We start from the raw sequence: 55,172 nt of genomic DNA, 5'->3' as shown, positions 1-55,172 counted from the left end.
GGAGCGCCACGGCGAGCGCATCGACCACCGCCTGGACCGGCGCGGGGACCGCATCGAGGCCCGCAGCGACCGTCGCGCGGATGCCCTGGCCGCGCACGGCCATGCCCGCGCCGCCGCCCGCGTCGACCGCCATGGCGAGCGCGTCGAAGCGCGCCTGGACCGTCGCGGCGACCTCGCCCAGGCGCACTGGGAACGTCGCGGCGAGCGTTACGACCGCCACTGGGACCGCCGGCATTAAGCCTTGAGCCGTATGCTGCAACTCGTGTCCGCCGAAGCCGACGACCTGGCCCTGGTCGCGCCCGCCCTGGGCGCGGCCGAGCGCAGCCCCGCGACGCTGGAGGAATTCCTCGCCGGCATCGGCACGCGCGCGTTCCGTTTCGCCGAACTCGGCCTGCGCCAGCGCGACGACGCGCTGGACGCGGTGCAGGACGCGATGATGAAGATGCTCGGCTATCGCGAGCGCCCGGCCGCGGAATGGACCCCGCTGTTCTGGAGCATCCTGCGCAGCCGCATCGTCGATGTGCAGCGCCGGCGCGCATTCCGCCTGCGCTGGCTGATGCCGGGCGCGCGCGAGGACGAAGCGCCGATCGACTGGGCCGACGACGGCCCCGATCCGGCCCGCACCCACGACGGACGCGAGGCTTATTCGCGTCTGGCCGACGCCCTGGGCAAGCTGCCGCGCCGACAGCGCGAGGCCTTCAGCTTGCGAATACTGGAAGAACTCGACGTCGCCACGACCGCGCAGGCGATGGGCTGTAGCGAAGGCGCGGTGAAGACGCATCTGTCGCGCGCGCGCGAAGCGCTGCAGCGGCAATTGGAGGACTGGCGATGAACCACAACGACCCGCGCTACGGCGCCGACCCCACGGCCGACGGCGACCGCGCCTTCGACGAGGCCGCACGCGCCCTGCACCGGCGCGCGCTGGGCGAGATATCGGCGCCCACCCGCGCCCGATTGCGCCTGGCCCGACACGCCGCGCACGCCGACGCGCGCGCGCCACGCCGCGGTATGGGCTGGGCCCTGGCCAGCGGCTGCGCGGCGGTGTTCGCGCTCGCGATCGGCCTGCAGTTGCAGCGCACGCCGCAGCCAGCGGCGCCGCCGGTCGCCGCGCCCGCGGTCGCAGGCCTGCCCGCCCCCGAAGCGGCCGCCTACGACAGCAGCACCGCGCTGGCCTCGCTGGACGAGAATCCCGATTTCTACCTGTGGCTGGCGTCCGCCGACGACCTGCCCGCAACGGAGTAAGCCCGCATGATCCGCCTTCCGCATCGCACCGCATGGGCCGCCCTGCTCGGGTTGTGCCTGCTCGCGCCCGCGGCGTTCGCCGCCGGGCCGCAAGCGGCCGCGTCCAAGGCCCCCCCGCCTCCGGCCTGGGAACAGCTCAGCCCGCAACAGCGCGAACAACTGATCGCGCCGGTGCGCGACCGCTGGAACGCCGAGCCCGACGAGCGTCAACGCATGCTCGACCACGCCCGCCGCTGGCAGCAGATGACGCCCGACGAGCGCAAGCGCGCCCGTCACGGCATGCGCCGCTGGGAAGGCATGAATCCGGAGCAGCGCGAAGAGGCGCGCGCGTTGTTCGGGCGCATGCGCAATCTCAACGAGGCCGATCGCGAAGCCCTGCGCGAACGCTGGCGTGCGATGACGCCGGAGCAGCGGCGCGAGTGGATGCAGAACAACGCGCCCAAGCCGCGCGATCGCGACGACGACCGCGAGCGCCGCGGCCCGAAGGACGCGCCGCGCCCGCAGCGTTGACCTATTCGCCCCCCCCCTTTGAAAAAGGGGGGCCAGGGGGGATTTGCTGTTGCTCCTGAGCTTCTAACAGCCCAAGAGCAAATCCCCCTCAATCCCCCTTTTTCAAAGGGGGAGGACAAGTTTCGAAGGGGGAGGACAGGCGGACATTCCGACGATTGCCGCCGGTCCGAGCGTAGGCGTCGAGTTGAGCAGGAGCCCTCCTGCGCTTGTTTCTGATGCCCTATGCGGTTCCCCCCTTTGAAAAAGGGGGCCAGGGGGGATTTGCTGTTGCCCCTGAGCTTCCAAAAGCCCAAAAGCAAATCCCCCTCAATCCCCCTTTTTCAAAGGGGGAGGACAAGTTTCGAAGGGGAGGACAGCGGACATTCCGACGATTGCCGCCGGTCCGAGCGCAGTACTTCGATCGTCATTGCATTGAGATCGTCGTCCATGCCAGGGCTCCGCTCAGGGCCCCGTGCAGCTTGCGCGCACTCAGGTTGAGCGCATGCAACCGAACGCCAAATAGCAATGAGCTGAGCCTTGATCAGCTTTCGCTAACGCGAACACCGTGCGCGCGGGCTAGGGACAGAATCGGCCCCAAGGCCTCCTGCACTTGGCGGGAGGGTAAGCAGTGCGCGCAATTTCGCGAGAAAAACAGCAACAGGAAACCGCCTTGTTGCTTCACCTGCAAGATCGCTTTCCAAGACTGCGTCCATTCCTCGGTCTCGCTGAAGGCGCGCAAGCCGAAGTCGCCGAAGCGGTATCGGTAGATCCGTCCTTTGTGGGTCCGGGAGAAGTGCACCGTGGCGGTCAAGACAGCCTGCATCAACAACGGGAATGCCAACGCCAGCACCAGCGCCGCCAGTGCGGGGCCTTCCGCATCGATCGAAAAGCCCCGATACAGTTGCACCAGCAGCAGCACCGATACGATCAACGGCGCCGCCAGTATCCCCAGGATGCCTACCGGGGTCTGCCACGACATCACCAGGGCCGAGCGGAGCCGATCCCAATAGCTGTAGCGGAACCGAACCTCGATCTCGGACTGATCCGGCGCCGACGAACTCATGCCGCCGCCGCGCGCTCCGGCCACACCGTCTTGGCCAGCAGTTCATCGTTCCAATCGAACTTGAGCTCGCCGTTGTCGACGAACAGGCTGACGAAATTGAACACGTTGCGCGCATACATCTCGCTGGCGTGCACGGCGCCGCTGCTGGCCAGGTTGAGCGGGCCGGCGATGGTCACGCCTTCCACGTCCACGGTTTCGCCGGGACGGGTGAGCTCGCAGTTGCCGCCGGTTTCCGCGGCCAGGTCGACCAGCACGCTGCCCGGCTTCATGCCGGCGATCATCGCCGCGCTCACGATCTTCGGCGCCGGGCGGCCCGGCACCGCGGCGGTGCAGACGATCACGTCGATGTTCTTCAGGTGCTCGCCCAGGCGGCGCTGCTGTTCGGCGCGCTCCTCCTCGGTGAGCTGGCGCGCGTAGCCGCCCTCGCCCGCGGCGCTCACGCCCAGGTCGAGGAACTTGCCACCCAGCGATTCGATCTGTTCGCGCGTTTCCGGGCGCACGTCGAAGCCTTCGACCTGCGCGCCCAGGCGCTTGGCCGTGGCGACGGCCTGCAGTCCGGCGACGCCGGCGCCGACGATCAGCACCTTGGACGGACGGATGGTGCCGGCCGCGGTGGTCAGCATCGGGAAGAAGCGCGGCGCCAGTTGCGCGGCGATCAGCACCGCCTTGTAGCCGGCCATACCGGCCTGCGAACTCAGCACGTCCATGGCCTGGGCACGGGTAGTGCGCGGCAGGCGCTCCAGCGGGAACGCGACCAGTCCGCGCGCGACGATCGCTTCGCCGCGCGCGGGGTCGGCCTGCGGCGCCAGCGAGCCGACCAGCACCGCGCCTTCGCGCAGGCGGCCCAGACCGGCCGCATCCGGCGGCTGCACGCACAGCACCAGATCGGCGTCGGCGAGCGCGGCGGCGGCATCGTCGGCGAGTTCGGCTCCGGCCTGCGCATAAGCCTCGTCGCCGAAGCTGGCGGCGCGGCCGGCGCCGCGCTGCACGCGTACGCGCGCGCCGCGCGCGACGAGCTTCTTGCAGGTTTCCGGGGTCAGCGCGACGCGTCGCTCGCCCGCAGCGGTTTCGCTCGCAACGCCTATGGTGATGCCCGCCATGCTTCGCTCCATACCCGGTGATGGTGTCTCGCCGCATCCTAGCCGAATAAGGCGAGGAACGAGCGCAGAGGAGCGAGGAGAGCGCTGGGCGCCGTCGGCGCCGCTAAGGATGGGGTGAGCCGTTAATCAGCCAGTGCAGGCGCGGCTGCACTGTGGCGCGCCAGCGACCACGGAGCAGGAGCCGCTTTCGCTCGCTCCTTCACCCTCCCCACTTTTCCTGGACGCCGCTGGCGCCGCTACGGATGGTATAAGCCGCTAATCAGCCAGTGCAGGCGCGGTCGCACTGTGGCGCGCCAGCGATCACGGAGCAGGAGCCGCTTTCGCTCACTCCTCACTCCTCCCACTCTTTCCTGGCTTTCAGCGGTGGCCGACCGCGCGATCGAGATGGCGGCGGACCTGGCGCATGGCCTCATCGAAGGCGTTGCGTTCGGCGCCGATGCTGAGGCGGCCTTCGCTGGCCAGGATCGCGAGTTCCTCGGCCGAGGCCGCGAACACGCGCAGGCCGCGGCGATTGACCAGCAGGTAGCGCGAGGTCAGCGGGCTGACCCAGGCCACCTTGGCCGCGATCTGCTCGCCCTGCAGGTCGGTCACGCGCAGCCAGTCGCCCGGATCCAGGCCGCGCATGCGCTCGGCCAGGACCGGATCGTGCTGCGACACGTCCTTGCCCGGCGGCAGGAAGCGGCGGGTTTCCTCGATCGCCTCGTCCTCGGCCGCGGGCAGCGGCGAGGCCGGACGCGTGCGGCGCGCCGAATCCGGCGTCGCCAGTGCCCGCACCAGACCGGCCATGCCGTGCTGGGCGGCGCTGTCGTCCAGGCCGGAACTGGCCAGGCACTGCACGATCAGCGGTTGCAGGGAGATCAGGCGGTCGGCGAGTTCGCGGCCGCGTTGTTCGGCGGCCAGGCGGTCGGCTTCGATCAGGGCGTCGCCCAGCGACAGGGCTTCGTCGCGGCGCGCTTCGCCGCCTTCGCGCAGCAGCACCTGGACCAGGTGATGGCGCCAGGGCATGGCCAGGAAATCGGCCACGGCCTGGGTCAGCGGCGGCTCGGCCAGGCGCTCGCGCAGGGCGTGATCGGCCTGGTTGCGCGCCGCGCCGAGACGCTCGCGGCCGTAGGTGGCCTTGGCTGCGCGCTGTTCCTGCAGCTCGACCCGGCGGCGCTGCTGCGCCAGCAGGGCGTCGAGCTCGGCGTGCGCCATCTCGAACACGGCCACGTCTTCGTTGTATTCGGCGACCACGCGCTGCGAGATCTCGGTGGCGCGGTCTAGCAGTTCGCGGTCCTGCGGGGTCTCGCCGTCGTTGCCTTCGCAGGCCTCGGTGATCGCGTCGAGCAGGCGGCGCGCCGGGTGCTCGCGCTTGACGAACACTTCGTTGTCGGTCAGCGCGACCTTGACGTAGGGCAGCACCAGGCGCGCGTAGAGACGGCGCGCGCGATCCTGCAGGGCGTGATTGCGGAACAGCGAATCGAACAACAAAGCGACCAGATCGATCGCGTCGTCTTCTTCGGCGCTGAAGCAGGTCTGGTCGGGGTTCAGGCCGAGCCGGCGGGCGCCGTCGTGCAGATGGTCGCGGATGCTCTCGCCCAGGCGCCCGGACACGGCCAGGGCGCGCGCGAACGCGTCCGGCGGTTCGGGCTGCAGTAGCGAAGCCACGCTGACCACTTCATCGATACGCAGCTCGCGGCGCGGCGCCATCGTGCGCTGCGGGGCGTGGGCGTTGGGAACCGCGTCGGACCGCATCAGTCCTTCGCGCCAGGCATGCAATTGACTGCGCAAATCGGCGAGCTCGCTGGCCATGGCCGCGATATCGCTGGGCGACATCGGCGGACGTTGGGGGTCGTGTTGGGCGGTCGAGCCGCCGTGGGGCGGCGCGACGCCGCCATACGCGCCGTAACCGCCGGCGCCCGGCGCAGGCCCCCCAAAGCCCGCGCCATAGTTCGGATCGAAACTGTCGCCGTAGCCGCGCTCGCGCGCCGGCTCGCGCGCCGGCTTGGCGCCCAGGCCCGGGCCTAGCCCGACCCCATAGCCGCCGCTGGACAGCAAGGTGTTGACCCGGCCGTACAGATCGCCGAGCACGCGTGCCAGCTCGTGTTCGTACTGGCGGAACAGACGCGCGCGCAGGGCCTCGGGCAGCTGCGCGTCGACGAAGGTTTCGACGAAGGCGGCGACCAGGCGCTGCGGGCCGATCGGATTGGGGCCGGGCGCCAGGCCCATGACCTCCGAAACCGCGGCCAGACGGCCCTGGACCATATCCAGGGGGCGCGCATAGCGGCCGCACAGGGATTCGGTCAGGCGTTCGCCGGCTAGGTCGAATTCGAGCTGGTTCTCGTCCACCAGCCGCATCGGCACCTCGCCGCCGCTGCGGATGCGCAGGGCGCGGAATTCGTCGAAACCCTTGGCCACCTGCTGGCGGAACGCCATCACGTGGGTAGCCTGATGCTGCCGCAGCACCCACAATGCAGCCTGGTCTTCGTATTGATGCTGTTTGCCGTCGCCCTTGAGCGAGTCCACCTTCATGGCGTCCTCGATCGGGCCGTACAGGGTTCCCGGCAGGCCGCCCAGCTGCTCCAATGCCAGGCGCTTGATCTCCTCGAGCATGCGCAAGGGATCGGTACGCGTGGCTTGAGCTACGCCGTGCGGATGAGCAGACACTGCGTGTTCCCCTGTTCCCGTGAAGGGCTTGAATCGTGTGGACCGAACGTGCCGTTTTTAGGCAGTTGGCAGCAGCATAGTGGCAAGATACGACAGCGCATGCACACACAAAATAGGCTTTTGTGACTGATGTCTCGAATCGATACCGACTTCCCTCCTGAATCCGAAAAAGCGTTAGCGACTCTGGACACTCGGCGCTCGGTGCCAGCAAAACAGCTGACCGAACCCGGGCCGGACCCGCGCGAACTCGAGCGCATGCTGCGCTCGGCGGTGCGGGTGCCGGACCATGGCAAGCGGGTGCCGTTCCGCTTTCTCAGCATCCGCGGCGACGCCCGCCACGCCCTGGGCGAGCGCCTGGCTGCGCGCGGCCGCGAGCGCGACCCCGGCGCCGGCGAGGCCGCGGTGGAGAAGGACCGCGGGCGGTTCTCGCACGCTCCTTTAATAGTGGTGGTGATCGCGCGGCTGGGCCCGGACGAGAAGATCCCCGAGCAGGAGCGCCTGCTGACCGCCGGCAGCGTCTGCTTCGCCCTGCTCCAGGCCGCGCAGGCCCTGGGCTACGGCGCGGTCTGGCTGACCGGCTGGCCGGCCTACGACCCTCAGGTCCTGTCCTGGCTGGGCCTGGGCGCCGACGAGCGCGTGGCCGGCTTCATCCACATCGGCACGCCCAAGCTCGAGGCGCCCGAGCGCGAACGCCCCGACCCGCTCGCCCTGCTGACCGACTGGACGCCCGAATGAGCGCCGCGCGCCCGCCGCTGTACCTGGTCGACGCCAGCCTCTACGTGTTCCGCGCCTGGCACTCGATGCCCAACGAGTTCGAGGACGCCGAGGGCTGGCCGACCAACGCCGTGCACGGCTTCGCGCGCTTCCTGGTCGAACTGATCGAACGCGAACGCCCGCGCCACATCGCGATCGCCTTTGACGAAGCCCTGGACTCGTGCTTCCGCAACGCCTTCTACCCGGCCTACAAGGCCAACCGCGAGCCGGCGCCGCAGGAACTCAAGCGCCAGTTCGCGCATTGCAAATCGCTGTGCCGCGCGCTGGGCCTGCCGGTGCTCGCCCACAGCGAGTACGAGGCCGACGATCTGATCGGCAGCGCCCTGGCCGCGATGCGCGTGCAGGGCTACCGCGGCGTGATCGTCTCGGCCGACAAGGACCTGTCGCAGCTGCTGGACGGCGCCGACGAACAATGGGACTACGCGCGCGGCCAGCGCTGGCGCGCGGACGGCGTGCCGGCGCGGCACGGCGTCGAAGCCCATCAGATCGCCGACTACCTGGCCCTGTGCGGCGACGCGGTCGACAACATCCCCGGCGTGCCCGGCATCGGCGCCAAGACCGCGGCGGCCCTGCTCGGCCACTTCGGCACCCTGGACGCCCTGCTGGCGCGGGTCGAGGAAGTCCCCTTCCTGCGCGTGCGCGGCGCCGCCAGCGCGGCCGCGCGCCTGCGCGAACACCGCGAACAGGCCCTGCTGTGCCGGCGCCTGACCACGATCGCCCTGGACGCGCCGCTCGGCGACGACGCGCCGTTCCTGCGCGGCTCCGGCCTGGCCCCGGAGCTGATAGGCCTGTGCGAATCCCTGCGTTTCGGCCCCATGACCCGGCGCCGCCTGCACGAGGCCGCCGGCCTGGACTTCGCCACGTCATCGCTTCCGTCGTAGCATCGCAGCGAACGAACGCCCGGACACGCGATGAACGAACCAGTCGAAACCCTGTACGACGGCCAATGGCTGCGGATGATGCGTCGCGGCCGCTGGGAGTACGCCGAGCGCACTCACGGCAAGGGCATGGCGGTGATCATCGTCGCGGTCACGCCCGAGGATAAGCTGCTGTTCGTCGAGCAATACCGCGTGCCCTTGAACGCGCGCACCATCGAAATGCCGGCCGGCCTGGTCGGCGACGACCACGACGCCGACACCCTGGAGAGCGCCGCGCGCCGCGAGCTGATCGAGGAAACCGGCTGGGAGGCCGAACGCGTCGAAGTGCTGCTGACCGGCCCGACCTCCTCGGGCATGAGCAGCGAACGCATCGCCTTCGTGCGCGCGCGCCAGCTGCGCCGCGTCGGCGAAGGCGGCGGCGTCGACGGCGAGGACATCGTGGTCCACGAAGTGCCGCGCGCCGATGCGCCGGCCTGGCTGATGCGCAAGCACGCCGAAGGCTACGAGCTCGACCTCAAGCTGTGGGCCGGCTTGTGGATGATCGAACACAATCCGGATGGGTCGCGCGCGGATTGAGCGAGACCGGCCGCAGACGCCTGCGGCATGGGCGTCGCCAGGGGCACTTTGAGACCACGTCTTTTCCGTCTATTTCCGCACGGAGCCCGACGCTAAGCTGACGCGTACCCCATCGGCGCCCCCCCGCATATGCACCTATCGATTCGCGGCGATGGCTGCCGCCCAGGGCCGCATGCAAACCGCGTCGACGCGGAACGCCAAGCGAACGCCTCCGCGCTCCGACGCCGACGCAGCCGTCCCACGCAGCGCTTGGGCTGAGCCCGCGATGCCATTCGATCTGCAAGTATCGGATGACCTGCTGTTCGCATTCCACGCGCGCAAGGTCCTGCTCGGCTACAACAGCCCGGCGCCGAAGGACGGCGTCTACGGCTGGCTCAAGCGCGGACAGACGCTGCGCCTGCACAACCCCATCGTGATCGAACGCAATTGCGGCCTCTACGGCGGCGCCTACGTACCCTTGGTGGGCGGCCTGCCCTCCTGCGGTCTGTGTTCGATGGGGGCTTTCAGTTACTCGTATTCCGGACTTCCGGACGGATTGACGGTGGGACGCTACGCCTCGATATCCACCGGGCTGCGCTTCATCGATTCGTTCCATCCGCTGGATACGCTGACGACCTCGGCGATCACGTTCCGTCCGCACAACCATCTGTACGCCGAGTTCGCGAGCGATCGCGTCCGCGATTTCGCCGCCGGCTTCAGGATCGGCGGCACCCGCCCTTATCCCACCGTGGGCCACGACGTCTGGATCGGCGCCAACGTGACCCTGGCGATGGGCATACGGCTGGGCACGGGCTGCGTGGTCGCGGCCAACAGCGTCGTCACCCGCGACGTCGCGCCGTACACGATCGTCGCCGGAAATCCGGCCAAGCCGGTCCGGTTACGCATGCCCGAAGAAACGGCGGCGCGATTGCTGGACAGCGCCTGGTGGGAGCTCGATCCGAGCGCGCTCTTCGCGCTGGACTTTGCAGCCCCGGAGCGCATCCTGGACGCGCTGGCGTCGGGCTCGTGGCCGAAGTTCGACTTCCTGCCGACCCGCATCGAAGCGCCGGCCGTGTCGGAGCCGTAGCCCCGCACGCGCAGGCGCGCAGCGGCCTCACCGCTTATAGCGTCGCTGCTCCTTGGCCCCGAACTTGGTCCAGTGCGCCTTGGCGGTATCGGCGCCGGAGACGCCCGTCGTACGCAGCACCGGATTCATGTCCACATACACCGCGTGCGAGAAATCGTTGGGCGCGCTGTACCGGTGCAGCCGTCCCTCCTGCTGGCCGTACTGCAGATAGTGCGTGGTCGCCCCGATCTGGTTCGCGTGCCCGGCCAGCGCCACGTCCGGATTGAGGAACAGATAGCTACGCCAATGGAATCCGTCGGGGCAACGGTCGAAGTCCAAGGTTTGCGAGTAGCCGTCGGCGAACAGGCCGAAGTTGGCGTTCAATACCCGTCCATACGCGCTCATCGGAGCGCCGTGCACGTAGACGCGCTTCCAGAACGAATACAGGCCGACGGCGCGCGGGTCGTCGACGCAGGCGACCGGCATGTGCTTGTTCTGATAGGGCACGGCGATGCCGACCACCGCGTGGCCGGCCGTGCGCATGCAATCCTCGACGAAGGCCAGCGCGTCCGGGCCGAGCGGATCGCGGTAGTGATGCTTCCACACCGCCAGCATCGCGCGGCGGAAACCCAGGCGCAGCGCGGTATGGAAATCGCCGCGGTCGTAGCACTGCAGCACGACCCGGTCCACCAGCCCCTGCCTCTCGGCCTCGGTGTAGACCTGTTGGGCGATGTATTCGTAGTCGGCGTCGGATCCGATGCTGCAAACCAAGGCCTTGTCGCGCCGCGCGCAAGTCCGGATGGCGTCGCCCAGCGCGATCGGGCGCAGGCGCTCATCGTAGCGGGCGGCCAAAAACTCCTGCACGGATACCTCGGCGAACGGTCGATCGAAGCCGTAATGGGCCTCGTTGCCCTCTCGCGCGACGATCACGCCGTCGCCGCATCGCAGCAGATCCAGTTCCACCACATCCAGCACCCGGATCGCGCGCTCGACGGCCTCGGCCGAATTGCTGGCGTGATAGCCCAGGCAGTCGCCTCCCTTATGGGCGATCGTGGCGTTGCGCGAGAAGAACAAATTGGCCATCGCCAGAGAGTCGGCGTGAACCGCGGGCGAGACGCCGCGCAAGGCTCGCTTTGCGGCCACGTCGTCCAGTTCGCAGGCCCTGACGATCTCGCTGACGATCGAGTCGGCGCTGTCCTCGCCGATCGCGGTCCCGGCCAGGATGCGCCGCCGCATGCGCAGCAATGCGTCGGCCACGTGGGGATCGTCCGACATCACCGCCTCCACCGCGGCACGGATGCAGCCGGGCCGGGTCGGATAGCCGCCGCAGAACAGATCGGCGCTGCCGGCCGCGTATGGAAAATCGTACAGCGTGGCATTGTTGTCCGAGTACTCCCTGAGCAGGACCTGCACCACCGGCTTGCCCAGCGCGGCGGCCTCGAAGATGGTCGAGGACAGGTCGGAAATCAGGCAATCGGCGTGCTTCAACAACTCGCTCATGGTGCCGCTGACGTTGGCGGCGACGTTCATCCGGGACACGTCCAGATGCGCCGTCTCCGGATGCAACAGCGTCACATGGTTATCCAGACCGGCGATCTCGTCTATCGCCTTGGCCATATCCAGGTTGTTGGAGATATGCCAGGTGGGCGCGAACAATATGATCGGCTTGGCGGGATCCAGCCGATACCGGCTCGCGATTTGCTCTCGCGTAGCGGTCGGCGCGGACAACAACTGTTTGGCCTTGATGAAGCCCGCCGAGCGGACCTTGTCGGCGTGGCCGTCTCCATCCGGGAAGAAGGTCAACAGGGATCGGGAATGATCCGGCCCCGCGGTCACGATGACATCGAAAAAGTTGAATCGATCTTGGTTGGCCAGAAACCATTTGAGATTGCTGGCGCCATGGTCGACCAACACCCTGGGTTTATCCGCATAGGCACCGCGTGGCGGACTCACCGGCAGATTGAAGTAGACCAGGCAATCGCAATCCAGCCCTTCGGGAAGTTCCGAGGCGGTGGTAAAGATGGGCGCCACGTTCGCCGCGGTCAGTTCGTTGACCAGACTGAGCGCGCAGTCGTAATGCTTGCCGATGTAGGTATCGCCGAACAGCACTCGCTTGCACTTGAGCCGGTCCTCGATGCCCACCTTGACCTCGGTCGACGACACCCCGGGCGTGCGCGGCAGATAGACGACCTCGCAACTGACCCAGTCGAACTTGCCCTCCCAATCGTCGCCCATGACCAGCACATCCGCCTGATGTTCGCGGATGTAGTGGTCCTTCTCGGCCAGGGAATCCTCGTAGAACACCTCGTCGACCGCCTTGAGCGCCGCCACGCACTCCAGCCTGTGGCGCTGATCGAAGAAAGAGCGCTTGCCCTTCTCGGCGTTCAACCTGTCCGTGGACACACCCACGACCAGGTAGTCGCCCAACGCCTTGGCGCGCTCCAGGATTCTGAGGTGACCGTCGTGGAGCAAATCGAAGGTACCGAAGGTGATGACTTTCTTCATTCTTGAATCGGAACTCGTGCGGAACCGCGACTACCCGAAGCCGACCTCGCCTCAGAACCAGAAACGCGACGGGGCGAACCTGCTCAACGAAAAATCCGCGACCCTGCGCGCGATCCCCGGCTCGATGGCGACGGCCGGTTCCTGCAGCAGGTGCAGTTGGTCGCGCCCCACAGCGCCCTCGAACTCGTCGCGCAGGCGACGCGCATGCTCGTCGCTGCTCCACTTCCGGGCGAGGTAGTAGCCGCCGGTGAGCATCGCCTGGCGGCGAGCGCGCTCCTTGGCCTCGTCCTTCGCCGCGGAGAATCGCGGTGTCACGTCGTGGACGAAGCGAGCGGTCGGGCACACCTTCAAGAGGCCGCCGATCAGCTTCACCCGCCAGGACAGATCGACGTCCTCGCAGTACATGTGGATCTTCTCGTCGAAGCCGCCGATCTGCTGCCAGATCTTGCGCGACATCGCGAAGCAGGCGCCGGAGACCCAGGACGTATCCAACCGCACCGGGTCGTGCCACTTCGGGTGATCGATAGGCGCGGTCGCGGCCTCGATCAGCGCCTGCCCTTGGTAATGGTCCGAGAAATCCACCAGCGCCTTGACGCAGCCGGGAGTGAAGTAGCCGTCGGGATTGGCGCCGATGTACAGCCGGTCGAGGTCGAAGCAACGCCGCATGAGCGCGTTGTGGGCACGGCCAAAACCGATGTTCTCGCGGTTGCGGTCCAGGATCAGCCTGTCGCCCAGGATCTTCCGGTAGCGAGATTCGTTGGCTGCGTCGTTGACGTAGCACGCCCAATCGATGTCGTATCCCTTGCTGATCGCCAGCTCGTTCTGGATCGAAGCCTTCAGGCGTTCGACCTCCTCGTTGGAGTTCTCGTACAGCACCACGCCGATGAAGGCCGCGCGCGCCTCCTTGCGCGCCTCATGCCGCAACGAAGGAATCGAGGCCTGCGCATACGGCGTGGGCCAGGCCGGCCCGGCGATGCTGCCGGTGCCGCGGGTGCCGGCAAGGAAACCCCTGAGGTCCTTGTAGCCCTCGTTTCCGAACAGGTGCGCGGAGTTGCGCAGGAAGGCCTGGCTAACGCGCTCGTCCGGCGAGAAGCGCCTGCTTTCGGACAGGCCGTACTGGACGAAGTGAATCAACGGAATCACGTTCGCCGCTTCCAGATCCGCGTTGACGCGCATGTAGTACGGCATGCTCGCGAAGCTCGAGCACTCCAGATACTCGTTGCCCCAGCGGCCGCCTGCGTTGAGGTATTGCTCGATCGGCACCCCGGCAGCCTCGCAGGCGCGCCCCTTCATGTCCGCGCGGAACACCGCGTTCTCGAAAAACGGCGAGGGGTTCGCATCGGTCGTCAGCAGCAGTTCGCGCAGACCCGAATAGCGCTCGAAGATCGGATAGCGGCCGCGCGCGTCGGCTTCGCGCGCCTGGCGTTCCGGGTCTATCTGATCCAGAACGAAATCGATATCGAGCAGCATCGTCGGCGACCGGCCCTCGAAGAACCCATGCCGGATGTAGTGCAGCAGCGGATTCATGTCCGCACCGCGGATGTCGACGTTCTCCTCGAGGTAGTGGCGACCGTCGAACAGCGCGGATGTCGCGGCCGTCCAGTACTTCTTGTTTTCCAGGTAAAGGAACTCCAGCGGCACGCCTGCCGCGCCGTTCCGGTCCAAGCCCAGCGTGCGCGCCAGGTAGTCCAGGTCCAGCAAGCCGGAGTCGCGCATGACGGATATTTCGGACAGTCGATCGTTCAGCATGGCGGTTCCTAGAAGTCGGACGCGAACAGCTTGATGGGGTACGTGCTGCGAAGCTGATCCAGCTTTTCGCGGTTCTTCTTCCACACTCGCTCCTTCTCGGCGTCCTCCTTGCTGCCGTTACGGCTGGGCGTGCTGTTGCTGTTGTCGCTACGGATGATGTAGAGACCGATCCGACGGTCCAACGCGGAGAAATCGCAGGGACTGGGCCCGGCCACGCGCAACAGGAAGTCGTAGTCCTCCACCCGCGACAACTCGGAGTGGAAGTAGAGCAGCTCCCTATCGACCTTCGCGCAATCGATCATGTAGGAGTGCAGAGGGCAAAAATTGTCCCGGATCAAGTCCAGCTTGTTCTTGCCGCTGTAGGGACTGGTCACCTCGTAGATGAAATCGTAGTCGCGCAGACCGACGGCGCGCGCCTGCTCCATGCCGGCGAAGGACACCGCCGCCTGGCTGCTCGCCAGCGGCTTGCGCAACACTTCGTAGGCATGGGTGTACAGAACGTCGTCGTAGTCCAGGAACGCCAGATAGCGGTTATTGCGCTTAAGGTGCTCCTGTATTCCCGCATTCATCAGGGCCGAGCGGGCGTCGCCGGATTTTCCGTCCGCGTAGTTGATGACCAGCGGCTTGGGCAGCCATTTGAAGAACCACTGACGCTGCACGGCCTGCACGGTCTTCTGCAGGTCGGCCTCGGCAAAGCGCTGGGTCACCACGATGGGCTGGACGGCGACGCCGGTCTGCGCATGCAAGCTCTGTATGGCGCGTTCCAGCTTTCCGAGCGACCCGCAGTCGTGGAAGCGAACAACGACGCTGACCACATCCAGCATCGCGCCGGCGGCCCCCTGATCCTCCGGAGCGCCGCGCGATACTGTCTTGTTCACGATATCCATGATCTTCATTCAGCAGACCTCCACCACGGCCGCTTTCGCCATCGGCAAGGGCGCGCCCAACCGCTCCATCGAGGACCCCGCGCTCACCCTCAGGCCACGCAACAGATCTTCGGCATCCTGATCCTCCGGCGCGGGCAGGCTGACCCGGAAGCCGAACCTCCCCGAGCCCTTGGCCAGGTACAGACGCACGTCCTCGCGGTCCACGCGCTCCGGCGCGGCCGGCCCTTTGGTCCCGCCCGCCTCCACGCACACCACCGCGACCTCCCTGCCGCGCTCGTCGATCGCCCAGCCTTCCAGCTCGATCCTGCGGTCGACGATCCTGACCCGCTCGATCATTCCGGACGAGCTGCCGAACAGCAGAGGATCGTTGGCCGCCACTTGCGCGCGCAGCTCGGCGCTGGCCGCCGATACGATGCTGCGATAGACGGACACGCCTTCGTCGATATCGCCGTAATAGCGCATCCGTCCCTGGTCCAGCACCAGCGCCTTGTTGCACAGCCGCTTTTGCAACTCGGCGCTATGGCTGGCCAGCACCACGATGCGGCTACCGTTGATGCGCCCGGTCAGGCGATTGCGCGCACGTTCGACGAACACCGCATCGCCGGTCGCGATCCATTCGTCCATCAGCAGGATGTCCGGCTGGATCGCGGTGGAGATGGCGAACCCCAGCCGCATGCGCTGACCGGCCGACAGGGTGTGCAAGCGATGGCTGGCGCGGTCGGTCAGGCCCGCGAAATCCAGTATGTCTCCGAGCACGCCCTGGATCTGGCGCAGGCGCAAGCCCATCGCGGTGCCGCGCAGCATCACGTTCTCGATCACGGTCGCGTACTCGGCGAAGCCCAGGGTCGCGTTGAGCAGCGATTGGGTGAGGCCGCGGCTCTCGATCGTACCCGTGCTGGGCACAAAGGCGCCGTTGAGTACCCGCAACAGGGTGGTCTTGCCGGCGCCGTTAAGCCCCATCAGCGCGACCCGGTCGCCCTCCTCCGCGGCGAAGCTCAGCCTGGACAGCACCTTCACGTAGCGGCGCGTGCTGCCCGTCATCGTCGAGCGGAAAAAGGATGCGTCCGCCCGGGACGCGTGCTGCGCCTCCATCGGAAATTCCAGCGACACTTCGCGTGCGCGCAAATAGACCATGGTTGCCAAATCCTCAAAGCCAAATGGGAATGCGTCGGGCCGCGCTTCGATAGACCAGCGCCGCGCCGATCAGCCCCAGCAAAGTCATCGCGCCCAGATAGACGTAGGTCGCCGGCTCGATCGCTTCGCCCAGCAAGGGCCCCCGGATCGCGAGCATCAGATGATGGAAAGGGTTGGCGCGCATCAGGGTGCCGTGGGGCGTTCCGGCCGGCGCGGACTCCGGATACCAGACGATGGGCGTGATCAGGAACAGCACCATCATCGCGCTCGACATGAACTCGTGCATGTCGGGGAACCGCGCGCCGGCCGCGCCGAGCAGCACCGCATACAGGAACAGGTTGATCATGACCACGACCAGACCCAGCAGGGATCCGGCGATCCCCATCGGCTGCACCGTCGGCGATGCGATCACGACGATGGCGACGATCGGTTGCGATAGCACGAAGTAATAGAAGGCTCGCGCCTGGGTGCGCAGCACGTAGTCGGTCAGGCGCAGATGTCCGTCGTAGATGTACGACTTGTACGTCGAGAACATGGCCGTGGCGTCGCTGAGCACGGTGGACATCAGCCGGAAGACCACGAAGCCGACGCCGATATGGGCCAGGAAACGCGCCTGGTCCAGGCCGGGCTGCAGCGCGGCCAGGAAGCCGCCCAGTCCCCACACGTAGACCGCGGTCGGCACCAGGGTCCACAGGGCGCCCAGCCGGGTCTTGCGATACTTGGTGACGGTGTCCAGCCAGCTGCCGTACACCCAATGATCGGGGCGGCGCAGGCTTTGCAGGAAGTGGGAGAACAACAAGGTCATGACGCTACCTTAGGAAGCACAGTCATACGTCCGCCGCGGCTCGTTCGGCTGATGGTCGTGCGGGGTGGGAAGGCGAGCTCGAAGTTCGGGCTGTCCAGGGACAGATTTGGGTTGTAGGCCGGGTCGTTGCGCAGCAGTTCGCCCCAGCGGCGCAGCATGGTGTCGGACTCGGCGAGGAAGCGGGCGCGCTTCTCCGGCGTGTTGTCCTGGCCGCGACTGGCCGATTCGTGGTGGTACAGCTCGGCGAACGGCGTCCAGACGTTGCGATAGCCGTTCGCATCGATGCGCAGGCACAGATCGATGTCGTTGAAAGCCACCGCCAGGTTTTCGTCCATGCCGCCGACTTCGTCGTAGACGCTGCGCCGAACCGCCAGACAGGCACCGGTGACGGCGGTGAGGTTGTGCACGACTCGGGCGCGACCGACGTAGCCGCCGCTGCCGCGACGCAGGTTGAGATGGGCGTGCCCGGCGACCCCACCCTCGCCGATGCCGAGAATCACGCCGGCATGCTGAATGGTGTCGCTCGGGAAATACAGCATGCAGCCGACCGCTCCGACCTCCTCGCGCATCGCATGCGACACCAGCTCGTCCAGCCAGTCCGGGCCGATCACCTCGGTGTCATTGTTGAGCAGGCACAGAACCTGCGCGGAGCTCTGCGCGACGGCGTGATTGACGATGGCCGAGAAATTGAATTCGTACGGGTAGTCGACCACACGCACGCATTCGCGCCCGCGCAGCCCGGCCAGATAGTCCACGGCCTGCGGCTCCACCGAGCCGTTGTCGACGACCATCAACTCGAAATTCGTGTAAGCGGTCCGATCCAGCACGCTTTCGACGCAGGTCCGCAGCAGTTCGGCGCGGTCGCGGGTCGGCACGATCACCGTCACCTTGGGCGCCTGCGGCTCGCACGCCGGCAGCGCCCTGAAATAACCGTGCTCGGTGACCTCGACGCGCGACGGCCGCCCTATCCTGGCCAGGTGCGCTTCGACCGCGCGCCGCCCCGCCTCGCAAGCCGCCACGGCAGGCTCCGCTGCCGTCGCCTGCGACGGCCGCCTGGCGTGATACAGGATCTTGGGGATGTGCACGATCTGCTCGTCGCGCAGGCGTTCGACGCAGCGCAATACGAGGTCGTGATCTTGCGCGCCCTGGTAGCCTGCGTGCAGGCCCCCGACCTCCCGCAGCAGGTCGGCGCGGATCGCCACGAGATGGCAAAGGTAGTTCTGCGCCCGCAGCAGGTCGGGATTCCAGGCCGGCTTGAAGTTGGGATCGCTGCGCAGCCCTGCGGCGTCGATCTTGTCTTCATCCGAGTACAACAGACGCGCGTCGGCACGCTCGACCACAGCGCGCGCGAGCTCACGCAGCGCATCGGCGCATAGCTCGTCTTCCTGCCCGAGGAAGGCGAGGTAGTCGCCCTTGGCCAGACCGATCGCCTCGTTGGCGGCCTGCTCGTCCTGCGCGCAGCGCTCGCTGAATTGCAGGCAGATGCGCCGATCGCATAGCGCGTACTCGCGCAGCAGGCGCTTGGTGGCGATCGAGGCGGCGACGTCGGCGACCACGCACAGCTGCCAGCGGCTGTAGTTTTGCGCCAGCACGCTGTCGATGCTGCGTTTGAGCAGCTCCAGACGAGGCTCGCGCACGACGAGGACCACGGAGAGGTCGGGCGCGCCGGTGCGCAGCTCGACGCGATCGCGCGTCTGCTCGACGGCGGGCCGGCTATCGAAGCGTGCCACCCATTGCTGGTAAGACAGGGCCTGATCGCGCAAGGCGCCGCGATAGCGTTGCTTCAAGGACTCGGCCGCCGCCGCCGCGCCCTCGCGCAGCGCATGGCGCAGAAAGCCGAGCAGGTCGGCGCCGAGGCGATCGCGCGGCGACTCGCCGGCGCAACGGCGGATGCCTGTCAGCATCTCCAGCACGGCGCGCAGGCGCGAGATGCGCCGCATCCGGAATCCGCGCATGCCGAACCTGGCCGCGCACTGGGTCGGGTCGAAACGCAACGCTCTGACCGGAGCATTGATGAGCACCACCGTGTACACGTACTCGCCCGAGCGCGCAGGCTCGGCGACATCGATCCGGCTGTGCTCGCTTTGGCCTTCGCCATAGTCCGGGTACAGGCAGGGCGCGACGATGCCACCCTCGCCCAGCTCGAACGCCACCCGCAGCTGGTACCAGCCCGGTGCCGGCAGGGCATAGCCCGGGCGAGCGCGCAGGTCGATCCGCGGGTCGTTGCCTTCGGCGATGCATTCCCACGCATCGCCGCGCCTATCGACATGCAGCTGATGGACCGGCACCAACTCCAGCGCCAGCGCGCGACCTGGAATCCGCCGCGCGATAGCCCGCAACACCCGCCTCAAGATCAAAAGCCCTTCCCTCATGCATTCCCGCCGCTGCATCTCGCTGAGCCGGCACCTGTCGATCCGGGCGCCGCAACGCAACTAAGCCGAGATCTCCCCATCGCGCCGACGATCCTTCCATCCTATTTGGAGAATATCAACCTAATTAGGACCTGATCTTCCAAAACGAATATCGACTCGACCCGCCATCAATGTGACTTACGACCACCTAAGTTGCGCCTATCCGTCCGGAACCGGCGCATTCAGGCAACGCAATTCATTGAAACTTGAAGGAGAAATCGCGCATCACTCGCGCAGGCGGACACCCACAACAAGCCAAAGCAAGCAGCGCGCGCGATACACACTAAATGTGTGGATGTTTTCCACGTAGAGAATTGAGCCCGAGGCCGGCTCGCGGAACCTGCGGGCGTACAAACGAAACCGGCCGGTAGCTGCGCGCTACCGGCCGGTTCGGGGCACTGCCTGAGACGGGAGCGCTTAGCCGGCGGCGTAGCGATCGGTGGCGCGGACCAGGGCGTCGACGTTCTCGGCCTCGAAGGCGGAGTGGCCGGAGGCGGGGGTGATGCTGAGCTCGGCGCCGGGCCAGGCCTGCTTGAGGTCCCAGGCGTTCTGGACCGGGCAGACCACGTCGTAGCGGCCGTGCACGATGGTGCCGGGGATGCCGGCCAGGCGATGGGCGTCGCGCAACAGCTGGTCCTCGACCTCGAAGAAGCCGCCGTTGACGAAGTAGTGGTTCTCGATGCGCGCGAACGCGAGCGCGAACGCGGCGTCTTCGTGGCCGCTGACGAAGTCCTCGTCCACGTGCAGGAAGCTGGTGGCGCCTTCCCACACGCTCCAGGCGCGCGCGGCGGCCAGGCGCTGGCGTTCGTCGTCGCTGGTGAGGCGGCGGTGGTAGGCGCTGATCAGGTCGTGACGCTCGACCGGCGGGATCGCGGCCAGATAGTGCTGCCAGGCGTCCGGGAACAGGCGCGAGGCGCCTTCCTGGTAGAACCACTCCAGCTCCCAGCGGCGCAGCATGAAGATGCCGCGCAGGACCAGTTCGGTCACCTGCTGCGGATGGGTCTCCGCGTAGGCCAGGGCCAGGGTCGAGCCCCAGGAGCCGCCGAACACCTGCCAGCGCTCGATGCCCAGGCGCGTGCGCAGGCGCTCGATGTCGGCGACCAGTTCCCAGGTGCCGTTGTCGATCAGGTCGGCGTGCGGCGTGGAGCGCCCGCTGCCGCGCTGATCGAACAGCACGATGCGGTATTTGGCCGGGTCGTGGAAGCGCCGCATCTTCGGGCTGCAGCCCGCGCCGGGGCCGCCGTGCAGCAGCACCACCGGCTTGCCGTCGGGGTTGCCGCATTGCTCGTAATACAGGGTATGGCGGTCGTCGACCTGGAGCGTGCCCACGTCGTAGGGTTCGATCTCGGGATAGAGCGTGCGCATCGCGGAATCTCGCTGACGGAATGCGCCGAGTCTACCCAGGCGCGGCGCGCGGGCGATACCGTATGCAGGCCTTGCGCGCGCTCAGTCGGCGGGCGCGCGTCCCAGGGTCACGCGGTCGCGGCCTTCGAGGTCGCGTTCGGTCGCCACTTCGACCAGGCCGGCCTCGCGCAGCAGGCCGCGCACGGCCATGCCCTGCTCCCAGCCGTGTTCGATCAGCAGCCAGCCGCCGCGCTGCAGATGCGCGAGCGCGCCGGCGGCGAGCGCGCGGATCGCGTCCAGACCGTCCTCGCCCGAGGCCAGTGCGCTGCGCGGTTCGTGGCGCAGATCGCCCTGTTCGAGATGGGCGTCGTCTTCGGAGATGTAGGGCGGGTTGCTGACGATCAGCTCGTAGCGCTCGCCCTGCAGCGGCGCGTACCAGTCGCCGTTGCGGAACTCGACATTGTTCAGGCCCAGCGCGCGCGCGTTGTCGGCGGCCACGCCCAGCGCCGCGTCGCTGGCGTCGGTGGCGGTCACCCGCGCGGCCGGGCGCTCGCGCGCCAGCGCCAACGCGATCGCGCCGCTGCCGGTGCCGAGGTCGGCGATGCGCGCGATCCGGCCGGCCGGCAGGCGCGCCAACGCCAGCTCGACCAGCAGTTCGGTTTCCGGGCGCGGGATCAGGGTGGCCGGGGTCACGCGCAGGTCGAAGCTCCAGAAGCCGCGCTGCCCGAGCAGATACGCGACCGGCTCGCCGTCGGCGCGGCGCGCGACCAGGGTGCGGTAGCGGCGCGCGAGCTCGTCGGCGATCACGTCGTCGCCGTGCGCGAACAACCAACTGCGCGGCTTGCCCAGGGCATGCGCGAGCAGCAGTTCGGCCTCGGCGCCGTCGTCCAGACGCGTCCTGGCTTCGCGCAGCAGCAGATCGATGCGGTTCATCGGCGGCGTCCTTTCAGAACTCCACGCCGTATTCGGACTTCGCGTCCTCTATCGCCTTGTCGAGCTTGGCCAGCTTGCCGGGCTGGGCGGCGTACTTCTTGCGAGCGGCGGCGATCTGCGCATGAATCAGGTCCGAGTCGCAATCCAGCTCGTCGTTGGTTTGACTCAGCTCTTGCTCGCGCTCCGGATCGCCGGAGCCGACCTCGCCCGCCAGATGCGCGCAATCGAACACGCGCTCGGCCAATGCGTCGGGCTCGGCCGACTTGGCGGCCGCCGGCCCTTTGGCGCCGACGGCGAACGGGGCCGCGAACAAGCAGGCGCTTGCCACGAGCAGCAGACGGGGCATCGTGTTCTTCATGGGGCAATCTTCCCTGATTGGAGTTCGCTCGGCGGCGCGACGCCACCAGGATGTGTTGGGAATCGGCCGCGGGCGATTCCGCGCCCGCCGAATCCAGCGGCACATCCTACGCGAGCGCGGGCCGCCGCCCGCGCCCTGCGGCACAAAAACGACCGCCGGCACAGGGCCGGCGGTCGCGAGGCAAGGCGGACGCGCGGACCGTTCGGGCCCGTACGCGCTGACATCGGGGGCCGATCAGGCCGCGTGCTGCTCCAGGGTCACCGCGACGGCGTGCACCACGGCACCGATCTTCAGCGCGCTCTGCACACCGAGGGCGCTTATTTCGTGCTTACGCAGCACGCGCTCGTGCGAATCCATGCAGGCGCCGCAGCCGTTGATCGCCGACACCGCCAGCGAGGCCAACTCGAAGGACATCTTGTCGATGCCGGGGTTGGCCATGATGTTCATGCGCAGGCCGGCGCGCAGCTGGCCGTATTCCTGGTTCTGGATCAGGTGGGTCGCGCGGTAGTAGATGTTGTTCATCGCCATCACCGCGGCGGCGGCGCGGGTGCCGTCCAGCTCTTCGGGCGAGAGCTGCTCGGCGGCGAAGGCTTCGATCGCGGCGACCAGCGGCTGGTAGCGCGAGGCGATCGCCGAGGCCAGCGCGATCGCGCGGATCTGCTTGCCGTCCAGGCCCTGCGCGCCGGCGTCGCTGAGCACGCTGTCGAGGTTGAGCTTGAGGTCCTTGGCGTAGTCGGGCAGCGAGTTGCGAAGATCGGAAAGGCTCATCGAAGGGCTCCTGGATACGGCTGAATCGGGGGAGGTGCGCGGCGCGGCACCGACGCTGGCTGGCATGCGGCGCGCGGCCTGCGGCTGGCGGGCGATGGTGGCGCTGGGCGCGGGCGCCGCGGAAGGCGGCGCCGCGATAAAAAGCAGCCGGGGCGAACCCCGGCTGCGGGCATCCCGCACGGGAGGGAGGGGGAGCCGGGGGTGAAGCCGGCCCGCGTGCGGGTGTTGCCTGAAAAGATCTGCGCCGACCGCATACGCAGGCGGCGCAGGTGAAACCGGGCGACGCTAAGGGAGCCGGCCGCGACCCACGGAGATCCGCGGCCTGGCTCGCCGATCCGACTGACGGATCAGGCGACCTTCAGCGTGTTGTCGCCCGAGTTCCAGTTGCAGGGGCACAGCTCGTCGGTCTGCAGCGCGTCGAGCACGCGCAGGACTTCCTGCGGGTTGCGGCCGACCGAACCGTCGGTGACGTAGACGAAGCGGATGATGCCTTCCGGATCGACCAGGAAGGTCGCGCGCTGGGCCACGCCGTCTTCGCTGAGGATGCCCAGCGCCGAGGTGAGGTCCTTCTTGATGTCGGCCAGCATGGGGAACGGCAGATCGCGCAGATCCTTGTGGTCCTTGCGCCAGGCCAGGTGCACGAACTCGCTGTCGGTCGACGCGGCCAGGACCTGGCAATCGCGGTCGAGGAACTGCTGGTTCAGGTCGCCGAAGCCCTTGATCTCGGTCGGGCAGACGAAGGTGAAGTCCTTCGGGTAGAAGAACACCAACAGCCACTTGCCCTTATAGGTGTCGTTGTCGATGTCGGCGAAGGCGCTGTCCAGGCTCTCGATGCCGACGGTGGCCTTGACCTTGAATTTCGGGAACTTTTCGCCGATGGAAAGCATGCGTACGACTCCTTGATTAACGGATGGGAAGGGGGTGGAAAGGGGGTTGGATGCCGCGGATCGCATCCGATGAGGCTATGTTGCAGGACAGCATTTGATTAATGAAATGAATTGTTCCTATGATGGCGATAGCCTACCTCAATGAACATTCGTTCTGAAGCCCTGAGCCGACCGCCGCATGAATCTTCGTGACCTCAAATATCTGGTCGCGCTCGCCGATCACAAGCACTTCGGTCGCGCCGCCGCCGCCAGCTTCGTCAGCCAGCCCACGCTCTCGACCCAGATCAAGAAGCTCGAGGACGAGCTAGGCGTGTCCCTGGTCGAACGCGCACCGCGGCGGGTGATGCTGACCCCGGTCGGGCGCGATATCGCCGAACGCGCGCGCAAGGTGATCGCCGACGTCGAACAGATGAGCGAGATCGCGCGGCGCAGTCAGGACCCGGAAGCCGGCACCGTGCGCCTGGGCCTGTTCCCTACCCTCGGCCCTTACCTGTTGCCGCACGTGGTGCCGGGCCTGCGCAAGCGTTTCCCGCGCCTGGAACTGCTGCTGGTCGAGGAAAAGACCGATCAGATCCTGGCGCGCCTGCGCGACGGCCGCCTCGACGCCGGCCTGCTCGCGCTGCCGGTGCACGACGACCAACTGCACATCGAGCCCTTGTTCGACGAGCCCTTCCTGCTGGCGGTGCCGCAGCAGCATCCGATGGCGGGGCAGGATTCGCTGGAGCTGCACGATCTGGACGATCAGCACCTGCTGTTGCTGGAGGAAGGCCACTGCCTGCGCGATCAGGCCCTGGACGTGTGCCGCCTGGCCGGCGCCGACGAACGCGACGGCTTCCGCGCCACCAGCCTGGAAACCCTGCGCCAGATGGTCGCGGCCGGAGTCGGCATCACCCTGCTGCCGATGCTGGCGGTGCAGCCGCCGGTGCCGGCCTCGCCGGACATCCAGTTGCTGCGTTTCCGCGGCGACGCCCCGCACCGCCAGATCGCGATGCTGTGGCGGCGCAGCTCGGCGATGTCGGACTTCCTCAGCGAACTCGCCGCCGAACTGCGCAAACTGCCGCAGGCGCTGCTGCAACCGCCCAAGGCGCCGACCAAAACGCGCCGACGCGCGGAGCGCGCCCACTGAGGCCGGCATCGCGCGGGCTGCGCGCGCTAGCGCGGCCCACGCAGCGAACGTCGCCTGCTTAGGCGCCCACGCCGATCGGGCAGCTCACGCCGGTGCCGCCCAAACCGCAGTAGCCCGTCGGGTTCTTGGCCAGGTACTGCTGGTGCTCGTCTTCGGCGTAGTAGAAGGTCGGCGCCGGGAATGCGATCTCGGTGCTGATCTCGCCGTAACCGGCTTCGCGCAGGCGCGCCTGGAAGGCGTCGCGGCTGGCCAACGCGGCGCGGTACTGATCCTCGTCGCTGCAATAGATCGCCGAGCGGTATTGGGTGCCGACATCGTTGCCCTGGCGCATGCCCTGGGTCGGGTCGTGGTTCTCCCAGAAGGTCTGCAACAGCGCGTCGAACGAGACCTGGGCGGGATCGTAGACCACCAGCACCGCCTCGGTGTGGCCGGTCTGGCCGCTGCAGACTTCGCGGTAGGTGGGGTTGGCCGTGTAACCGCCGGAATAGCCGACCGCGGTGGTGACCACGCCCGGCAAGGTCCAGAACTTGCGCTCGGCGCCCCAGAAGCAGCCCATGCCGAACTGCACCTGGGCCAAGCCGGCGAACGCATCGGGGCCGCCGCGCAGCGGGCGGCCGTGCACGTAGTGGGCGTCGTGCAAGGGCAAAGGCTGGTTGCGGCCGGGCAGCGCGTCCTGCGGTTGCGGAAGACGTTGTTTGTTGGCGCCGATACCCAGCATGTCCGACTCCGGTGCGATCACGGGGAAATCCGTGGCTCAGAAATGCGGCGCCGGGCCCGTAATTTCAAGGGTTTGCGGGCGCTGCCGGCGCGCGCCTTGCCCGCCCGGAATGGCGACTCGCGCTGGCGATCGCGCGCCCATCGCCCGAACCGAGACCGCGTTCGCGGTCCGTCGCGCGCCATCGCAGGATGCTCGGCGGACGCCGCCCGGTCCGCAGGGGGATGCCGCCCCGGCGGCATCGCGACCGAGGCGAGGAATCTCCCGCCATCGAAGGAACCGACCCGAATGCATGCGAACGCGAGCTTGCGCGCCTGGTGCGCCACCACCCTGCTGTCCGCAGGCCTGCTGCTGAGCGCCGCGCCGGCTTTGGCCGCCGACGAGTTCGGCGGCGATTGGGACGACCCGCGCACCGCCGACCCCGCGGTCGCGCGCCCGCCGACCGCGCATTGCACGGTCGAGATCCTCGACACCCATTTCGCCGACTTCGATTGGCACTACGGCCAGATCGCGCCGCCGGCCGCCTGTCCCGGCCCCTGGAACAAGGTCGTGCTGGAGATCGACGGCGCGGTCAAGGGCGTGCAGTACGACCGCCTGGGCTATCTGCAGATCGGCGGCATGACGGTGTTCTCCACCAGCACCCCGGAGCCTTCGCGCGAAGGCATCCAGTGGCACGTGGAGAAGGACATCAGCGCCTACGCCAGTCTGCTGCGCTCGCCGCAGCAGGTGCGCATGTATCTGGGCAACGTGGTCAACGAGACCTACACCGGCGTGATCCACATCAAGGCACGGGTGACGTTCTACAACGCCGACCGCCGCCATCCGGCCGTGGCCGCCGCCGACAGCGTCGTCGCGCTGACCGGCGAACGTCGCGACGGCGCCGATCTGATCGGCGACATCGCCCTGCCCGCGAACGCGCAGCGCTGGGTCGCCGAGGTGTACGCCACCGGCTCCGGCGGCGGTTGCGAGGAGTTCTGGTACTTCACCGCGCCGCCGCAGGCCGACTATTCCTGTCCGGCGCAGAACGGGCCGTATCGCGAAGTGCAGGTGCTGATCGACGGCCGCGTCGCCGGCATCGCCATGCCCTACCCGCACATCTACACCGGCGGCTGGTCCAATCCCTTCCTGTGGTACGTGATGCCGGCGCCGCGCGCGTTCAACATCGAACCGATCCGCTACGACCTCACGCCCTACATCGGCCTGGTCAACGACGGCCGCCCGCACGAGCTGCGCTTCCGCGTGGCCAATCTGCCCGACGGTGCGTCCGGCTGGACCCTGCAACCCAATCTGCAGGTCTGGCGCGATCCGCGCCGCGCGGTCACCCGTGGCGGCCTGCTCAGCTACGAACTCACCGCGCTGGCCAACGATCCGGCCTATTCGACCCTGCCCGACGGTCGCCATCAGGTCGACACCCGCGGTGGTCATCGCCTGCGCGCGAGCGGCTGGCTGGAGACCTCCCAGGGCCGCGTGATCACCCACGTCGACCGCATCGTCGGCAATCGCAATCTGCACCTGTGGGACGAGGGCGAGTACCACGACGGCGTCGAGGGCGATTGGGACGACACCGAAACCGTGACCCGCATCGGCGGCGGCCTGCCCTCGCTGGCGGTGAACTCGCAGAGCTTCGGCTTCGACGGCCTGCTCAGCTTCGAGCCGGTCGAGGACCACTATCGGGTGACTACGCGGCTCAAGATCTACGACGACGCCAACGCCCTGCAGACGCCGGCGCCGGGCACGACGCCGCTGGCGCAGGTCAAGCGCAACCGCTTCGACGGCGAGGCCGGTTGGAACTACGGCGTGCCGCGCGATCAGCGCCATGCGGTGGGCCATTCGACGCAACGGCATCAGCGTTTCGGCAGCCAGGGGTGCTACGACCACGAGATCGGTCAGAGCAATGGCTTCGTCGACGTGGACAAGTACCGCTGCGGGCAACCTTGAGGGTTCGAGACGTTCGCGCTGTGGGCGCGGCCCTCACCCCAACCCTCTCCCGCAAGCGGGAGAGGGAGCCGGTCGGTCACGAAGAGATCGGGCGGAGCAACGGTTTCGTGAATCTGGATAAGTACCGCTGCGGCCAGCCTTGAGGTACTCGCGCCGGTGGCGCAGCCCTCCCCCATCCCGCGCAAGCGGGAAAGGGAGCCGGTCGGTCGCGAATCGGCATCGTCGCGGTTCTGCGCTGATCGCGACGATGCGGCTCGCTTTCGGCTCGTCGCGGCCTATCGGGGCGGTCGAGTCGTCAGGTGCCCCAGGCCCACCGTCGCGACAGCGGGCTGCGTCGCCACAGCGCAGGCGCAGGCGAAATCAATAACTCAACAAAGCATGCAAGCGCGCCGGCCCCTGCCAGCGCGCGCGTCCGCCCAGGTCCGCCAGTTCGATCAGCACGCTCGCGCCCACCAGTTCGCCGCCCAGGCGCTCGACCAGGCTGCGCGCCGCGTCGAGCGTGCCGCCGGTGGCGAGCACGTCGTCGACGATCAAGGCGCGCTCGCCCGGACGCAGCGCATCGCTGCGTGCCTGCAGGCGGTCGCTGCCGTACTCGAGCTGGTAGTCCACCGACACCAGCGGCGGCGGCAGCTTGCCGGGCTTGCGCAGCGGCACGAAGCCGGCGTGCAGCTTCTGCGCCAGCGCCGCGCCGAAGATGAAGCCGCGCGATTCGATCCCGCACACCGCCTGCACGCCGCTGCCCTGCCAGGGCTCGGCCAGCGCGTCGATGCACCGCGCGAAACCGCCGGCGTCGGCCAGCAGGGGCGTGATGTCGCGGAACACGATGCCCGGCTTGGGGAAATCGGCGACGTCGCGGATCAGGGATCGAATCGATTGCATGCGGGTCCTGCTGAAGAAAAAACGTGGAAATGCCGGCACCGGCCTGCGCGGGCGCCGAGTAAGTCGGGAACGGGCGTCGAACGCGGCCGGCTCAGGCCGGCAGCCAGCCGATCGCGCCGGGGTCGGGTTCGTCGTCCTGAGCGGCGTCGGCCTGCGCCGCCTGGCCCAGCGACAACTGCTCGACGACGTCGCGCGCCTGCGGCCAGGCCGCCTCCGGCACGCAGACCTGGACCATGCCGAACACCGGCAATTCGCCGACGCCGCCCAGCAGAGCCTCGCCTTTGAGGAAGACCGGGATCTCGACCGCTTCCAGGGCGTGCCGCACCAGGTGCGCGTCGATCAGATTGGCGGCTTCGTAGACGACCTTCATCGTCGCGATCCTTCGGCCCACCGGGCCATTCGGGTCCGTCGCCAGCATACGCCGGCCCTGCCCGCTCCGGGGCAGGCGCAGCGCCAGCGGCGACCGCATGGCGGCCGCAGACGCGGTCGCCGTGCGCGCCGCGCCTACCCAAAACCACGGCACGGTTCCAGCCGCGCCAGTCCCGTCAGGGCAGGAAAACCCGCCAGCGGCTAAACTGGGCGTTCTCCCCTGCCTTCAAGTGCCGCATGTCCGTCGAGTCCGCCCCCGCCACCGATTCCTCCCCCGACGCCGCGCCGGTCAAGAACGACTTCATCCGGCAAATCGTTCGCGAGGACGTGGCCTCGGGCAAGCACGCGGCCATCCGCACGCGCTTCCCGCCCGAGCCCAACGGCTACCTGCACATCGGCCACGCCAAGGCGATCTGCCTGGACTTCGGCATCGCCCAGGAGTTCGGCGGGCGCTGCAACCTGCGCTTCGACGACACCAACCCGGCCAAGGAAGACCCCGAGTACGTCGCCGCGATCCAGGAGGACGTGCGCTGGCTGGGCTTCGACTGGGCCGAGCTGCGCCACGCCTCGGATTACTTCGAGGTGTTCTACCTGGCCGGCGAGAAGCTGATCCGCCAGGGCGACGCCTTCGTCTGCGACCTCAGCGCCGAGGAAGTGCGCGCCTACCGCGGCAACCTCACCGAACCGGGTCGCAACTCGCCCTATCGCGAGCGCAGCGTCGAAGAGAACCTGGACCTGTACCGGCGCATGCGCGCGGGCGAGTTCGCCGACGGCGCGCGCACCCTGCGCGCCAAGATCGACATGGCCTCCGGCAACATCAACCTGCGCGATCCGGCCCTGTATCGGATCAAGAAAGTCGCCCACCAGAACACCGGCGACGCCTGGCCGATCTATCCGATGTACGACTTCGCCCACTCGCTCAGCGACTCCTGCGAAGGCATCACCCATTCGCTGTGCACGCTGGAGTTCGAGGACCACCGCCCGCTGTACGACTGGTGCGTGGCCAAGGTCGATCTGCCCAACTCGCCCGAACTGCTGGCGCCGCTGCTGGCCCGGGGCCTGCCGAACGAGGCCGCGATCCCGCGCCAGATCGAGTTCTCGCGCGCCAACCTCAACTACACCGTGATGAGCAAGCGCAAGCTCATGGTGCTGGTGCAGGAGAAACTGGTCGACGGCTGGGACGATCCGCGCATGCCGACCCTGCAGGGCATCCGCCGCCGCGGCTACACCCCGGCTTCGCTGCGCCTGTGGGCCGAGCGCCTGGGCGTGAGCAAGCAGAACTCGGTGATCGACTATTCGGTGCTGGAAGGCTGCCTGCGCGAGGACCTCGACGCGGCCGCGGCGCGGCGCATGGCGGTGATCGACCCGCTCAAGCTGGTCATCAGCAACCTCGACGACGCGCACGAGGAATTCCTGCACTTCTCCAACCACCCGAAGGACGAAAGCTTCGGCGCGCGCCAGATTCCGTTCTCCAACCAGCTGTGGATCGAGCGCGAGGACTTCGAGGAAGTCCCGCCCAAGGGCTACAAGCGCCTGATCCCGGGCGGCGAAGTGCGCCTGCGCGGCGCCGGCATCCTGCGCTGCGACGAGGTGATCAAGAACGCCGCCGGCGAGATCGTCGAGCTGCGCGGCAGCCTCGATCCCGAGTCGCGCCCCGGCATGGCCGGCGCCGACCGCAAGATCAAGGGCACCATCCACTGGGTCAGCGCGCGCCACGCGATCGCCGCCGAAGTGCGCCTGTACGACCGTCTGTTCGATGTCGCCGCGCCGGACGACGACAGCGACGGCAAGACCTACCAGGACCACCTCAACCCGAACTCGCGCCGCACCACCATCGGCTACGTCGAGCCGTCGGCCGCGCAGGCCGCGCCGGAGACCGCGTTCCAGTTCGAGCGCGTGGGCTACTTCGTCGCCGACCGCCACGACCACAGCCCCGCGCATCCGGTATTCAACCGCAGCGTGACCCTGCGCGACATCTGGGCCAGCAAAGCTTGACGCCATGACGCGCCGACTCTTCGCATTGTTGCTGGGCACGCTGCTGCTGTCGTTGCTGGCCGCGTGCTCCTCGCCCGCGCCTGCGCCCGCGGCCGCAACCGACGCCGCCGCGCCCACCGCCGCACCCGCGGCAGCGACGGCCGCGCCCGAACCGGCCGCGCCCGCGCCGCAGTTTCCGGCGCCGGGCCAGCATTCCGAGGCGCTGGAACCGGTGGCGATCGCGATGGACCTGAGCTGCGCCAGCGACAACGACTGCGTGGTCAAGAACGTCGGCAACTGCTGCGGCCAATTCAACGCCTGCGTCAATCGCGGCAGCCCGGCCGACCCCTCGGCGGTGATGGCCCAGTGCGCGAAGGAAGGCAAGATGTCGATGTGCGGCTCGCCGGTGATCGCCGGCTGCGCCTGCGTCCAGGGCCAATGCCGCGGCGTCGCCGCCCAGCAGGGAGTGCCGATGTGAGCGCCGCCCACGCCCCTTTGCAGGCCCGCGTCGAGCTGCTGCTGCCCGACTGGATCGATGGCGCGGTCGATCGCGAGCGCCGCTATGTCGGCGACGAGGACAAGGTCGCCCTGGCGGTGGAACTGTCGCGGCGCAATATCGACGTCGGTAGCGGCGGCCCGTTCGGCGCCGCGGTGTTCGACCACGACGGCCGCGTGATCGGCGTGGGCGTGAACCGGGTGGTGCCGCAGACCTGTTCGGTCGCGCACGCCGAGATGATGGCCTTCATGACCGCGCAGACCGCGCTGGGCCGCTACCGCCTCAACGAGACCGGCGCCATGACCCTGGCGACCTCGGCCCAGCCCTGCTGCATGTGCTACGGCGCCAGCTTCTGGGCCGGCATCGATACCCTGCTGATCGGCGCGCGCTCCGAAGACGTGATGGCGCTGACCGAGTTCGACGAAGGCCCGCTGCCGGCGGACTGGATCGGCGAACTCGAGCGCCGCGGCATCGCGGTGCGCCGCGACCTGCACCGCGACGCCGCCCGCGACGTGCTGCGGCGTTATGGCGAGAGCGGTGTGGCTTATTGAAGCCAGAAGTGAGCGTAGAGAAGTGAGGAGTGAGTAAAGGCCGTATGCTGGCTCGGGACTCCGTCTCCATCGCCCGTTCGCCGTTGCTCACTCCTCACTTCTCCAAGCCCACTCCTGCCCTTATGACTGAGCAAGCGCTGTTCTGCTGGTGCCGCGCCGGCTTCGAGCCCGAACTGGCGGCCGAACTCAACGAGCGCGCGGCGATCGCCGGCCACCCCGGCTACGCGCGCACCGAGCGCGGCAGCGGCTACGTCGAATTCCTGTGCGAGGACGCGGCCGCCTTGGCGCGCGCGCTGCCGCTGTCGCAACTGATCTTCGCGCGCCAGAAGCTGCTGCGCATCGCCGACCTGCGCGGCCTGGATCCGCGCGATCGGATCACCCCGATCCTGGCCGCGCTCGACGCCCAGATCGCAGCCGGCGCGGTGCCCGCGCTGTACGGCGAGTTGTGGGTGGAGCATCCCGATTCCGACGCCGGCAAGCCGCTGGCCGGCCTGGCGCGCAGCTTCGGCAACGCCCTGCGCCCCGCGCTGCGCAAGGCCGGCCGCCTCACCGCCAGCGACGACACGCAGCGTCCGCGCCTGCACATCGTGTTCCTCGACGGCGACCACGCCATGGTCGCGGTCGCCGATACCCGCGACGCCGCGCCCTGGCCCTTGGGCATCCCGCGTCTGCGCATGCATCCCGACGCGCCCAGCCGTTCGGCGTTGAAGCTGGAAGAAGCGCTGCTGACCCTGCTGGACGACGAAGAGCGCGAGCGCCTGGTGCGCGACAACATGCAGGCCGCCGACCTCGGTGCGGCGCCCGGCGGCTGGACCTGGGTGCTGATGCGCAACGGCATGAAGGTGACCTCGGTCGACAACGGCCCCTTGCGCCAGGCCTTGCTGGACAGCGGCCGCGTCGATCACCTGCGCGCCGACGGTTTCCAATGGCAGCCGCGCCGCACCGTGGACTGGATGGTCTGCGACATGGTCGAGCAGCCCAGCCGCGTCGCCGAACGCATGGCGACCTGGCTGCGCGAAGGCTGGTGCCGGCAGACCATCTTCAATCTCAAGCTGCCGATGAAGAAGCGCTGGGAAGAAACCCGCGTGTGCCTGGAGCTGTTCGAGCATCAGACCCATCGGCCGTTGATCGTGCGCGCGCGCCAGCTGTATCACGATCGCGAAGAGATCACCGTGTACGCGCGCCCGCGCTGAGGCGCACGTTCATCGCGCATCGACGCGTTCAGCGGGCGTTTCGTTCGTATACATCGGATTGACCGCGTGGGGTCTAGGGTCGCCATTCCCCCACCCGCACGAAGGTCACGATGAATAGGCATGCCTACAAACGCGTCACGTCCCTGAGTCGGATCACCTTGCTGGCTCTGGCGATCGCCGCCACCGGCATCAGCACCCAGGCCGCGGCCCAGCAGGCCAAGTCCAAGGTCGGCGCTCAGATCAATGCGAGCACCGACGCCAAGGTCGCCGTGGACGATGCGCGCAATGCGCGCGACGATGCCGCTGCCGCGCAAACCGCCGCGCAAGCCGCGATCGCGGCGCGCAAAGCCGGCGCGGTCACCGAACACGGCGCGGCCACCGCGGCGGCCACCTCTTATCAAGCCAAGCAATCCTCGATCGACGCCCAGACCGCGGCGCAGCGCGCGGTGAGCGCGGCGCAGGAAGCGCAAGCCGCGCAGACCGCGGCGCAGACCGGCGCCAACCCGGTCGCGGCCGCCGCCGAAGCGGGCCAGGCCGCGCTCGCTGCGCGCGACGCCAGCAGCGCGGCCGCCGATGCCAGCCTGCGCGCGCAGGCCGCCGCCGACGCCACCGCTCAGGCCACCACCGCGCCGCCGGCATCGCGCGCCAGCGTGGGCTACCGCATCGACTTCCCGGCCCTGGACGGCGATCGCGACGGCCGCATCAACCGGGCCGAAGCCGGCGGCCACGCGGCGCTGACCGCCGACTTCCTGCTGCTGGATGTCGACGGCGACGGTTACCTGAGCCCGCGCGAACTGGAAGGACGGATGTAAGCGGCAGGCGCGCGACCGGAACGATCCGGTCCGTCGCGCTCCCACGCGGCATGGCGACGCCCCGAGCGATCGGGGCGTCGCGCATTGTCTTGCGGACCTCGGTCCGTGTGCCATTTGTCAGATGCGGCCGCGCGCGGGCTGCGTATAGTCGGGCGGTCGCCAGCTATCCGCCCCTTACGAGACCCGCATGAACCAGCTCATCCCGCTGATCGCCGCCGCGCTCATGGTCGTGGCGCCGGGCGCATACGCCGCGTCCGCGACCACCGCGCCGGCGACCCAGCCGGCCGCCGATCCGCTGTTCGACACGGTCTCGGCCTTGGACGCCGCGGTGTTCGATGCCTTCAACACCTGCGACAAACCAGGGCAATTGCAGAAGCACGCCGACTACTTCGACGAAGGCGTCGAGTTCTATCACGACAACGGCGGCGTCACCTGGTCGCGCAAGGACATGCTCGCCAACACCGAGAAACACGTGTGCGGCCACTTCCGCCGCGAGCTGATACCCGGCAGCCTCAAGGTATTCCCGATCAAGGACTTCGGCGCGATCGCCCAGGGCTCGCACCGCTTCTGTCAGTTCGACAGCGGTCGCTGCGACGGCATCGCCGATTTCGTGATCGTGTGGCGGCTGAAGGACGGGGTCTGGCAGATCACCCGCGTGCTCAGCTACGGGCACCGCCCCAACACCTGAGCGCGCACGTCGCGAAACGCAAACCCGGGCGCACGCGGCGCGCGGGCTTTGCCGTACATTGCCGGTTCCGTCCGCCGCCGCCCACGCCCGATGACCGATCTCCCCGCGCCCCCCGCGCCCGCCGCACGCGCCCTGGATCGCAAGGACCTGCGCACGCTGTCGCTGGCCGCACTGGGCGGCGCGCTGGAGTTCTACGATTTCGTCATCTTCGTCTTCCTGACCGAGAGCCTGCGCCAGCTGTTCTTCCCGCCCGACATGCCGGGCTGGCTGTCGACCCTGCAGGTCTACGGCATCTTCGCCGCCGGTTATCTGGTGCGACCGATCGGCGGCATCGTCATGGCCCACTTCGGCGACCGCTCCGGGCGCAAGCGCATGTTCACCCTCAGCGTGTTCCTGATGGCGCTGCCGACCCTGGGCATCGGCCTGCTGCCGGTGTACGCGCAAATCGGCATCGCCGCGCCGCTGTTGCTGCTGGCGCTGCGCATCGTCCAGGGCATCGCGATCGGCGGCGAAGTGCCCGGCGCCTGGACTTTCGTGGCCGAGCACGTGCCGCCGAACCGGGTCGGCTTCGCCTGCGCCAGCCTCTCGGCCGGGCTCACCGCCGGCATCCTGATCGGCTCGCTGATCTCGGCCGCGGTCAACACCTGGTTCGCGCCGGCGCAAGTGCTGGACTGGGCCTGGCGCCTGCCGTTCCTGATCGGCGGCGTGTTCGGTTTCTTCGCCGTCTACCTGCGGCGCTGGCTCAGCGAGACGCCTGTGTTCACGGCCATGCGCGAGAGCCGCCAGTTGGTGCAGGAACTGCCCTTGAAACGGGTGCTGCGCGAGCACGCGGGCGGCGTGGCCTTGTCGATGCTGGTGACCTGGCTGCTGACCGCCGCGATCGTGGTGATCATCCTGATGACCCCGACCATCGTGCAGCAGCGCTTCGGCATCGCGCCTGCACAGGCCTTCCTCGGCAACAGCCTGGCCGCGTTCTGCCTGACCCTGAGCGCGGTCGGCGCGGGCCTGCTCGCGGACAAGATCGGGCGCGCGCGCGCCCTGCTGATCGGCGCGCTGGGCGTGCTGCTGAGCAGCTACGCGCTCTACTACGACCTCAACCACGGCGCCCAGCATTTCCTGCTGATGTACGCGCTGGCCGGCACCTTCGTCGGCGTGGTCGGGGTGATCCCGGCGGTGATGGTGGCCGCGTTCCCGGCGCCGGTGCGATTCTCGGGACTGTCGTTTTCCTACAACGTCGCCTATGCGGTGTTCGGCGCCAGCACGCCGCCGCTGTTGGCCTCGCCGTGGATGCGCGGGTTGGGCGGCATGGCGCCGGCCTACTACGTGATGGCGGTGGCCGCGATCGGCGTGGTGGTGGCGCTGTACCTGTTGCTCAGACGGCCGCCGTCCTACGTGGGCTGAGGCGCTGCGCGCGTACTCACACGCCCGCCGCGCGGCGCCAGAATGCGTGGGTGACCGGCGGCAGCTTGCCGGCCAGGCCCAGCAGCGGGCCGCGCAACAAGGTCGCGGCGACCGCGTCGTTGGAGAACAGACGATTGAGGCCGTCGAAGCCGTAGGCGGCCAAGGCGTTCTCGCTGCGGCGTTCGCGCTCCCAGCGCTGCAGGCGAGTGGCGCCGCCGGGATCGGCACCGCGACGTTGCGCGCCCGCTAGCACGCCGCGCAGCGCGGCGATGTCGCGCAGGCCCAGGTTCACGCCCTGCCCGGCCAGCGGATGCACCACGTGCGCGGCGTCGCCGGCGATCGCGACGCGGCCGCTCACGTATTTCTGCGCGAGCTGTCGACGCAAGGGAAACGCGACCCGCTTGGACACGCCCGCGATCGCGCCCAGGCGACCGCCGAAGGCATGGCCAAGCTCGCGCAGGAAATCGGCTTCATCGATGTGGAGCAGGCGCTCGGCCTCGGCATCGGGCAGGGTCCAGACGATCGAGCTGCGGCGCCCGTCGTGCCCGGCGTAAGGCAGGAACGCGAGCGGCCCGGTCGGCAGGAAACGCTGCCAGCAGGTCGCCTGATGCGGCAGCTCGTGATCGACGAAGGCTACCAGGCCGCGCTGGCCGTAGTCGTGCGCCGGCGCCTCGATACCGGCCAGGCCGCGCAGCTGCGATTCGGCGCCATCGGCGCCCAGCACCAGACGCGCGCGCAGGCGGTTGCCGCTGGCCAGCAGCAGTTCGGCGCTATCGCCCTCGGGCGTCTGTTCCAGGCCGACGACTTGTTCGGGGCAATGCAGGCGCACGCCGGCGGCCGGCAGGGCCGCCCACAGGCGATCGACCAACAAGCCGTGTTCGACGATCCAACCCAGTTCGCGCCGGCCGAAGGCGTCGGCCTCGAAGCCGAGCTCGCCGCCGCCGGCCGCATCCCAGACCCGCATCGCGCGATACGGCTGCGCGCGCGCGTCGAGCACGCCGCGCCACACGCCGAGATCGTCGAGCAGAGCCGCGTTGTCGGGCGCGAACGCGTACACGCGCAGATCGGGCGCGTCCTCGCGCCAGCGCGGCGGCTCGCGGCTTTCGACCAGGGCCACCTCCAGACCGTCGCGCGCGAACGCCAGCGCGGCGGCCGCGCCGACCACGCCGGCGCCGACCACGATCACGTCCAGCGGACCGCGCCGGCTCATGCCTGCGCTCCGCGGCACAGCGCGGGCACATCGCCGCGATAGCCCATCGCGCCGCCGACCAGATAGGCCTGCACCGACGGCAGACGGTCGGCCGCGAACAGGCCCAGGCTGCGCAGCGGCCGCAGCAGCGGCGATGCGTTGGCGGTGACCCGGGCCAGTCCGTCGGAGAAGGCGATGGTGCGTTCGCGGTCCTCCTGGCGGCGGCGCTCGTAGGCGTCCAGCAGGGCCGGTGCGCCGCAGTCGGGCTCGCCCGCCGCGGCGCGCGCCGCTTCGATCAGTTCGGCCAGGGTCAGCGCGTCGCGCAGGCCCAGGTTGAAGCCTTGCGCGCCGATCGGGTGGATGGTCTGGGCGGCGTTGCCGATCAGCAGCGCGCGCGCGCCGACCCGGCGCTGGGCGAGCACGCGGATCGCCGGATAGGCGTTGCGTGCGCCGCAGGCGAGGAAGCGGCCGACCCGCCAGCCGAACGCGTCCTGGGCCTGGGCCAGGAAGCCGGCTTCGTCCAGGCCCGCGACCGCATCGGCCTGCTCGCGCCGCACGCCGTGGACCAGGCCGTAGTGGCCGTCGCCGCGCGGCAGCAGCGCGGTCGGCCCGCCTTCGCCCAGGCGTTCGTAGGCGGTGCCGTCGGGGGCGCGCTCGGCGCGCAACCGGGTCACGAACAGGGTCTGCTCGTAGTCGTGTTCGTCCACGCCTATCCCCAGCGCCTCGCGCACGCCGCTGCGGGTGCCATCGGCGGCGACCAGCAGGCGCGCGCGCAGCACGCGCTCGCCGGCGCCGTCGGCGACCCGCACCGCGCGGATGCTGCCGTCGTCCTCGGCCAAGCCCACGAAGCGCACCGGACGGTAGCGCAGCAGCCGCGGCAACTCGGCCAGGCGCGCTTCCAGGGCCTCGCCGAAGTCGCGCGCGGTCACCACCCGGCCGAATTCCTCGCGGCCGTAGCGGTGCGCGTCGAGCAGGCTGCGGCCGAAATCGCCGCGCCGGCTGATGTGGATGCGACGGATCGCGCCGCTGGGCGTGCGCAGCTTCTGCAGCACGCCCAGCGCGCCCAGGGCGTTGACGGTGGCCTCGGCGAAGCTGAGGTTGCGCTCGTCGAACACCGCCGGCAGCGCGCCGGGCGGCGCGGCCTCGATCAGGCCGACGCGCAGGCCGCTGCGGTCCAGGGCGATCGCCAGGCTAGCGCCGACCAGGCCGCCGCCGACGATCAGCACATCGTGGAGGGTCTGCGCCGGATCGGAGGGCGCGTGGGCGTCTTGATTCATGCGTTCATGATACGACCGCGCCCGCGACGAATCCGTGGCCGTCGCGCGCATTCGCGCTTTCGCGCCCCGCCGACATCCTCCGATCAAGCACTTAGCGGCCGGATACGGCACTTTCGCCGCAGGTTCCTTAGAATGGCGGGATTGGCGCGCCAGTCCGGCGTCGGGAGCCTTAGCCATGAAGCCCACCACCCAACGCAGTCTGATCCTCGCCCTGCTGGCCTTGTTGATGGTCGCCACGCGCGTCAATCACTGGGCGCCGATCCCGGACGCCTCCTGGGCGGTGTTCTTCATCGGCGGCTTCTACCTGCGCCAGTGGACGCGCTGGGCGTTCCCGGCTCTGATGGCACTGGCGGTGGCGGTGGACTACGCGGTCATCACCGGCCAGGGCCAGAGCTTCTGGCAGCACTACTGCGTGTCGGCCGCGTACTGGTTCCTGGTGCCGGCCTACTTCGCGATGTGGGCCGGCGGCCTGTTCGTTGCCCGCAACTACTCGCGCAGCTGGCGCACCCTGGCGCTGACCGCGGTGGCGCTGGTCGCCTCGACCCTGGTCTGCCAGTTGCTCAGCCAGGGCAGCTTCTACTGGCTGTCGGCCTCGGTGGCCGAGAAGACCGTCGCCGGCTGGGCCGCGAACTACGTCCAGTGGCTGCTGCCCTACATGCAGACCGCCGCCACCTACGTCGGCATCGCTGCGGTGGCGCACGCGATCGTCGTCGCAGCGGTCAAGCCGACGACGGCCAACGCCGACGTCGCCAAGCCGCGCTGATCCGCGTCGGGCGATGGGCAACCGTCTCTCCAAGATCTACACCCGCACCGGCGACGACGGCAGCACCGGCCTGGGCGACGGCAGCCGCGTGGCCAAGGATTCGGCGCGGGTCGGCGCCTACGGCACGGTCGACGAGGCCAACTCGACGATCGGCCTGGTCCTGGCCAGCGAGCTGCCAGACGCGATCCGCGGCCAGTTGGTCGCGATCCAGCACCAGATGTTCGACCTCGGCGGCGAGCTGTGCATCCCCGGCCACGCCGCGATCTTCGATGCCGACATCGATCGCCTCGAGCAGTGGCTGGACGCGCATAACGAAGACCTGCCGCCGCTGAAGGACTTCATCCTGCCCGGCGGCGGCGAAGCCGCGGCGCGCTGCCACATCGCGCGCACCGTGGTCCGCCGCGCCGAGCGCGAGACGGTGGCGCTGTCGCGCCTGGAAGACGTGCGCCCCGAGGCCGTGCGTTATCTCAACCGCCTCTCCGACCTGTTGTTCGTGCTGGCCCGCGTGCTGGCGCGTTCCAGCGGCCACGGCGAGGTGCTGTGGAACCACGAGCGCCGCAAGGGCTAGCGATGCGCGTCTACACGCATCCGGCCTGCACGCGCCACGACCCGGGTCCGGGTCATGCCGAGCGGCCGCTGCGTCTGGTCGCGGTCACCGAGGCCCTGCGCGAATCCTTCGACGGGCTGGATTGGCGCGAGGCGCCCAGCGCCAGCCGCGGCCAGTTGCTGCGCGCGCACGACGACGCCCTGCTGGCGCTGGTGCTGGACACGCCGCTGGACGGGCCGATGCAACTGGATCCCGACACCGTGCTCGCGCCGGGCTCGGCCGAAGCCGCCCTGCGCGCGGCCGGCGCCGGCGTGGCCGCGGTCGACGCGGTGCTCAAGGGCGAGGAGACGCGCGTGTTCTGCGCGGTGCGCCCGCCCGGCCACCACGCCACCGGCTCGGCCGCGATGGGCTTCTGCCTGTTCAACAACATCGCCGTCGCCGCCGCCCATGCCTGCGACAAGCACGGCCTGGCGCGGGTGGCGGTGATCGACTTCGACGTCCACCACGGCAACGGCACCCAGGCGATCTTCGACACCGATCCGCGCGTGCTGTACGTGAGCTCGCACCAGATGCCGCTCTACCCCGACACCGGCTACGCCGACGAGCGCGGGATCGGCAACATCATCAACGCGCCGCTGCCGCCCGGCGCCGGCAGCGAGACGTTTCGCAAGGTCTGGCGCGAACGCCTGCTGCCGGCGATCGACGCGTTCCGGCCGCAGTTGGTCCTGATCTCGGCCGGCTTCGACGCCCACCGGCGCGACCCGCTCGCGCAGTTGGAGCTGGACGGCGACGACTACCGGTGGATCACCGCCGAACTGGTCGCGATCGCCGATAAGCACGCGCTGGGACGCGTGGTCTCCATGCTCGAAGGCGGTTACGACCTGGCCGCCCTGCGCGAATGCGCGGTGGCCCACGTGGGCGCGCTGCTGGCGCCTGCGCGCTGATCGCAACCGCCGGCCCGGGCTAACCGCGGCGGCGCCGGCCGGCCTATATTCGCAATCGCCTTCCCTCGCGGCGACGGACCCGGTCCGTGGCCGCGCCACCGTTTCCGCGACTGCCTACAAGGACCGTTCCATGACACGCTCCGGTTTCTCCCGCACCCCGCTCGCCCTGGCCCTGGCGCTGGCCGCGCTGATCCCCGTCACGACCGCTACCGCCGCGACGCCCGCGACCGCGACCGCGGCCACGCCCGCGACGGCGCTGCCGTCCAAGCAGTACCGCATCCAGGACTTCATCGACACCGTCGGCGTGGCCGGCGCCTCGTTCTCGGCCGACGAATCGCGGCTGCTGTTCTCGTCCAACAAGTCCGGCATCTGGAACGCCTATTCGATGCCGGTGGAAGGCGGCGAATGGACGCCGGTGACCCGCTCGACGGTCGACAGCACCTATGCGGTGGCCTATTTCCCGCACGACGACCGCGTGCTGTTCACCCGCGATCAGGGCGGCAACGAGCTCAATCACCTCTACGTGATCGGCGCCGACGGCAAGGAGCGCGACCTCACCCCGGGCGACAAGCTCAAGGCTTCGTTCGAAGGCTTCAGCCACGACGGCAAGCACTTCTACGTCAGCAGCAACGAACGCGACCCCAAGGTGTTCGACCTGTACCGCTACGCCAGCGGCGACTATGCGCGCGAGCTGGTCTATCGCAACGCCGACGCCTACCAGCTCGGCCCGATCTCGGCCGACGGCCGCTGGATCGCCCTGGCCAAGCCCACCACCACCAACGACGCCGACCTGTTCGTGGCCGAGCTGGGCAGCGGCCAGGCCACCAAGGTCTCCGCGCACACCGGCGAAGCCATGTTCACCGGCCAGGACTTCAGCCCCGACTCCAAGTGGCTGTACTACACCGCCAACGACCAAAGCGAGTTCGCGCAGCTGCGCCGGGTCGAGGTCGGCACCTGGAAGCACGAGCCGGTCCAGAAGACCGACTGGGACATCACCGACAACTATTTCTCGCACGACGGCAAATACCGCGTGGTGGCGATCAACCAGGACGGCAGCACCGCGATCCAGGTGTTCGACTACGCCAGCGGCAAGCCGGTCGCGCTGCCCAAGCTGCCGGCCGGGGAGATCCGCAACGTCAGCATCTCGCGTTCGGAAAAGCGCATGGCGTTCTACCTCAACGGCGACCGCCAGCCCAACGACCTGTACACGCTCAGCTTCGGCGGCCAGCCCAAGCAGCTGACCCGGTCGCTCAATCCCGCCATCGCCGCGACCGATCTGGTCGATTCCAGCGTGGTGCGTTTCAAGAGCTTCGACGGCATGGCGATCCCGAACATCCTGTGGAAGCCGCACCAGGCCACTGCGCAGGCCAAGGCGCCGGCGCTGGTGTGGGTGCACGGCGGCCCGGGCGGCCAGACCACGCGCGCGCACAGCGCGGTGATCCAGTACCTGGCCAACCACGGCTACGTGGTGCTGGGCATCAACAACCGCGGCAGCTCCGGCTACGGCAAGACCTTCTTCGCCGCCGACGACGGCAAGCACGGCCGCGAGCCGCTGCAAGACACGATCTCGGCCAAGAAGTACCTGCAGTCGCTGGACTACGTCGACCCGGACCGCATCGGCATCATCGGCGGCAGCTACGGCGGCTACATGACCGTGGCCGCGCTGGCCTTCCATCCCGACGAGTTCAAGGTCGGCGTCGACATCTTCGGCGTGACCAACTGGCTGCGCACGCTGGAGAGCATCCCGCCGTACTGGGAAAGCTTCCGCCTGGCGCTGTACAAGGAGATCGGCGATCCGGCCACCCAGCGCGATTTCCTGATCGCGACCTCGCCGCTGTTCCACGCCGACAAGATCAACAAGCCGCTGATGGTGCTGCAGGGCGCCAACGACCCGCGCGTGATCAAGCCCGAGTCCGACGAGATCGTGGCCGCGGTGCGCAAGAACGGCGTGCCGGTGGAGTACGTCGTGTTCGACGACGAAGGCCATGGCTTCAGCAAGAAAAAGAACCAGATCGAGGGCTACGGCAAGATCCTGAACTTCCTCGACACCTACCTGAAGGGCGACGGCGCGCCGCCGCGCACCGGCCAGCCCTGAGCCCGGGCGCGGCGCAGTCCGCGTGCCATGCCGCATCCGCCGCCCGGCCGCATCACGGCCGGGCGGCGCTGTATCCGGCGTTGGGGCCGCGTCCGCCCGCGCCCCCCCGCAGGGCGCCCGCGCGGGCCCCGCGGCGGCCGTCCGCGCTCGCAAAATGAACGACGCGGGCCCGCGGCCCGCGTTTCGCGTTGCCCCCCTGCAAGGGATGCGGCAAGCTAACGGCCGATTTCTGTTCGCCGGATGGCCGCGTGCACAAACCCCTACGCCTGCTTCCCTTGTCGCTGTGCATCGCCCTCGCGCTGCCTGCCCAGGCCGCCTCCGGCGACGACGAGGAGAACTGGGGCCTGTGCCCGATCCAGGATGTGGTGCCCGCGTTCACCGACGCGCCCACCCCGGTCGGCACCGCCGAGCAACGCACCAGCACCCCCACCGATATCGACGGCGGCGTGCTCGAACGCGCCGGCGACGACGAGAACATCGTCGTCCAGGACAACGTCAAGCTCAGCCGCGGCGACCAGTTCATCGGCACCGACAAGCTGTCCTACAACGAGAACACCGGCAAATACACCGCCGACGGCAACGTGCGCTACCAGGACAACGGCATGCGCATGACCGCGCAGCGCGCGTCCGGCGACCAGAACGCCGACACCCACCGCATCGAGGACGTGCAGTACCAGCTGACCCAGCGCCGCGGCAACGGCGGCGCCGAGCGCATCGACCTCACCGGCGCCAAGGGCAAGCTGGTCGGCTCGACCTATTCGACCTGCCCGCCCAACCAGCGCGTGTGGGAACTGCGTTCGCGCCAGATCGACCTGGACACCGAGGACGGCTTCGGCGTCGCCCACAACGCGACCCTGCGCATCGGCAAGGTGCCGGTGCTGTACGTGCCCTGGTTCAAGTTCCCGATCGACGAGCGCCGCCAGACCGGCCTGCTGTATCCGGCGATCTCGCTGTCGGGCAAGAACGGCTTCGACTACAAGCAGCCGATCTACCTCAACCTGGCGCCGAACTACGACGCCACCTTGTACCCGCGCATCATGGCCAAGCGCGGCGGCGTGCTCGGCGGCGAGTTCCGCTGGCTGTACCCGGACGGCAAGGGCGAGGTCTACGCCAACTTCATGCCCAGCGACAAGCTGCCGGGCGACCGGCCGTCGCGCTATACCGATTACGCCGACCTGGCGCTGCGCCCCGAGGAACTGCCCGACGACAACCGCGGCCAGTTCGCGCTCAAGGCCAGCCACAGCCTGGACGGCAACTGGTACGCCTCGACCAACCTGGCCTGGGTCAGCGACAAGTACTACCTGCAGGACTTCAGCAACAGCCTGTACGGCGTGTCCGCGTACTCGATCCGCAGCGATATCGGCCTGTACGGCCGCGGCCGCCACTGGGAAGCCGGCGTCATGGCCGACCACTACCAGCTCGCCGACTACACCCTGACCGAACGCAGCCTGCCCTACGACCGCCTGCCGCGCGCCTACTTCCGCTGGGCGCAGCCGTTCGGCCGCTGGTTCGAGGCCGGCGTCGACTCCGAGCTGGTGCGCTTCCAGCACACCGACGAAATCGTGCGCTACGCCCAGGCCGACGGTAAGCGGGTCTCGCGCGACGTGGCCCTGCCCGGCGGCAGCCGTTTCGACGTCAAGCCCTACATCTCCTTGCCGCTGGAAGGCGCGAGCTGGTTCATCCGGCCCAAGCTGGCCTTCCGCTACACCGCCTACGAGCTGGAAGCGGCCAAGGCGCGCGAACTGGCGACCACCAACGCGCGCGCCTATGCCCAGCAGCAGGGCATTGCCTACACGCCGGACATGGACGCGCGTTTCTACGACAAGTCGCCCAACCGCAGCCTGCCGATCACCTCGGTCGACGCCGGCCTGTACTTCGACCGCGACACCGAAATCCGCGGCGACCGCTACCTGCATACGCTGGAGCCGCGCCTGTTCTACCTGCGCGCGCCCTATCGCAACCAGGACGGCCTGCCGATCTTCGACACCGACCCCATGACCTTCAGCTGGGGCCAGCTGTTCCGCGAAAACCGCTACAGCGGCGCCGACCGCCAGACCGACGCCAACCAGCTCACCGTGGCCCTGACCACGCGCCTGATCAGCGAGGACGACGGTCGCGAGCGGCTGTCGGCCAGCATCGGCCAGATCCAGTACTTCGACGACAGCCGGGTCACCGTGCCCGGCGAAAGCCCGATCGAACAGGGCAAGTCGGCCTGGGTCGCCGACGTCAGCGTCTCGCCCAGCGACCGCTGGACCATCAACGGCACCTACCAGTACAACCCCAAGTTCAGCGGCCAGGACCTGGCCAGCCTGCGCGCGCGCTATTTGTTCGGCGACGCCGGCATCGTCAACATCGGCTACCGCTACCGCCGCAACCCGGTCACCCGCAAGGATCTGCTGGAGCAGGCCGACCTGTCGTTCCTGTATCCGATCAACGAAAACTGGAGCGTGGTCGGCCGCTACTACTACTCGTTGCTGGACAAGAAACCGCTGGAACAGATCGCCGGCCTGCAGTGGGAAAGCTGCTGTCTGGCGGTGCGCGTGGTCGCCCGCCGCTACCTGCGCGACCGCTCCGGCGACCTCAATAGTTCGCTTCAGGTCGAGTTCGAACTCAAGGGCCTAGGCTCGGCCGGACAGAACACGGAGCGGGTATTGCGCCGTGCTATTCTCGGCTACGATCGCGACGATCTTTATCTCGTGCCGCCCTCGTCCGTGACCCGCGGCCAGACCGATCCCACCCCCGACCCGACCCTATGAAGAAACTACTCGCTTGTGTGCTGGCCGTCGGCGTGCTGTCCGGCGGGGTGCTGCTGCCCATCGGCGCGGCGTCCGCCCAGGAAGTGCAGCCGATCGATCGTATCGCCGCGGTGGTGGACGAGGACGTGGTCCTGCGCACCGAACTCGACCGCGCCGTGACCAACATCCTGGCCCAGTACGCCGGCCGCGAGAACCAGCTGCCGCCGCGCGACGTGCTGGAACGGCAGGTGCTCGAGCGCCTGATCCTGCTCAAGATCCAGGTCGCCTACGCCCAAAACAGCGGCGTGCGCGTGACCGATCAGGAAGTCGACCAGGCCATCGGCGGCATCGCCCAGCAGAACCGCATCAGCCTGGAGCAGCTGCGCCAGCAGCTGGCCCGCGACGGCGGCAGCTACAACGAATTCCGCGCCTCGATCCGCGACGAACTGCTGACCCAGCGCCTGCGTCAGCGCTTCGCCCAGACCCGCGTATCGGTCAGCGACGCCGAGATCGACGCCGCCCTGGCCGCGCAGGCCAATTCCGGCACCCAGTACCACCTGGCCCACATCCTGGTCGGCCTGCCCGAGGGCGCCACCGCCGAGCAGATCGCCACCGCCCAGAAGAAGATCGAGGGCGTGAAGGCCCTGATCGACAAGGGCGAGATGGACTTCTCCGCCGCCGCGGTGCGCTACTCCGACAGCCCCAACGCGCTGGAAGGCGGCGACCTGGGCTGGCGCAGCACCGACGAAATCCCCAACGCCTTCGCCGAGCTGATGCGCAACATGAGCGCCGGCCAGGTGACCGCGCCGATCCGCGGCCCCAGCGGCTTCCAGCTGCTCAAGCTGGTCGAGACCCGCGACGCCTCGCAGGCCGCGCCGGCCATGGTCACCCAGTACAAGGCCCGCCACATCCTGGTCCGCGTCACCGACACCGTCACCGAAGCGCAGGCCAAGGCCAAGGCCGAGACCCTGCGCGCGCGTCTGGCCGGCGGCGCCGCCTTCGACGAAGTGGTCAAGGACAGCGAAGACCTGAATTCGCGCGCCAAGGGCGGCGACCTCGGCTGGTTCACCCAGGACGAGTTCGGCCCCGAGTTCGGCGGCGCGGTCGCCGGCCTGCAGGACAACCAGATCTCGCAGCCGATCCGCACCCCGGCCGGCTGGCACATCGTCGAACGCACCGGCAGCCGTCAGACCGACGTCGGCGACCGCAACCGCCGCGCCCAGGTCCAGGAAACGATCGGCCGGCGCAAGCTCGAGGATGAGTGGAACCGCTTCCTGCGCGAGAAGCGCGGCGAAGCCTTCATCGACATCCGCGTCGGCAAGGCCGCCGCTACCGACGCGCCTGCAGCGCCCACCGCGCCCGCCAGCGGCGGCTGAGTGCACCCTCCCCGGCTCGCGCTGGTGCCGGGCGAGCCGGCCGGCGTCGGGCCGGAGCTGTGCCTGCGGCTGATCCAGCGCCCGCGCGACTACGCCCTGACCGCCTACGCCGACCCGCGCAGCCTGCGCGCCGCGGCCGAAGCCCTGAACCTGCCCCTGAAGTTGCTGCCGCCCGAACAGGCGGCCTTGCGGCCGGGCGAGCTGTCCCTGGTCGAGATCGAACAGGCCCGCCTGCCCGCGTTCGGCAGCCCCGACCCCGCCAACGCCGGCGCGGTGATCCGGGCCCTGCACGAGGCGGCTCAGGGCTGCCTGCGCGGCGACTACGACGGCCTGGTCACCGGCCCGGTGCACAAAGCCGCGATCAACGAGGGCGGCATTCCCTACACCGGCACCACCGAACTGCTGGCCGCCCAGGCCGGCTGCGAGGTGGTGATGATGCTGGCCAACGACCTGGTCCGGGTCGCTCTGGCGACCACCCACCTGCCGCTGCGCGCGGTCGCCGACGCGATCCGGCCCGAGCCGCTGGCGCGCACCCTGCGCATCGTCCACGCCGCCCTGCGCGCCGATTTCGGCATCGCCGAGCCGGCCATCGCCGTGCTCGGGCTCAACCCGCACGCGGGCGAGGCCGGGCATCTGGGGCGCGAGGAGATCGAGGTCATCGAACCGGTGTTGGCGCAACTGCGCGCCCAGGGCCTGAACCTCATCGGCCCGCTGCCGGCCGACACCGCCTTCCTGCCGGCCAAGCTGCGCGGCTTCGACGCGGTGCTGGCCATGTACCACGACCAGGGCCTGCCGGTACTCAAGTACAGTGGCTTCGAGCGCGCGGTGAACCTGACCCTGGGCCTGCCCTACCCGCGCGTCGCCGTCGACCACGGCACCGCCCTGGACCTGGCCGGTCGCGGCCTGGCCGACCCTTCCAGCCTGATCGCCGCGGCCGAGACCTGCGCCCGCATCGCGCGCACCCGCCAGCACGGAGCACCGTCATGACCGGCACGGCCAAAGCCCACGCCAAAGGCTTCACCGCCGACGCCAAGAAGCACCTTGGCCAGCACTTCCTGCACGACCGCGACATCATCGCGATGATCGTGCAGGCGGTGGATCCGCAGCCCGGCGACCGCCTGGTCGAGATCGGCCCCGGCCAGGGCGCGATCACCTTCCCGCTGCTGGACCGCCACGGCGAGCTGACCGTGATCGAGTTCGACCGCGACCTGATCTTCCCGCTCACCGAGGGCGCGCGCGCCCACGGCACGCTCGAGGTCATACACCGCGACGTGCTCACCGTCGATTTCGGCGCGCTGGCCCACAACAACGGGCCGATCCGCCTGGTCGGCAACCTGCCCTACAACCTGTCCTCGCCGATCCTGTTCCATGCCCTGGAACACGCCGAGGCGATCGTCGACATGCACTTCATGCTGCAGAAGGAAGTCGTCGACCGCATGGCGGCCGGCCCCGGCAGCAAGGTCTACGGCCGGCTCGGGGTGATGCTGCAGGCCTACTGCGAGGTCACCGCCCTGTTCGACGTGCCGCCGGCCGCGTTCCGGCCGCCGCCGAAGGTGGATTCGGCGGTGGTGCGGCTGATCCCGCGCGCGCCCGAGCGCATCGGCATCGACGACCACGCGCGCTTCGCGCGGGTGGTGCGCGACGCCTTCGGCCAACGCCGCAAGACCTTGCGCAACGCGCTGTCGCAGATCTGCGACGCGGCCGCGATCGAAGCCGCCGGCGTGCGCCCCGATGCGCGCGCCGAGCAGATCGAGGTCGCCGATTTCGTGCGCCTGGCGAATTCGCTCAAGGGCCTGGCGCCGGAAAACTGAGCCGGAATACCGGTTCCGACGGGCGTCGATACGGTCTCCGACCGCGCCGGCGCGCCCGCATCGCGACCTGGTACGCGAATGCTCATTCCCGCTTCATGCCCGCTTTGCTTACACTGCCTGCATGGAACACCGCCACGACTACGCTTTCGACATCGCCGTCGCCACCCGCTACCTCGACGATCAGTCCGAGCCGGAGCAGGACCGCTACGTCTTTGCCTACACCATCAACATCCGCAACGCCGGGCGCGTGCCCGCGCGCCTGCTCTCGCGCCACTGGGTGATCACCGACGCCAACGGCAAGGTCCAGGAGGTCGAGGGCGAAGGCGTGGTCGGCGAGCAACCCTGGCTGCGTCCGGGCGAGGACTTCGAGTACACCTCCGGTGCGGTGCTGGAAACCAGCCTGGGCACGATGGAGGGCAGCTATGCGATGGTCGCCGACGACGGCACCCGCTTCGAAGCGCCGATCCCGGCCTTCACCCTGACCGTGCCGCGCACCCTGCACTGACGGCACGGAACGATCGGATATGAGCGTCTGGGCCATCGGCGACCTGCAAGGCTGCTACGACCCCACCCAGCGATTGCTGGAGCGGATCAATTTCGACCCCGCCCGCGACCAGTTGTGGTTCTGCGGCGACCTGGTCAACCGCGGCGGGCAGTCGCTGGAGACCCTGCGCCTGGTGCATTCGCTGCGCGCCAACAGCGTGGTCGTGCTGGGCAACCACGACCTGTCGCTGCTGGCGATCGGCGAACGTCGCGAGGAAGAGCAGCGCAAGGTCAATCCCGATCTGCAACGCATCGTGCTAGCCCAGGATCGCGACGAACTGCTGGGCTGGCTGCGCCGGCAGAAGCTGGTCCACGCCGACCGCTCGCTGGGCTGGATGATGGTGCACGCCGGCCTGGCGCCAAAGTGGACCACCCAACTGGCCGAACGCCACGCGCGCGAGATCGAAGAGCGCCTGCACAGCGATCAGTACCAGCGCCTGCTCAAGAACATGTACGGCGACCGCCCGGCCTGGAACCCCAAGCTGGCCGGCATCGATCGTCACCGCGCGATCATCAACATCTTCACCCGTCTGCGTTATTGCACGCCGCGCGGCCGCATCGCGTTCGAGGACAAGGGCAGCCCGGGTACCCAACCGGTCGGCCTGTACCCCTGGTACGAAGTGCCGGGCCGGGTCGAGCGCGACCTCAAGATCGTGTGCGGCCACTGGTCGACGCTGGGCTTGTTCATCGGCCACGGCGTGCATGCCATCGACACCGGCGCGGTCTGGGGCGGCAAGCTCACCGCCCTGCAGCTGGACACCGACGAGTTGCGCCTCGTGCAGGTGCCGGGCCGCGACGTGCCGGCCAGTCCGCCCAAGCCGCGTCCGCCGCGCCCGGCATGAAGCCGCGCATCGCGACGCTGCTGCGCTACGCGGCCGTCGCCTTGCTGGCCGCGGCCTGCGCGGCATGCGCGGACCGCTCCAACGACAGTCCGACCCAGCCTGCGGCCGCGCAGGCGCCCGCCGCCGCGCCGCCCGTGCCTGCGCGCGCGAGCGCGCCCACCCATCCGTTGGTGCGCGCGGCGCGCGCCCAGATCGGCGTGGTGCGTTACTACGATCCCGCCTACGTGCGTCTGGACTATCCCGGCGGCGACGTCGCCGCCGACCGCGGCGTGTGCACCGACGTGGTGATCCGCGCCCTGCGCGCGCAGGGTCTGGACCTGCAGCAGGCGGTGCACGAGGACATGCGCGCGAATTTCGCGCGCTATCCGCAAAGCTGGGGCGCGCGCGGCACCGACCGCAGCATCGACCACCGCCGCGTGCCCAACCTGCGACGCTGGTTCGAACGCCAGGGCTGGCAGCAGACCGTCAGCGATCGCGCCGTCGATTACCGCCCCGGCGATCTGGTCACCTGGGACCTGGGCGGCGGCACCCCGCACATCGGCATCGTCTCCGACCGCAAAGGCTGGCGCGGCGACCCGCTGATCCTGCACAACATCGCGCGCGGCACCGAGGAGGGCGATCTGTTGTTCGTCTACGAGATCACCGGGCATTACCGGCCGGAGTTGGCGGCGGTGAAGCAGGAAGCAGGAGTGAGCGGTGAGGAGTGAGGAGTGAGCGGATGCGGTGGCCGGCGGCTGCGGCGGCAACCACGCCATCGCCCCATCCGAATCCGCGCGGCGATGCGGTTCGCCTAAGGCTCACCGCATCCTACGGGGCGGTGAATGTCGCTGCGGCTACGCCAGCCGTAGGCTGCGGTGACAACCCCACCATCGCCATCTCCCGCTCCGTCGCGGTGATGCGGTTCGCCTGCGGCTCACCGCATCCTACGGGGTCGATGGTTTGGGGCGCTGTGCCTGGGCTCAAGCATCCATGCCGATACGCGCGTAGTCGACGAATTCGAACGCGAAGGCGTGGCGCTCGTCGGCAGCGTGATGTTCGCGCGCGAGCACACGCCAGTCCTGGAGGTCGAAGCGCGGGAAATGCGCGTCCGCGTCGGCGACCACGGTGTCGACATAGGTCAGGTGCAGATGGGTCGCGGCCGGCAGGCACAGCGTGTAGATTTCGCCACCGCCGATCACGCACAGCTCCGGCGCGCCGTCCTCGTGCGCGAGCGCGAGCGCGAGCGCTTCCTCCACCGAGGTCACCGCCTGCATGCCCGCGTACGGCACCTCGCCCGAACGCGTAAGCACCAGGTTGCGCCGGCCCGGCAGGGCGCGCCCCAGCGACTGCGCGGTCTTGCGCCCCATCAGCACCGGCTTGCCCAGGGTCAGCGCCTTGAAGCGCTTGAGATCGTCGGGCAGGCGCCACGGCAACTCGTTGCCGCGGCCGATGCCGCGCTCGTGGTCCAAGGCCGCGATCAGCGACAAGCGCATCATGGCCGCTTACGCCAGACGCGGTCGAGCGAGTAGCGTCCGCCGCCGGTGAACATCAGGCACAGCCCAACCGCGACCAGGGCCAGGGCCGGAAACGCGCCGGGATACGGCGCTTTCGAATCCACCATCCACACCGCGACCACGAAGTTGATCGCGATCACCAGGCCGGTGAAGCGCGTGCACAGGCCCAGCACCAGGGCCAGGCCGCCGAAGAACTGGCCGATCACCGACAGCACCGCGCACAGCAGCGGAAACGCGAAGCCGTGATGGGCCATGAAATCGCGGAACTCGAGCATGCGCGCCCAGGAAAACACATTGTCCTGGGTCATGACCATCAGGTGCGCGCCGATCGCGACGCGCAGGATCAACAAGCCCAGATCGGCACGCCGCGCGCACGCGTCCTCTACCGCTTGGTGCCATCTCGCTATCGCGTTCATCCGCTCACCTCATTCGCAAACCGGGCGCCTCTCCCTGCGGTCCGCCGCTTCCCGCGGCGGGACGCGGCAACGCGCTTACTTCTTGTCGCGCGGGCAGGTCATCATCACCGGCACCAGCTTGGTGACCATGTCGGTCATCATGGCCTTGAACGCCGGCGATTCGTCCATCTTGTCGGTCATCTCGGTCATGGCCTTTTCGACCTCGACGTTCGAGGCCTGGCTGTGCTGCAGGTACTGCTTGCCGGCCGGCGTGTCGACGAAAGCCAGGTAGGCGTTGAGATCGGCCTCGGTGAGCTGCTTGCGCATGGCCGCGAGGATCTGCGCCTTGAGCTCCGGCGAATGGAAGTAGTCGGTGATGGCCTTGCGGAACTCGTTCTTGGAAAACTCGTCAATCGCCTTGCCCAGCGCCGGGCAGGCCTTGGCCTCGGGCTTGGACATCGCGCCCTCGCGGAACTTCTCCGACAGCTCGTCGATGCCGAGCTGCTCGATCTGATGGCCGTAGGTCATCGCGTAGTAGCGTTCCAGCGCGGCCTCGTACTTCGGCGAGGTCGCCGCCTGCGCGTTGCCCAGGCCTACCACGATGGCCAACGCGAGCGCGCCGGCGGACACCATCCCCTTGAAATTCGACACTGCACTTCCCCTCGTAGTGATAGCGATCTGTTGCGACGGCACGGCCACGCGCCCGCCGCTCCCCGTTAACGGCATGCTTAACCCGCGCCCTGCTCTGCGCGGCATCGCGCCAACTGCGCGCGCGCGTTTTGCACCGCATCGACCATGGCAGCGGCGAAGCGGCCGTCCTGGCTGACGCTGCGCAGGAAATCCGCGCTCAGCTCGCGGAACGAACCAGCTATCTTGGCCGACTGCTCCGGACGCGACGGCGCATTGCCGCCCTCGGCGGTCATGCGCAGTTGCTCGGCATCGTAGACATCCACCAGGATGTCCTCCACGCGTCGCTGCATCTGTTCGCTGAAGAACAGCTCCAACACCAGCGCCGTGGTGTCGCGCTCGAGATCGGCGCGCGCCTGCTGCTTGGAGGCGGCCTCGCAACCGTCGAGCGCGCTGGGCTCGCCGCTGGCCAGACTGTCCGCATAGGCTTTCTTCATCATTTCGCGCAGCGCCGGCTGGATACGCGCGTAAGCGCGGGCGGCCAGCGCGCGCTCGTCGTCCGCGGTCTGCGCGGATGCGGCCGGCAGCCACAGCGCCGCCGCCAGCAAGGCCGCGAACGCGGCCCGGCTCAGGGCGGCGAACCACATCGCAATTCCATCCTTTCGATCGCCACGATCATCTCGTCGTCGAGCGCGAAATCGGCCGGGCGCTCGTAGCGCAGCACCGCCATCTTCTCGCCCATGGGCGCCATCCACATCGTCGCGGCGCCGCCACCGTCGCGCACCGAGTCCATGCGGTAGGCGCGTCGTTCGCCCAGCGTCACCCAGCCGTTGACCTTGCCCAGGGTCTGGCGCTGCATCACGGCCAGTCCCTGCATCAGGATCTCAAGGTTCTTCTCGCTGCGCAGGTCCGGCGGCGCGCTCGCGCAGGATTGCAGCAGGCTCGCCTGCGCGGTCTTGCCGTTGCGGGTGTGACGCAGGACCTGGCTGCTGCGCGGGCCGCTGCCGGTGGTCTGCAATGCCGGCGGCTCGGCCTCGATGCCGGCCGGCAGGCGGATGCTGCCGGCGGGACCGTCGGCGCGGGCCGGCTCCGGATCGGCGGCCAGCAGCGCGGTCGCGCACAGGGCCGCGACCAGGCCCAGCGCCCAGGCGGCGGTGACGGATCCTCGTCCCCTCATGCGCCCTCCCCCGGGGCTATGCCCTCAGACCGCGACCGGCGCCTTGATCGCCGGCAAGGGGTCGTAGTGTTCGATCGCGATGTCGTCGTAGCGGAAACCGAAGATGTCGGTCACCTGCGGATTCAGCCTCAGCGTCGGCAACGCGCGCGGTTCGCGCGACAGCTGCTCGCGCGCCTGCTCGTAATGGTTGGAGTACAGGTGCGCGTCGCCCAGGGTGTGCACGAAATCGCCCACGCCCAGCCCGCAGACCTGCGCGACCATGTGGGTCAGCAGCGCGTAGCTGGCGATGTTGAACGGCACGCCCAGGAAGATGTCGCCGCTGCGCTGATAGAGCTGGCAGCTGAGCTTGCCGTCGGCGACGTAGAACTGAAACAGGGTGTGGCAGGGCATCAGCGCCATGCGCGGCAGGTCGGCGACGTTCCAGGCGCTGACGATCAGGCGGCGCGAATCGGGATTGCGCTTGATCTCGTCGATCACCCAGCGGATCTGGTCGATCTCGACGCCGTCGGCGCCGGCCCAGCGCCGCCACTGCTTGCCGTAGACCGGGCCCAGCTCGCCGTCGGCGTCGGCCCACTCGTCCCAGATGCCGACCTTGTTGTCTTTCAGGTAAGCGACATTGGTGTCGCCCTGCAGGAACCACAGCAGCTCGTGCACGATCGATCGCAGGTGCAGCTTCTTGGTCGTGACCAGCGGGAAACCCTGATTCAGATCGAAACGCAGCTGCCAGCCGAACACGCTGCGCGTGCCGGTGCCGGTGCGGTCGGATTTTTCGCTGCCGTGTTCCAACACGTGCCGCAGCAGGTCGAGGTATTGGCGCATCGGTCAGCCCTCCTTCGGCGCGACGGCTTGCGGTTGCAGGGTCGGCGAGCGGCGCGACAGCCACAGCCAGTACAGGCCCAGCAGGATCAGCGGCACGCTCAGCAACTGGCCCATGGTCAACCAGCCGAAGGCGATGTAGCCGGGCTTGGCGTCGGGCACGCGCACGAACTCGACCAGGAAGCGGAAGCAGCCGTACAGCAGCGCGAACAGGCCCGATACCGCATAGCGCGGACGCGGCTTGCTGGAGAACCACCACAGCAGCACGAACATGGTCAGGCCCTCGAGCGCGGCCTGATAGAGCTGCGAGGGATGGCGCGCGAAATGGTTGAGCGCGCCGGTCGCGTACTGGCTCTGGATCTGCTGCGCGGTCCAGTTACCGAACTCCGGCGCGCGCGGGAAGATCACGCCCCAGCCGGCCTCGGTGAACTTGCCCCAGAGCTCGCCGCCGATGTAGTTGCCCAGGCGCCCGAAGCCCAGGCCCGGCGGCACCAGCGGGGCGACGAAATCCATCACGTCGAAGAAATGCAGGCGCTGCTTGCGCGCCCACCACAGCGCCGCGGCCATCACGCCCAGCAGGCCGCCGTGGAAGCTCATGCCGCCTTCCCAGATGCGGAACAGCATCAGCGGGTCCTGCAGCAGATCGCCGAAGGCGTAGAACAGCACGTAGCCGAAACGGCCGCCCAGCACCACGCCGAGCATGGCGTAGAACAGCAGGTCGCCGTAGGCCTGTTCGCTCACGCCCGGCAGGCGCCCGGCGCGCACCCGGCGCTGCCCCAGCCACCAGGCCAGGCCGAAGCCGATCA

Annotated in this window: 54 protein-coding genes (2 of these 54 cut by a window edge); 28 read left to right on the top strand and 26 right to left on the bottom strand. The window is 68.9% G+C overall.

Translation table 11 applies throughout. The annotated features are described in order from the left end of the window. The 4 genes in view from ASE35_RS19295 to ASE35_RS19280 are tightly spaced (at most 12 nt apart) and all read left to right on the top strand, a layout consistent with a single transcriptional unit that may run on beyond the window. On the top strand, nucleotides 1–238 hold the 3' portion of the coding sequence (locus tag ASE35_RS19295) for a hypothetical protein (RefSeq protein ID WP_057164822.1). It extends 104 nt beyond the left edge of the window; the window shows 238 of its 342 coding nt (coding positions 105–342); its start codon lies off the left edge, out of view; it ends in the stop codon at nucleotides 236–238. A gap of 12 nt (nucleotides 239–250) precedes the next feature. Further along, nucleotides 251–832, top strand: coding sequence for an RNA polymerase sigma factor (locus ASE35_RS19290; RefSeq protein WP_057164821.1), 582 nt, complete (start codon nucleotides 251–253; stop codon nucleotides 830–832). Next, the gene (locus ASE35_RS19285) at nucleotides 829–1,242 is read left to right on the top strand and encodes a hypothetical protein (protein ID WP_057164820.1); all 414 of its coding nucleotides are present in this window, start codon (nucleotides 829–831) and stop codon (nucleotides 1,240–1,242) included. Before ASE35_RS19290 ends, ASE35_RS19285 begins: the two co-directional genes overlap by 4 nt. Nucleotides 1,243–1,248: 6 nt before the next feature. After that, nucleotides 1,249–1,752 carry a DUF3106 domain-containing protein gene (locus ASE35_RS19280; RefSeq protein ID WP_057164819.1) on the top strand — a complete coding sequence of 168 codons (504 nt, stop codon included), beginning with the start codon at nucleotides 1,249–1,251 and terminating at the stop codon, nucleotides 1,750–1,752. 520 nt (nucleotides 1,753–2,272) lie between these two features. Here the strand turns inward: ASE35_RS19280 and ASE35_RS19275 are convergent. From ASE35_RS19275 to ASE35_RS19265, 3 genes are all read right to left on the bottom strand, one after another. Beyond that, a complete protein-coding gene (locus ASE35_RS19275) occupies nucleotides 2,273–2,794 on the bottom strand; it encodes a YcxB family protein (protein WP_157489576.1) in 522 nt (173 codons plus the stop codon). Continuing rightward, the gene (locus tag ASE35_RS19270; protein WP_056182058.1) at nucleotides 2,791–3,894 is read right to left on the bottom strand and encodes an NAD(P) transhydrogenase subunit alpha; all 1,104 of its coding nucleotides are present in this window, start codon (nucleotides 3,892–3,894) and stop codon (nucleotides 2,791–2,793) included. The genes ASE35_RS19275 and ASE35_RS19270 overlap by 4 nt, the downstream gene beginning before the upstream one ends. A gap of 357 nt (nucleotides 3,895–4,251) precedes the next feature. Then, nucleotides 4,252–6,540 carry a DUF1631 family protein gene (locus tag ASE35_RS19265; RefSeq protein WP_157499331.1) on the bottom strand — a complete coding sequence of 763 codons (2,289 nt, stop codon included), beginning with the start codon at nucleotides 6,538–6,540 and terminating at the stop codon, nucleotides 4,252–4,254. Between the two features lie 129 nt (nucleotides 6,541–6,669). On the opposite strand from ASE35_RS19265, the gene ASE35_RS19260 reads away from it, so the two are divergent. The 4 genes from ASE35_RS19260 (at nucleotide 6,670) to ASE35_RS19245 (ending at nucleotide 9,834) form a co-directional block, all read left to right on the top strand. Continuing rightward, complete coding sequence (locus ASE35_RS19260; RefSeq protein ID WP_057164818.1) at nucleotides 6,670–7,275, top strand: nitroreductase; 606 nt, start codon at nucleotides 6,670–6,672, stop codon at nucleotides 7,273–7,275. Further along, complete coding sequence (locus tag ASE35_RS19255) at nucleotides 7,272–8,195, top strand: 5'-3' exonuclease H3TH domain-containing protein (RefSeq protein ID WP_056182067.1); 924 nt, start codon at nucleotides 7,272–7,274, stop codon at nucleotides 8,193–8,195. The genes ASE35_RS19260 and ASE35_RS19255 overlap by 4 nt, the downstream gene beginning before the upstream one ends. A gap of 30 nt (nucleotides 8,196–8,225) precedes the next feature. Beyond that, nucleotides 8,226–8,768 (top strand): NUDIX hydrolase, encoded by a 543-nt coding sequence (locus ASE35_RS19250; RefSeq protein ID WP_057164817.1) that lies wholly within the window; start codon nucleotides 8,226–8,228, stop codon nucleotides 8,766–8,768. A 265-nt stretch (nucleotides 8,769–9,033) separates the two neighbouring features. Next, complete coding sequence (locus tag ASE35_RS19245; RefSeq protein WP_056182072.1) at nucleotides 9,034–9,834, top strand: CatB-related O-acetyltransferase; 801 nt, start codon at nucleotides 9,034–9,036, stop codon at nucleotides 9,832–9,834. Between the two features lie 27 nt (nucleotides 9,835–9,861). Here the strand turns inward: ASE35_RS19245 and ASE35_RS21570 are convergent, their stop codons facing one another. From ASE35_RS21570 to ASE35_RS19190, 11 genes are all read right to left on the bottom strand, one after another. After that, on the bottom strand, nucleotides 9,862–12,318 hold the full coding sequence (locus ASE35_RS21570) for an adenylyltransferase/cytidyltransferase family protein (RefSeq protein ID WP_082611379.1): 2,457 nt from the start codon (nucleotides 12,316–12,318) through the stop codon (nucleotides 9,862–9,864). A 51-nt stretch (nucleotides 12,319–12,369) separates the two neighbouring features. Beyond that, entirely contained in the window at nucleotides 12,370–14,067 is a 1,698-nt protein-coding gene (locus tag ASE35_RS19235; RefSeq protein ID WP_057164816.1) for a hypothetical protein, read from the bottom strand. An 8-nt stretch (nucleotides 14,068–14,075) separates the two neighbouring features. Continuing rightward, the gene (locus tag ASE35_RS19230; RefSeq protein WP_057164815.1) at nucleotides 14,076–14,963 is read right to left on the bottom strand and encodes a hypothetical protein; all 888 of its coding nucleotides are present in this window, start codon (nucleotides 14,961–14,963) and stop codon (nucleotides 14,076–14,078) included. After that, nucleotides 14,964–15,995: an ATP-binding cassette domain-containing protein gene (locus tag ASE35_RS19225; protein ID WP_162259077.1), complete on the bottom strand. Its 1,032-nt coding sequence runs from the start codon at nucleotides 15,993–15,995 to the stop codon at nucleotides 14,964–14,966. Nucleotides 15,996–16,101: 106 nt separating this feature from the next. After that, complete coding sequence (locus ASE35_RS19220; RefSeq protein ID WP_056182091.1) at nucleotides 16,102–16,893, bottom strand: hypothetical protein; 792 nt, start codon at nucleotides 16,891–16,893, stop codon at nucleotides 16,102–16,104. Next, the gene (locus tag ASE35_RS19215) at nucleotides 16,890–19,325 is read right to left on the bottom strand and encodes a glycosyltransferase family 2 protein (RefSeq protein WP_157489575.1); all 2,436 of its coding nucleotides are present in this window, start codon (nucleotides 19,323–19,325) and stop codon (nucleotides 16,890–16,892) included. The genes ASE35_RS19220 and ASE35_RS19215 overlap by 4 nt, the downstream gene beginning before the upstream one ends. Before the next feature lie 396 nt (nucleotides 19,326–19,721). Continuing rightward, the gene (gene pip / locus ASE35_RS19210; RefSeq protein WP_057164812.1) at nucleotides 19,722–20,669 is read right to left on the bottom strand and encodes a prolyl aminopeptidase; all 948 of its coding nucleotides are present in this window, start codon (nucleotides 20,667–20,669) and stop codon (nucleotides 19,722–19,724) included. Nucleotides 20,670–20,750: 81 nt separating this feature from the next. After that, nucleotides 20,751–21,581, bottom strand: coding sequence for a peptide chain release factor N(5)-glutamine methyltransferase (prmC, locus tag ASE35_RS19205; protein ID WP_056182099.1), 831 nt, complete (start codon nucleotides 21,579–21,581; stop codon nucleotides 20,751–20,753). Nucleotides 21,582–21,594: 13 nt separating this feature from the next. Beyond that, nucleotides 21,595–21,939 (bottom strand): hypothetical protein, encoded by a 345-nt coding sequence (locus tag ASE35_RS19200; protein WP_056182101.1) that lies wholly within the window; start codon nucleotides 21,937–21,939, stop codon nucleotides 21,595–21,597. Between the two features lie 234 nt (nucleotides 21,940–22,173). Next, nucleotides 22,174–22,707, bottom strand: a complete 534-nt coding sequence (locus ASE35_RS19195) for a carboxymuconolactone decarboxylase family protein (protein WP_057164811.1) — start codon at nucleotides 22,705–22,707, stop codon at nucleotides 22,174–22,176. A 347-nt stretch (nucleotides 22,708–23,054) separates the two neighbouring features. Continuing rightward, nucleotides 23,055–23,594 (bottom strand): peroxiredoxin, encoded by a 540-nt coding sequence (locus ASE35_RS19190; protein ID WP_055900689.1) that lies wholly within the window; start codon nucleotides 23,592–23,594, stop codon nucleotides 23,055–23,057. Between the two features lie 178 nt (nucleotides 23,595–23,772). Between ASE35_RS19190 and ASE35_RS19185 the strand changes: the two genes are divergently transcribed. Further along, nucleotides 23,773–24,720, top strand: coding sequence for a LysR substrate-binding domain-containing protein (locus ASE35_RS19185; protein WP_057164810.1), 948 nt, complete (start codon nucleotides 23,773–23,775; stop codon nucleotides 24,718–24,720). A 58-nt stretch (nucleotides 24,721–24,778) separates the two neighbouring features. Here ASE35_RS19185 and msrA read toward each other — a convergent pair whose 3' ends face one another. After that, nucleotides 24,779–25,438: a peptide-methionine (S)-S-oxide reductase MsrA gene (gene msrA, locus ASE35_RS19180; RefSeq protein ID WP_057164809.1), complete on the bottom strand. Its 660-nt coding sequence runs from the start codon at nucleotides 25,436–25,438 to the stop codon at nucleotides 24,779–24,781. A gap of 285 nt (nucleotides 25,439–25,723) precedes the next feature. Between msrA and ASE35_RS19175 the strand changes: the two genes are divergently transcribed. Next, entirely contained in the window at nucleotides 25,724–27,373 is a 1,650-nt protein-coding gene (locus ASE35_RS19175; protein ID WP_057164808.1) for a peptide-N4-asparagine amidase, read from the top strand. Nucleotides 27,374–27,733: 360 nt separating this feature from the next. Here the strand turns inward: ASE35_RS19175 and ASE35_RS19170 are convergent, their stop codons facing one another. Continuing rightward, nucleotides 27,734–28,252 (bottom strand): adenine phosphoribosyltransferase, encoded by a 519-nt coding sequence (locus ASE35_RS19170; RefSeq protein ID WP_057164807.1) that lies wholly within the window; start codon nucleotides 28,250–28,252, stop codon nucleotides 27,734–27,736. A 91-nt stretch (nucleotides 28,253–28,343) separates the two neighbouring features. Next, nucleotides 28,344–28,622 (bottom strand): DUF2007 domain-containing protein, encoded by a 279-nt coding sequence (locus tag ASE35_RS19165; protein WP_056182123.1) that lies wholly within the window; start codon nucleotides 28,620–28,622, stop codon nucleotides 28,344–28,346. Between the two features lie 236 nt (nucleotides 28,623–28,858). On the opposite strand from ASE35_RS19165, the gene ASE35_RS19160 reads away from it, so the two are divergent. The 7 genes from ASE35_RS19160 to ASE35_RS19130 all read left to right on the top strand — a co-directional run bounded on the left by ASE35_RS19160 (nucleotide 28,859) and on the right by ASE35_RS19130 (nucleotide 35,736). Then, on the top strand, nucleotides 28,859–30,616 hold the full coding sequence (locus ASE35_RS19160; protein ID WP_057164806.1) for a glutamine--tRNA ligase/YqeY domain fusion protein: 1,758 nt from the start codon (nucleotides 28,859–28,861) through the stop codon (nucleotides 30,614–30,616). Nucleotides 30,617–30,620: 4 nt separating this feature from the next. Then, the gene (locus ASE35_RS19155) at nucleotides 30,621–31,073 is read left to right on the top strand and encodes a hypothetical protein (protein ID WP_157489574.1); all 453 of its coding nucleotides are present in this window, start codon (nucleotides 30,621–30,623) and stop codon (nucleotides 31,071–31,073) included. 17 nt (nucleotides 31,074–31,090) lie between these two features. Further along, on the top strand, nucleotides 31,091–31,642 hold the full coding sequence (locus tag ASE35_RS19150) for a nucleoside deaminase (RefSeq protein WP_235570117.1): 552 nt from the start codon (nucleotides 31,091–31,093) through the stop codon (nucleotides 31,640–31,642). Nucleotides 31,643–31,764: 122 nt separating this feature from the next. Further along, on the top strand, nucleotides 31,765–32,835 hold the full coding sequence (gene rlmM, locus ASE35_RS19145; protein WP_056182136.1) for a 23S rRNA (cytidine(2498)-2'-O)-methyltransferase RlmM: 1,071 nt from the start codon (nucleotides 31,765–31,767) through the stop codon (nucleotides 32,833–32,835). Nucleotides 32,836–32,945: 110 nt separating this feature from the next. Beyond that, a complete protein-coding gene (locus ASE35_RS19140) occupies nucleotides 32,946–33,647 on the top strand; it encodes a hypothetical protein (protein WP_157489573.1) in 702 nt (233 codons plus the stop codon). A gap of 187 nt (nucleotides 33,648–33,834) precedes the next feature. Continuing rightward, complete coding sequence (locus ASE35_RS19135) at nucleotides 33,835–34,335, top strand: nuclear transport factor 2 family protein (protein WP_057164802.1); 501 nt, start codon at nucleotides 33,835–33,837, stop codon at nucleotides 34,333–34,335. 90 nt (nucleotides 34,336–34,425) lie between these two features. Then, nucleotides 34,426–35,736: an MFS transporter gene (locus tag ASE35_RS19130; RefSeq protein ID WP_057164801.1), complete on the top strand. Its 1,311-nt coding sequence runs from the start codon at nucleotides 34,426–34,428 to the stop codon at nucleotides 35,734–35,736. A 16-nt stretch (nucleotides 35,737–35,752) separates the two neighbouring features. Here ASE35_RS19130 and ASE35_RS19125 read toward each other — a convergent pair whose 3' ends face one another. After that, nucleotides 35,753–36,946 (bottom strand): FAD-dependent oxidoreductase, encoded by a 1,194-nt coding sequence (locus ASE35_RS19125; protein WP_057164800.1) that lies wholly within the window; start codon nucleotides 36,944–36,946, stop codon nucleotides 35,753–35,755. Next, nucleotides 36,943–38,202: a 2-octaprenyl-6-methoxyphenyl hydroxylase gene (ubiH, locus tag ASE35_RS19120; protein WP_056182150.1), complete on the bottom strand. Its 1,260-nt coding sequence runs from the start codon at nucleotides 38,200–38,202 to the stop codon at nucleotides 36,943–36,945. Before ubiH ends, ASE35_RS19125 begins: the two co-directional genes overlap by 4 nt. Before the next feature lie 175 nt (nucleotides 38,203–38,377). On the opposite strand from ubiH, the gene ASE35_RS19115 reads away from it, so the two are divergent. From ASE35_RS19115 to ASE35_RS19065, 11 genes are all read left to right on the top strand, one after another. After that, nucleotides 38,378–38,965, top strand: coding sequence for a hypothetical protein (locus ASE35_RS19115; RefSeq protein WP_057164799.1), 588 nt, complete (start codon nucleotides 38,378–38,380; stop codon nucleotides 38,963–38,965). Between the two features lie 13 nt (nucleotides 38,966–38,978). Further along, complete coding sequence (locus ASE35_RS19110) at nucleotides 38,979–39,533, top strand: cob(I)yrinic acid a,c-diamide adenosyltransferase (protein WP_056182157.1); 555 nt, start codon at nucleotides 38,979–38,981, stop codon at nucleotides 39,531–39,533. Nucleotides 39,534–39,535: 2 nt separating this feature from the next. Further along, nucleotides 39,536–40,456, top strand: a complete 921-nt coding sequence (locus ASE35_RS19105) for a histone deacetylase family protein (RefSeq protein ID WP_056182161.1) — start codon at nucleotides 39,536–39,538, stop codon at nucleotides 40,454–40,456. Between the two features lie 130 nt (nucleotides 40,457–40,586). Beyond that, nucleotides 40,587–42,551: an alpha/beta fold hydrolase gene (locus tag ASE35_RS19100; RefSeq protein ID WP_057164798.1), complete on the top strand. Its 1,965-nt coding sequence runs from the start codon at nucleotides 40,587–40,589 to the stop codon at nucleotides 42,549–42,551. A 248-nt stretch (nucleotides 42,552–42,799) separates the two neighbouring features. Further along, a complete protein-coding gene (gene lptD, locus ASE35_RS19095) occupies nucleotides 42,800–45,307 on the top strand; it encodes an LPS-assembly protein LptD (protein WP_056182168.1) in 2,508 nt (835 codons plus the stop codon). After that, nucleotides 45,304–46,662, top strand: coding sequence for a peptidylprolyl isomerase (locus ASE35_RS19090; RefSeq protein WP_057164797.1), 1,359 nt, complete (start codon nucleotides 45,304–45,306; stop codon nucleotides 46,660–46,662). Before lptD ends, ASE35_RS19090 begins: the two co-directional genes overlap by 4 nt. After that, nucleotides 46,663–47,649, top strand: a complete 987-nt coding sequence (gene pdxA, locus ASE35_RS19085; protein WP_057164796.1) for a 4-hydroxythreonine-4-phosphate dehydrogenase PdxA — start codon at nucleotides 46,663–46,665, stop codon at nucleotides 47,647–47,649. It begins immediately after the preceding gene. After that, nucleotides 47,646–48,473, top strand: coding sequence for a 16S rRNA (adenine(1518)-N(6)/adenine(1519)-N(6))-dimethyltransferase RsmA (gene rsmA, locus ASE35_RS19080; RefSeq protein ID WP_056182180.1), 828 nt, complete (start codon nucleotides 47,646–47,648; stop codon nucleotides 48,471–48,473). The genes pdxA and rsmA overlap by 4 nt, the downstream gene beginning before the upstream one ends. Before the next feature lie 121 nt (nucleotides 48,474–48,594). After that, a complete protein-coding gene (gene apaG / locus ASE35_RS19075; RefSeq protein ID WP_055900614.1) occupies nucleotides 48,595–48,978 on the top strand; it encodes a Co2+/Mg2+ efflux protein ApaG in 384 nt (127 codons plus the stop codon). 19 nt (nucleotides 48,979–48,997) lie between these two features. Then, on the top strand, nucleotides 48,998–49,858 hold the full coding sequence (locus tag ASE35_RS19070; protein ID WP_082611377.1) for a symmetrical bis(5'-nucleosyl)-tetraphosphatase: 861 nt from the start codon (nucleotides 48,998–49,000) through the stop codon (nucleotides 49,856–49,858). Further along, nucleotides 49,855–50,565 carry a DUF1287 domain-containing protein gene (locus ASE35_RS19065; protein ID WP_082611376.1) on the top strand — a complete coding sequence of 237 codons (711 nt, stop codon included), beginning with the start codon at nucleotides 49,855–49,857 and terminating at the stop codon, nucleotides 50,563–50,565. Before ASE35_RS19070 ends, ASE35_RS19065 begins: the two co-directional genes overlap by 4 nt. Nucleotides 50,566–50,817: 252 nt before the next feature. Here the strand turns inward: ASE35_RS19065 and ASE35_RS19060 are convergent, their stop codons facing one another. The 7 genes from ASE35_RS19060 to lgt all read right to left on the bottom strand — a co-directional run. Continuing rightward, the gene (locus ASE35_RS19060; protein WP_057164856.1) at nucleotides 50,818–51,330 is read right to left on the bottom strand and encodes a dihydrofolate reductase; all 513 of its coding nucleotides are present in this window, start codon (nucleotides 51,328–51,330) and stop codon (nucleotides 50,818–50,820) included. Beyond that, complete coding sequence (locus tag ASE35_RS19055; protein WP_162259076.1) at nucleotides 51,330–51,701, bottom strand: DoxX family protein; 372 nt, start codon at nucleotides 51,699–51,701, stop codon at nucleotides 51,330–51,332. Before ASE35_RS19055 ends, ASE35_RS19060 begins: the two co-directional genes overlap by 1 nt. Before the next feature lie 141 nt (nucleotides 51,702–51,842). Then, nucleotides 51,843–52,397 (bottom strand): DUF2059 domain-containing protein, encoded by a 555-nt coding sequence (locus ASE35_RS19050; RefSeq protein ID WP_057164794.1) that lies wholly within the window; start codon nucleotides 52,395–52,397, stop codon nucleotides 51,843–51,845. A gap of 77 nt (nucleotides 52,398–52,474) precedes the next feature. Further along, nucleotides 52,475–53,020: a hypothetical protein gene (locus ASE35_RS19045; protein WP_057164793.1), complete on the bottom strand. Its 546-nt coding sequence runs from the start codon at nucleotides 53,018–53,020 to the stop codon at nucleotides 52,475–52,477. Further along, complete coding sequence (locus tag ASE35_RS19040) at nucleotides 53,002–53,550, bottom strand: hypothetical protein (RefSeq protein WP_057164792.1); 549 nt, start codon at nucleotides 53,548–53,550, stop codon at nucleotides 53,002–53,004. Before ASE35_RS19040 ends, ASE35_RS19045 begins: the two co-directional genes overlap by 19 nt. Before the next feature lie 24 nt (nucleotides 53,551–53,574). Continuing rightward, the gene (locus ASE35_RS19035; protein ID WP_057164791.1) at nucleotides 53,575–54,369 is read right to left on the bottom strand and encodes a thymidylate synthase; all 795 of its coding nucleotides are present in this window, start codon (nucleotides 54,367–54,369) and stop codon (nucleotides 53,575–53,577) included. Nucleotides 54,370–54,372: 3 nt separating this feature from the next. Continuing rightward, nucleotides 54,373–55,172, bottom strand: partial view of a prolipoprotein diacylglyceryl transferase gene (gene lgt / locus ASE35_RS19030; RefSeq protein WP_057164790.1) — the 3' portion only. 79 nt of this gene lie beyond the right edge of the window; the window shows 800 of its 879 coding nt (coding positions 80–879); its start codon lies beyond the right edge, outside the window; its stop codon occupies nucleotides 54,373–54,375.

This window comes from Lysobacter sp. Root916, from assembly GCF_001429785.1.
Taxonomy (GTDB): domain Bacteria; phylum Pseudomonadota; class Gammaproteobacteria; order Xanthomonadales; family Xanthomonadaceae; genus Lysobacter.
Note: the sequence above shows the minus strand (reverse complement) of the source record. Positions and strands in the feature narration are given on the sequence as shown.

Excerpts from the sequence above, each read along its gene's own strand:
- ASE35_RS19290 (WP_057164821.1), top strand. The coding sequence starts at position 251 with ATGCTGCAACTCGTGTCCGCCGAAGCCGACGACCTGGCCCTGGTCGCG.
- ASE35_RS19285 (WP_057164820.1), top strand. The coding sequence starts at position 829 with ATGAACCACAACGACCCGCGCTACGGCGCCGACCCCACGGCCGACGGC.
- ASE35_RS19280 (WP_057164819.1), top strand. The coding sequence starts at position 1,249 with ATGATCCGCCTTCCGCATCGCACCGCATGGGCCGCCCTGCTCGGGTTG.
- ASE35_RS19275 (WP_157489576.1), bottom strand. The coding sequence starts at position 2,794 with ATGAGTTCGTCGGCGCCGGATCAGTCCGAGATCGAGGTTCGGTTCCGC.
- ASE35_RS19270 (WP_056182058.1), bottom strand. The coding sequence starts at position 3,894 with ATGGCGGGCATCACCATAGGCGTTGCGAGCGAAACCGCTGCGGGCGAG.
- ASE35_RS19260 (WP_057164818.1), top strand. The coding sequence starts at position 6,670 with ATGTCTCGAATCGATACCGACTTCCCTCCTGAATCCGAAAAAGCGTTA.
- ASE35_RS19255 (WP_056182067.1), top strand. The coding sequence starts at position 7,272 with ATGAGCGCCGCGCGCCCGCCGCTGTACCTGGTCGACGCCAGCCTCTAC.
- ASE35_RS19250 (WP_057164817.1), top strand. The coding sequence starts at position 8,226 with ATGAACGAACCAGTCGAAACCCTGTACGACGGCCAATGGCTGCGGATG.
- ASE35_RS19245 (WP_056182072.1), top strand. The coding sequence starts at position 9,034 with ATGCCATTCGATCTGCAAGTATCGGATGACCTGCTGTTCGCATTCCAC.
- ASE35_RS21570 (WP_082611379.1), bottom strand. The coding sequence starts at position 12,318 with ATGAAGAAAGTCATCACCTTCGGTACCTTCGATTTGCTCCACGACGGT.
- ASE35_RS19235 (WP_057164816.1), bottom strand. The coding sequence starts at position 14,067 with ATGCTGAACGATCGACTGTCCGAAATATCCGTCATGCGCGACTCCGGC.
- ASE35_RS19230 (WP_057164815.1), bottom strand. The coding sequence starts at position 14,963 with ATGAAGATCATGGATATCGTGAACAAGACAGTATCGCGCGGCGCTCCG.
- ASE35_RS19225 (WP_162259077.1), bottom strand. The coding sequence starts at position 15,995 with ATGACGGGCAGCACGCGCCGCTACGTGAAGGTGCTGTCCAGGCTGAGC.
- ASE35_RS19220 (WP_056182091.1), bottom strand. The coding sequence starts at position 16,893 with ATGACCTTGTTGTTCTCCCACTTCCTGCAAAGCCTGCGCCGCCCCGAT.
- pip (WP_057164812.1), bottom strand. The coding sequence starts at position 20,669 with ATGCGCACGCTCTATCCCGAGATCGAACCCTACGACGTGGGCACGCTC.
- prmC (WP_056182099.1), bottom strand. The coding sequence starts at position 21,581 with ATGAACCGCATCGATCTGCTGCTGCGCGAAGCCAGGACGCGTCTGGAC.
- ASE35_RS19200 (WP_056182101.1), bottom strand. The coding sequence starts at position 21,939 with ATGAAGAACACGATGCCCCGTCTGCTGCTCGTGGCAAGCGCCTGCTTG.
- ASE35_RS19195 (WP_057164811.1), bottom strand. The coding sequence starts at position 22,707 with ATGAGCCTTTCCGATCTTCGCAACTCGCTGCCCGACTACGCCAAGGAC.
- ASE35_RS19190 (WP_055900689.1), bottom strand. The coding sequence starts at position 23,594 with ATGCTTTCCATCGGCGAAAAGTTCCCGAAATTCAAGGTCAAGGCCACC.
- ASE35_RS19185 (WP_057164810.1), top strand. The coding sequence starts at position 23,773 with ATGAATCTTCGTGACCTCAAATATCTGGTCGCGCTCGCCGATCACAAG.
- msrA (WP_057164809.1), bottom strand. The coding sequence starts at position 25,438 with ATGCTGGGTATCGGCGCCAACAAACAACGTCTTCCGCAACCGCAGGAC.
- ASE35_RS19175 (WP_057164808.1), top strand. The coding sequence starts at position 25,724 with ATGCATGCGAACGCGAGCTTGCGCGCCTGGTGCGCCACCACCCTGCTG.
- ASE35_RS19170 (WP_057164807.1), bottom strand. The coding sequence starts at position 28,252 with ATGCAATCGATTCGATCCCTGATCCGCGACGTCGCCGATTTCCCCAAG.
- ASE35_RS19165 (WP_056182123.1), bottom strand. The coding sequence starts at position 28,622 with ATGAAGGTCGTCTACGAAGCCGCCAATCTGATCGACGCGCACCTGGTG.
- ASE35_RS19160 (WP_057164806.1), top strand. The coding sequence starts at position 28,859 with ATGTCCGTCGAGTCCGCCCCCGCCACCGATTCCTCCCCCGACGCCGCG.
- ASE35_RS19155 (WP_157489574.1), top strand. The coding sequence starts at position 30,621 with ATGACGCGCCGACTCTTCGCATTGTTGCTGGGCACGCTGCTGCTGTCG.
- rlmM (WP_056182136.1), top strand. The coding sequence starts at position 31,765 with ATGACTGAGCAAGCGCTGTTCTGCTGGTGCCGCGCCGGCTTCGAGCCC.
- ASE35_RS19140 (WP_157489573.1), top strand. The coding sequence starts at position 32,946 with ATGAATAGGCATGCCTACAAACGCGTCACGTCCCTGAGTCGGATCACC.
- ASE35_RS19135 (WP_057164802.1), top strand. The coding sequence starts at position 33,835 with ATGAACCAGCTCATCCCGCTGATCGCCGCCGCGCTCATGGTCGTGGCG.
- ASE35_RS19130 (WP_057164801.1), top strand. The coding sequence starts at position 34,426 with ATGACCGATCTCCCCGCGCCCCCCGCGCCCGCCGCACGCGCCCTGGAT.
- ASE35_RS19125 (WP_057164800.1), bottom strand. The coding sequence starts at position 36,946 with ATGAGCCGGCGCGGTCCGCTGGACGTGATCGTGGTCGGCGCCGGCGTG.
- ubiH (WP_056182150.1), bottom strand. The coding sequence starts at position 38,202 with ATGAATCAAGACGCCCACGCGCCCTCCGATCCGGCGCAGACCCTCCAC.
- ASE35_RS19115 (WP_057164799.1), top strand. The coding sequence starts at position 38,378 with ATGAAGCCCACCACCCAACGCAGTCTGATCCTCGCCCTGCTGGCCTTG.
- ASE35_RS19110 (WP_056182157.1), top strand. The coding sequence starts at position 38,979 with ATGGGCAACCGTCTCTCCAAGATCTACACCCGCACCGGCGACGACGGC.
- ASE35_RS19105 (WP_056182161.1), top strand. The coding sequence starts at position 39,536 with ATGCGCGTCTACACGCATCCGGCCTGCACGCGCCACGACCCGGGTCCG.
- ASE35_RS19100 (WP_057164798.1), top strand. The coding sequence starts at position 40,587 with ATGACACGCTCCGGTTTCTCCCGCACCCCGCTCGCCCTGGCCCTGGCG.
- ASE35_RS19090 (WP_057164797.1), top strand. The coding sequence starts at position 45,304 with ATGAAGAAACTACTCGCTTGTGTGCTGGCCGTCGGCGTGCTGTCCGGC.
- rsmA (WP_056182180.1), top strand. The coding sequence starts at position 47,646 with ATGACCGGCACGGCCAAAGCCCACGCCAAAGGCTTCACCGCCGACGCC.
- apaG (WP_055900614.1), top strand. The coding sequence starts at position 48,595 with ATGGAACACCGCCACGACTACGCTTTCGACATCGCCGTCGCCACCCGC.
- ASE35_RS19070 (WP_082611377.1), top strand. The coding sequence starts at position 48,998 with ATGAGCGTCTGGGCCATCGGCGACCTGCAAGGCTGCTACGACCCCACC.
- ASE35_RS19065 (WP_082611376.1), top strand. The coding sequence starts at position 49,855 with ATGAAGCCGCGCATCGCGACGCTGCTGCGCTACGCGGCCGTCGCCTTG.
- ASE35_RS19060 (WP_057164856.1), bottom strand. The coding sequence starts at position 51,330 with ATGCGCTTGTCGCTGATCGCGGCCTTGGACCACGAGCGCGGCATCGGC.
- ASE35_RS19045 (WP_057164793.1), bottom strand. The coding sequence starts at position 53,020 with ATGTGGTTCGCCGCCCTGAGCCGGGCCGCGTTCGCGGCCTTGCTGGCG.
- ASE35_RS19040 (WP_057164792.1), bottom strand. The coding sequence starts at position 53,550 with ATGAGGGGACGAGGATCCGTCACCGCCGCCTGGGCGCTGGGCCTGGTC.
- ASE35_RS19035 (WP_057164791.1), bottom strand. The coding sequence starts at position 54,369 with ATGCGCCAATACCTCGACCTGCTGCGGCACGTGTTGGAACACGGCAGC.